Raw genomic sequence first — 57,671 nt, forward strand, 5'->3', positions numbered from 1 at the left:
TTTCGAAAAGATGTATATTAAATCCGAGAAAACATCCTCAGGATCAAATATCACTCTGGAATATGATCAAATTATATGTTAAACAGTAAGATAAACCGGTCAACGTTTTTTAGGCATTAACAACTTCAAACTGCCTACTGTTCACTGCCTACTAATCCCTTTTCCCCTCGTACAAATCATATTTCAGCAGACGGCAATCAATGGTTCCATTCCAGAATTCGATTCTGCGGCTGGCTTTTAAGCCCACTTTTTTTGCCAGTTCCATATTTCCTGTGAAAATATACCCTCTATATCCGGCACACTTTTGCTTCATGAAATCCCCCATGCGCTTATAGGTAGCCTCGAGTTCAGAAATATCCCCTAAGCGTTCTCCATATTCTGGATTAAACATGATTACCCCTCTGGGTCTCTCAGGGATTTCGGTTTCTGCAAAATCACAAACTTGGAAATCTATCATATGATCCACGCCTGCGTAGACTGCATTTTCCTTGGCAAAGGAAATAGCCTGAAGGGAAATATCTGAAGCAATGATTTTGACTTCAGGCACTTCAGTTATTTTTCTTTCCAGCTTACTTTTTTTGGCCAGATAGGCCTGTTCATCATAGCCTTTCAGAGACTGGAAGGAGTAATGATCTCTGTACAAACCTGGAAAACGTTTGGTAGCCATTAGCGCAGCTTCAATTGCCAAGGTACCCGAACCGCACATGGGGTTTACAAAAGGCACACGGGTATTCCACTCTGTAGCATAAATCGTGGCAGCAGCCAAATCCTCCATCATAGGTGCTTTTCCTGGGATTTTGCGATAGCCGTGCTTGGCGAGGGTCTCTCCTGAAGTATTGATATAAAGGGTCGCCTGTGTTTCTTTCCAATACATCTGAAATACCAGTCCATTAAAATCAGAACCTGAATCGGGTCTCCGACCATAAAGCTCCCTAAAGCGGTCCACGATAGCATCCTTTACTTTCACGTTCACGATCAAAGGAGTGGTCACACTTTCATTTTCAACTACGGAGTTGACCGAAAAATATCCATCCACATCCAGGTAATCCTCCCAAGGAATGGATTTCACTCTTCTGTAAATATCATCGGCATTTCGTAGGTAAAAAGAACGGATTTCAAAAAGAACATGAGATGCCGTTCTCAGATGGAGATTCAAATCCATACAATCTTCCATAGAGGCCTTCAATTCCACACCCGTACGGCTCACAGCCTCAGGCACAAAGCCCAGTTCACGGATTTCTTTTTCAAGGTAGGCGACCGACCTGTCCTTACAGGTTACAAATACCTTTCTTCTTTCATTCAGATCAAGCATGCGCAAAAGTAAGAAACTTAGACCAAAATCGGGGGGCTACCAGATATCCACACCATTGGTCAATATTTGGAAAAAAAGTCGTAAACGATTGCGTAACTTACAGCAACACCTATTTGTAGCACTGATCCTAAATATGGAATTTAGGCAAGTGTTAAACCAAGAAAACCATGAAAGTAAATCCATTTTATTCGCTGTTATTTCTCGCGAACCTTCTCCTTTTCTCATGCTCTCCATCTGAAAAAGCAGATGATGGCTGGAGGGATCTCTTCAACGGCAAAGACCTTTCGGGGTGGAAAGCCGTGGCCGGAACCGCAACTTTTGACGTTGAAGACGGAGTCATAATCGGTACAGCCGTAGCCGGATCTCCCAACACCTTTCTAATCACAGAGGAGACTTTTGGTGATTTTATCCTTGAATTGGATCTGAAAGTGGAGCATGTTTCCTCCAACTCGGGGATTATGGCCCGTGGACAATTTGATCCAAACGGAAGGGATGGAAAAGGTTTGGTTTACGGATATCAAATAGAGGCTGACCCCACAGACCGTGCCTGGTCTGCCGGAGTTTATGACGAAGCCAGAAGAGGATGGCTCTATCCATTGGAACTTAACCCTGAGGCCAGATCAGTTTTCAAACTCGGTGAATTCAACCACTACAGAATCGAGGTGATTGGCGATGAAATCAAAACTTGGCTCAATGGTCAGGAAGTAGCCTATGTCGTGGATGATATGGATAAGACTGGTTTTGTGGGTCTACAGGTTCACAGCATCTCCAAGCCGGAAGATGCGGGAAGAAAAACATACTTTAAAAACATAAGGATCAAAACCGAAAATCTTGACCCTATGCCTTTTAGCAAGGATATTTTTGTCGTAAACAATAGATTAAATGAATTGACCGATTACGAAATTTCCCACGGTTGGAGATTGCTTTTTAATGGCCAGAATTCTGATGGCTGGATCGGTGCTTACAAGGATAGCTTCCCGGATTTTGGTTGGACTATTACCGATGGAATCTTAACAATAGAGGCCTCCAATGGAGGAGAATCCACCAATGCAGGAGATATAGTAACCACTGAACAATTCAGTGCATTTGATTTGGCCTTTGAATTTAAATTGACAGAAGGTGCCAATAGCGGCCTGAAATATTTTGTTACGCTCAGTGAAGGAAACAAAGGTTCGGCAATCGGCTTGGAGTATCAGATTTTGGACGATGAAAACCATCCAGATGCCAAAATGGGAATTGAAGGAAACCGGACCCTGGCTTCCCTCTACGACCTGATCAAAGCCAACAAGCAGCCACGCTTTATCAAACCTATTGGTGAGTGGAACAAAGGTCGGGTTGTCGTTTATCCAGACAACAAAGTCGAGCATTACCTCAACGGAGTTAAAGTGGTAGAATATGTGAGAGGATCTCAGGAATACCGAGATTTGGTAGCAATCAGCAAGTATAAGATTTGGGAAAACTTTGGAGAAGCTCCAGAGGGCCGAATCCTACTTCAAGACCATGGAGATCAGGTAAGCTTCAAAAACATCAAGATCAAAACCTTAAACTAAGAACCCAGAATAAACCATGAGTAAGCACAACCGAAGAGAATTTATCAAAAAAAGCACAGCTGCAACATTAGGGCTTTCGGCTCTTGGAGCTGTAGGCTTTTCGGCAAAATCCTATGGTAGGATTATTGGAGCCAACGATAGGCTGAATGTCGCCATAGCCGGATTAGGAAGAAGGCTTGGAGCCTATTATGAGCCCATAGGGATGAAATCCAGCAATGTCAATCTCCTGTATTTGTGTGATGTGATGCAGAGTCAAATGACCAAGGCTGCTTCTAATTTTTCCAAGCATATTTCCTATCAGCCCAAGCAAGAAGGGAATATTATGAAAGTATTGGAGGATGCTGATTTGGACGTATTGATCAATGCTACTCCAGACCACTGGCATGCCCCGGGAACCTGGTTGGCTCTGGAAAGAGGCAAACATGTGTATGTGGAGAAGCCCTGCTCCCACAACCCTAAGGAAGGAGAACTCCTGATAGCCTTTCAAAAAAAATACAACAAAGTAGTTCAAATGGGCAATCAGCAGCGATCAGCTCCGGAAAGCCGAGAAATAATCCAGGCTATACATAACGGAGCTATTGGAAAAGTCTACAAAGCCGTAGCATTTTACAGCAATTCACGAGGGGAAGTTATCAAACCAAGCCCTGCTCCGGTTCCCGATGGATTGGACTGGGAAATGTTCCAAGGACCGGCTCCAAGAAGAGTATATACCCACAATACCTGGGACTACAACTGGCACTGGTACGGTTGGGAATACGGAACAGCAGAAACAGGCAACAACGCGACCCACGAACTGGACGTAGCCAGATGGGCTTTGCAGGTCGATTATCCAACTCAGGTGATGGTAGATGCCGGAAAATACCACTTTGTCGACGATGGATGGACCATGTATGATACCATGGAAGCCACTTTCAAATTCGCGAATGGAAGCACCATCCAATGGGATGGAAAAAGCAGAAACAACTACCAGACGTATGGAGCGGATAGAGGAACGATCATCTATGGATCCGAGGGAAGTGTTTTTGTCAACAGAAGCGGATATAAATTATATGACCGAGCTGGAAAAATGATCAAAGACAGCCAGTCCGCGGGAAATGAAGGAGGTACCCAACTCGGAGGAGGAGGAGACATGAGCACCACCCATGTGGTAAACTTCTTCAATGCGGTTAGAGGTTTGGAAAAACAAAACTCCAATATCGAGGAAGGAGCAGTAAGTACCCTACTCTGCCACCTTGCCAATATTTCCTACCGAACCGGAGAAACACTGGAATGTGATCCAAGCAATGGACATATCACCAACTCCAAGGAGGCTATGGCTCTTTGGTCCAGAGAATATGAAAAAGGCTGGGAGCCACCCAAGGTTTAAGCGATTATTTACACTAAATCTTAAAGCTGTCGAGAACCTTAAAATCGACAGCTTTTTTTGTATAAAAACCTTTTCATTTAGTCACATTTTTTCTTGATTATTTTACTAGTACTCGTTTTTTCCAAAAGCCTCTCAACCACACCTACAACCTTAAAAATCAATATAACTTATTGATTTTTTGATTTTTACACACGAAATCGATTCCGTAATTATCTATTTAGACATTTTGGTCAACCCATACCATTCATCTAAATTATACAAAGTTTCTAGGTGAATTTTGACCGTTCATTTCAATTTTCCCTATGAGCCGGAATACTCATTTTCCAATTCTTTTAACAATAAACCTATCTAATTATGCGTCTAAAACTATACGCTTCTCTAACGGTGGTGCTATTGCTGATGCTGGGTTTCAACCAAGCAAAATCCCAAAATCAGCAAGTCCGCGGAACCGTTTCCGATGAAACAGGTTTCCCCCTACCGGGGGTTACCATTTTATTAAAGGGTACAACCCAAGGTACCACATCTGACATTGACGGGAATTACTCAATCGCCGCCCCAGGAGATGGGATACTGGTTTTTTCCTTTATAGGATATACCCCAGTAGTAGTGACAGTAGGAAATCAGAGCCAAATAAACGTTACCCTAAAACCTGATCTTGCCGATCTTGAAGAAGTTGTAGTAGTTGGATATGGAACTGCTAAGAAAAGCCAACTTACTGGAGCAATTTCATCTGTCGGGAATAAGGAGATTCAGGAATTGCCTATTACAGATGCCCGTCAGGCCTTGCAAGGAAGAGCTGCTGGGGTTGACGTAACCCAACCTGGATCAAAACCAGGCGCGGCTCCACAGGTCCGTATTCGTGGAAGAAGATCTTTCAATGCGTCCAACGAGCCTCTGTATGTAATTGATGGGATTCCAGTAGTGGGTGGATTGGACGACATCAATCCACAGGACATTATCTCAATGGAAGTCCTAAAGGATGCTTCTGCAACAGCAATTTATGGTTCCAGAGGTGCCAATGGCGTTGTGCTGATCTCCACAAAAAGAGGTTCAAAGGGTAAAACAGTTGTTTCTTTGGATTCATACTATGGTGTAAATGATGAATTGGGGAGAATTGAGGTTTTCGATGGACCCGGCTTTGCGGAATACAAGCGTGAGTCCCGTAGAGCTACCGGAAACTATCCTGAAGGACCAGCTACCGCAGAAGCAGATGCCAACCTTTTCGAACCTGTGGAATTGGAAAGTTTAGCCTTAGGAAGAAGTACTGACTATGTTGGAGGTCTCCTAAGGACTGGAGCAATCCAAAGCCATCAAGTAGGTGTGAGTGGAGGAAGTGATAAAACCAATTTCTTTGTTTCGGCCAACTATTTCAATGACAAAGGAGTCGTTATCAACCAAGATTTTAGCCGATATACATTCCGGGTAAATATCGATCATCAAATTAATGACAAATTCAAGATTGGAACTTCAACATTAGTTTCTTATAGTGAGAGAAATGGAGAAAATTTCAACCCACTAGGAGGAGCAATGGCCGAAAACCCACTTGGAAAACCCTATGATGATGAAGGAAACCTCATTTTCCTTCCTACTTCAGACGGTTTAAGAACAAATCCATTCGCAGAAATCGTCCCTGGAGCCCAAGAAGACCTGACCAAACGCTATAGAATTTTCAATAGCATGTATGTCAACTGGGAGATTGCAAAAGGATTAAACTACCGATTGGTATTTGGGCCTGATTTCAACATTCGTAGAACAGGCAGGTTTACAGGCTCTCAAACCAACGCCCGAAGAGGAGGTGATCCTACAGGAAGCGTAGATGAGAGATTCAGTTTCAACTATACCTTGGAAAACATCCTTACCTATTCCAAGACATTCAACTCAGACCATAATCTCAACCTTACAGCACTTCAGTCCATCCAAAAAGACAAATTCGAACAAACAACAGTAAGTGTACAAGGAATTCCTGCCGAGTCCCAGTTATTCCATAGATTGGGCGATGCTTCCCAAATCACTGGAGCAAACACCAATTTGGTAGAATGGGCCTTGATGTCATTCATGGCAAGAATCAATTATGATTACAAAAACAAATTCTTACTAACCGGAACTGTCAGGGCAGACGGAAGTTCCAGATTTGGTAAAAACAATAAATTCGGTGTATTTCCCTCTGTAGCTGCAGGTTGGAATATTTCCGAAGAGGAATTTCTAAAAAGCTCCTCCTCTGTAGATCATTTGAAACTCCGGGTTTCCTACGGTTCTATTGGTAACCAAGCTATCAACCCTTATCAAACTCAGGCCTTGCTGGGAAGAACTACCTATGCCTTTGACAATACAGCGGCATTTGGTTATCGCCCAAACACTATTGGAAATCCTGATTTGAGATGGGAAACCTCCACCACTTTCAATTCCGGAGTTGATTTTGCTTTTTGGGGCGGAAGGTTGATGGGTAGTTTGGAATATTACATTACCAATACCACTGACCTACTTGCACCGCAACCTCTGCCCAACTCCACTGGATTTGGGGGTTTTACAACCAATATCGGAGAGACGCAAAACAGAGGTGTAGAATTAACCCTTTCTACCTTGAATATGGAAAAGGGTGACTTCACATGGTCTACCGACCTAATTTTCACTAGAAACAGAGAGGAAATCATTTCTCTTCCAAACGGCGATGATGTTTCAGCCGGAAGATTTATCGGAAAACCCCTGACGGTATTTTATGATTGGAAAAAAATAGGAATCTGGCAGCTAAATGAGTCCGACTTGGCAAGCTCTTTCGGAGACAAGCCCGGAGAAATTAAAGTCGAAGACTACAACGGAGACGGTAAGATCAATGCCGACGATCGCCAATTCCTTGGATCGGCAGTCCCTGATTTTTCATTGGGTATGACCAATCGTTTTTCCTACAAAAATTTCGATATGAGCTTCTTCATCTTCGGTAGGTTTGGATCCATGATCCGCTCGGCATTCCATGACAACTTCAACACTTTATTTGGCCGATACAATAACCTAGCTGTCAATTATTGGACACCAAATAACCCTACCAATGATTATCCAAGACCAAATCAAAATCAGGAAAGGCCGAAGTATAACTCTTCCATGTCTTATTTCAGCGGAACCTTTATCAAGGTTAGAAATATCAATTTCGGGTATACTTTCACCCCAGAGGCTGCCAAAAAGATTGGTTTGACAAGCCTTAGAGTCTACAGCAGTATTCAGCAACCTTTTATATTCTCTGAATATAGAACCAAGCACAAGGGAATTGACCCTGAAGTCTTTATTGATGGTGAGCAAGGTCTAGAAGGCGGTGTGGTAAATGCTAACATCACTCCTGCAGTAACCTCATTCACTTTTGGCATCAATGCAAAATTCTAATCTGAAAAAATTGTAGTCATGAAAAATATTTCAAATACTCTAAAAATAAAATCATACCTAAAATCCACAGCAATCATCCTTGGCTTGGGTATGGCAGTATCCTGTAGCGGATTTTTGGAAGAGGATGTCATTTCCCAAATCGGAAATGAATACCTAAGCACTCCAAAAGGACTCAATGACGGTGTAAATGCTGCTTATAGCACTTTCAGAAACTGGTATGGTACCGAAAGAGGCCACAACTTTACCATCTTCGGTACAGACACCTATACCAATGGAGCAGATGGCAGTTGGAAGTTTATGAATACCTATACCAATCAATTTGACTCCCGAAATGGTCATGCACGAGAAGTATGGGATGAGTTGTATAGAGGAATCAATACATGTAATGCTGTAATCGAGCGTGCAGTCAGTGTCACGGGGGTTTCTCAGGACATCGTCAATCAAAGAATAGCTGAAGCAAAGTTTATCCGGGCCCATCACTATTTCATATTGGTTCAGTTGTTTGGTCCAGTAGATCTTCAGCTTAGCGAAACCAAAGTCCCTACCAAGGAAGTGTCACGCGCCCCGATTTCTGAAATTTATGCTTCTATTATCCAAGACCTTCAGGAAGCTATTCCCAACCTGGAAGCTGCAAAAAGATCTTCCAACTATGGCCGTGCTACACGGGCTGCTGCAGAACATCTTTTGGGTAGAGTATATATCACAAGAGCTACCACAGATGCCGGGAGCACCGCAGATTATGCAGCTGCTGAACCTCTGTTGAAAAATGTAATCGACAACTACGGGTTCACCCTACTTCCAGATTTTGCAGATGTATACAAATTTGGCAACGAAATGAACGATGAGGTCATTTGGTCAGTACAATATACCTATGATCCTTTGACCAATGCAGGAGGTAACAATTCCCATCTCTATTTCTTGATGGAATACGACATCCAGCCAGGTATGCAGAGAGACACCGAGAACGGAAGACCTTGGAAGCGATACCGTCCGACAGATTATACTTTGAATGTGATTTTCGGAGATCGGATTAATGACAGCCGGTATGATAAATCTTTCAAACACGTATACCTATCAAATCGTCCGGGCACATACAACAGTACCTTTGATCCTACAAAATCAACTTTGACTTTTGCTTCGGGAGATACCACTATTTATGTCCCTGGATACGAAATGCCCCTGGATGAGCAGGCGAGCAAACCTTATCAGGTTTTGACTCCAAGCAGATATACAGAAAAACTGTTCCCTACCCTAAACAAGCACTTAGACCCAGGAAGATCCGACCGTACACAACCGGCAGGTGGTCGGGACTATATTGTGATGCGTTTAGCGGACACTTATCTTTTACTTGCTGAAGCCCAATTAATGCAAGGTAAAGTTTCTGAGGCTGCGGAAACCATCAATGTAGTTCGCAGGAGAGCCGCTTTCCCGGGGAAAGAAGCGGAAATGGAAATTAATTCAGCGGAAATGACTTTCGAATTTTTGACAGAGGAAAGAGCAAGAGAGCTAATTGGGGAACAAACCCGTTGGCTTGATCTAAAGCGTTGGGGAATTCTTGTGGAACGTGTAAAAGCTTATAATCCACAAGGAGCACCGAATATCCAAGATTATCATGTCCTTCGGCCTATACCACAAAACCAAATTGACCGAGCTGAAGGAGGAGCAAGTTCCTTCCCTCAAAATCCGGGTTATTAAACCCAGAAGGCACAATTCAAAAAAGCTGTTTCGATTACTCGAAGCAGCTTTTTTTAGGCTTAGGATTGAGAAAATAAAACTGTATTCTGACTTCGGTTATTCCGCCAATGTTGATGAACGAATAGTGATTTTTGACGGGATCGTAATCACCTGATCGATCAAATCATTTTGTTTAGGCTTCGTTAGCTTTTTGATCAGAAGCTTGGCACACTCCTGCCCAATCGTAATGGCAGGTTGGGTAATTGTTGTAAGAGAGGGCTCCAGCAAACCTGCAATTCCCATATTTGAAAAGCTGATGACTTTCAGATCCTGCGGAATTCTCAGTTTGGTTCTTTTGACAGCTTGATAAGTTGCCAAAGCCAGTTTCTCCACAGAGGCCAAAATTCCATCTGGTCGATTATTGGACCAAAGCATTTCCCGAATCAACTCAATATTTTGCTCCTCACACATACTGCAGTTGAGACTAAAAGCCGGCTCAGGACTTAAGCCTGCCTCAAGCAAAGCATCTAAATATCCGCGATGTCTTTCCTTGGTTATTGAAAGCTCTTTGCTCAACATCAAAAAGGCCACCTTTTTACATCCCTGCTGTATTAAGTGCTTGGTGCCCTGATAGGAACTTTCATAATCATTGGTAATGAATTTCGTCGTAGGAATATCCGTACAAATCCTGTCAAAAAATATCAAAGGCAAACCTCTGGCATAGAGTTTTTCCAAGTGGGAAATATCACTGGTTTGGCTGGACACGGACATCACTACAGCATCGGCACGACCATTCAGTAAAAGATTGACAATCTTCTTCTCCCGATCCACATCTTCATGGGTATTGTAAACCAACAGATGATATCCATGCTCCTGGGCTATATTCTCAATTCCGTCCATTACCTGAGCAAAGAAATTATTGATCCTTTCGGGAATAATCACGGCTATAGTTTTGCTTTTATTTTCCCTTAGGCTTCTGGCAAACGGATTGGGCTGATAATTCAACTTCTCCGCCATACTGATCACTTTCTTCTTTGTGGCTTCACTGATTTCCCAGCTGTCATTCAAAGCACGTGATACGGTAGAGGGTGCTAGCTTTAGCTCAGCTGCCAGCTCTTTTAGATTTACCCCGTTATTCATAGGATCTAGGTTAGGTTGGGTTGGTATGAACTAAAATACAAATCAATTCAGGTTCATCTATATTCCCGCTTATATAAATTCGAAAACGTTTTCGTATTTAATCCCTGATAAGCACCGATTTCAGGGTAAATTCAAGGTTGAAAAACAACCCCAATTAAGCCTTTTCCATCATATGGTCTCTTCCGATAAAAAAGCAGAATTTCTAAGTGAGGATTTTTTGCTTCAAAACGAATATTCAAGAATCCTTTACCATACCTATGCCAAGGATCTCCCAATCATAGACTACCACAATCACCTCCCTCCCTCTGAGGTCAATGACAATAAATCCTTTGGAACAATGAGCCAAATTTGGCTGGCAGGAGACCACTACAAATGGAGAGCCATGAGGACCTTGGGGGTTTCTGAAAAATTCATTACCGGAAATGGAAGTGATCAAGAAAAATTTGAAAAGTGGGCCTATACGGTTCCTTTTACCATGAGAAACCCGCTTTACCATTGGACCCATTTGGAGTTGAAGCGGTATTTTGGAATTGAAATATTGCTCAATGAATCTACCGCAACGGAAATTTACAACAGCTGCAACGAGCAACTTTCCAAGCCGGAATTCAGCACCCAGGGTTTACTTCAAAGAATGAAGGTGGAAACAATCTGCTCAACCGATGATCCCACAGATTCACTAAGTGAACATGTGGCGTTTTCCAAAAAGGACAGCTCTTTCGGCTTGTACCCTGCATTTCGACCGGATAAGTCTTATGCAGTAGAATCCCCAGAAACTTACCTTGCCTATTTGGAAAAACTGGAAACCAAATCCAGCATATCTATCAATTCCTTCGATGAATTACTAGAAGCTCTTTCCAACCGAGTTGCCTATTTCCACCAAAGAGGCTGCAGGCTTTCTGACCATGGACTTGAGCAACTTTACTACTTCGAAAAAGAAGAGTTTGACATGGATGAGCTCCTCGATCAGCTAAGAGCAAAAAAGAAACTTACACCACGTCAAATTCATTTCTTCAAATTCAAAACTCTTCAGGCCCTCTGCAGAATGTATCATGAAAAAGGCTGGGTACAACAGTTTCACCTCGGAGCGCTGAGAAACACCAACTCCCGAATGTTGAGAAAACTCGGACCGGATACAGGATATGATTCCATAGGGGATTTTGATCAGGCCACAGCTTTAGCCAAATTCCTAAATTCCCTGGATTCCGATGACCAACTTTGCAAAACAGTACTCTACAACCTCAATCCAAGGGACAATGAAGTTTTTGCAACAATGATCGGTAACTTCAACGACGGTTCCATCAAAGGAAAAATCCAGTTTGGTTCCGGTTGGTGGTATTTGGACCAAAAAGACGGAATGGAAAAACAAATCAACACCCTTTCCAATATGGGAATGGTCAGTTGTTTTATAGGAATGCTTACTGACTCCAGAAGTTTCCTTTCCTTCCCAAGACACGAGTATTTCAGAAGGATACTCTGCAACTTATTTGGACAGGACGTGGAAAACGGTGAACTCCCATGGGATGAAAAATGGCTTGGAAAGATAATTTCTGACATATGCTATCATAACGCAAAAAATTACTTTGACTTCAATCAGGCTAATTACCAATTTTGACTATGAAACAATCCTTATTTTCACTTGAAGGAAAAAAAATAGCCTTTTCTGGGGCAACTGGTGTATTGGGAAAAGCTATGAGTCTTCACCTTGCAAAAGAAGGGGCTGAAGTGCTGATCCTTGGAAGAAACAAAGATAAAGTCGATGAATTGGTCAAAGAAATCATCGCTGAGGGTGGGAAATCATTTGGCTATATCTCGGATGTCACTGATGAAGTAAGCTTAGCCGAAACTGCCCAAAAGCTGGAACAAGACCATGGGTATCTGGACATTTTGATCAATGCCGCAGGCGGAAATATGCCTGGTGCAGTTGTTACACCGGATCAGAATTTTCTTGATTTGGACATTCAGGCACTGCGAAAGGTTATGGATCTGAATTACATGGGAACTGTTTTGCCCATCAAAGCCCTTTTACCCTTGATGCTGAAAAACTCCAAAGGCAATATTCTGAACATCAGCTCCATGGCTGCAAGCAGACCCATGACCCGAGTGATGGGCTATGCCTCTGCAAAAGCAGCGATCGACAATCTGACCAAGTGGTTGTCTGTAGAATTGGCCAGCAAACACGGACCAAATTTCAGGGTCAATGCCCTCGCCCCGGGATTCTTTCTCACCGAGCAAAACAGGACCCTTTTGACCCAATCAGACGGCAGCTTAACCAGTAGAGGAAATCAGATCATTTCTCACACACCCATGAATCGATTTGGTAAGCCTGAAGATCTTCTTGGCACTTTACAGTGGCTTTGCTCGGATGCATCGGCATTTGTGACCGGAAGCGTCATCCCTGTGGACGGAGGCTTCAGTGCCTATTCGGGAGTCTAGTACTTTCTTCTGTATCAAACGTTTTAATTGCAACAATCCCTAACAACAAAACCCAAGCTATGAGCTACAAAATGGAGCAAACTATGCGCTGGTACGGCCCTAATGACCCGGTCAGCTTAAAAGACATCCGGCAGTCAGGAGCTACCGGAATTGTCACTGCCTTGCACCATATTCCAAATGGAGATGTGTGGAGCCGGGAAGAAATTCAAAAGAGAAAAAAAATCATAGAGGAGGCTGGACTTACCTGGTCCGTGGTAGAGTCCGTTCCTGTCCATGAACGAATCAAAACAAGAACTGGAAATTATCAGGAGCTGATCCAAAACTATCAGCAATCGATCCGAAATTTGGCCGCTGAAGGGATCTTCATAGTTACTTATAACTTCATGCCTATTTTGGATTGGACCCGAACTGACTTGGAGCGGGAACTGCCCAATGGAGCAAGGGCATTATTTTACGAGAAAAAGGCTGTGCAGGCTTTTGACTTATTTATCCTGAAAAGGCCCGAGGCATTTGAAGAATACAGTCCCAAGGAAGTGGAGGAATTAAAGGCCTATTATGAAGCCTTATCTCCGGAAAAGAAACAGCTCATTATTGACAATATCTTGAAAGGCCTCCCTGGATCCGAAATAGGATACACCTTGGAAGAGTTTAAGGAAATGCTCAGTACCTATGAAGGCATAGATGCCGACAAACTCAAGGAACATTTACGCTTGTTTTTGGAAGAAATTATTCCGGTAGCTGAAGAGTCAGGGGTTTATTTAGCCATTCACCCGGATGATCCTCCTTTCTCTCTTTATGGCCTGCCTAGAGTTGTCAGTACTGCCGCTGATGCACGAAGAATCCTAACGGACAATTCCAGTGCCCACAATGGCCTTTGCTTCTGCACCGGGTCCTATGGGGTTAGGCCAGACAATGACCTTCCTGCCATGGTTGCTGAATTTGGGGACCATATCCATTTTATCCACCTGAGAAGTACAAAGAGAGATGCCGAGGGCAACTTCTTTGAAGACAACCATCTTGAAGGCGACGTACCTATGGTAGCAGTGATCGATGAGATTCTAAAGGTGCAGGAAAAACGCCAAAAAAGTCTTCCTATGCGCCCAGATCACGGACATCAAATGCTGGATGACTTGAATAAGGTGACCAATCCGGGCTACTCAGCCATTGGCAGATTAAAAGGACTTGCTGAAATACGAGGGGTAGAACAAGCACTCTTGTACCGCAAAAACAAATAAAAGAAAAAAACCACCGCAAGGTGGTTTTTTCTTTATTCTTTGATTTTTTCCAAATGGGCTTCTTTGATTTTTCTTCTCAGGATTTTTCCCACATTGGTTTTAGGCAACTCATCAGTGAAATAGACCTCTTTCGGAACCTTGTAGTTGGTCAGGCTCTCATGGCAATGTGCGATCACTTGCTCCTCTGTAAGAGAAGGGTCATTTGAAACTACGTAGGCTACTACTTTTTCGGTGGATTTGGGGTCAGGCATCCCAATTACCCCTACTTCCAACACTCCTGGACAGGAAGCAATAGCATCCTCCACTTCATTTGGATATACATTAAAGCCCGAAACCAGGATCATTTCCTTTTTACGATCCACAATCTTGACAAAGCCAGATTCATCCATGATCCCAATATCTCCAGATTTGAACCATTCCCCATGCATGACATTAGCCGTTTCATCAGGCCGGTTCCAATAGCCTTTCATCACCTGAGGACCTTTGATAAATATCTCTCCCCTTTCTCCTAGCGGCAACTCGTTTCCAGAATCATCCGCAATGATTACCTCCGTATTTGGAAGAGGAATCCCGATGGTTCCATTTCTTTCGGTTCCATCTATGGGATTACAGGTGGCAACAGGCGAAGTTTCAGTCAAGCCATAGCCCTCTGCCAATGAAACACCAGTAACACTCTTCCATTTTTCCGCAGTTGCTTTTTGAACGGCCATCCCACCACCTACTGCGATTTTGAGCCCGCTAAAATCCAATTTCTTGAACTCTTCCTGATTCAATAATCCATTAAAAAGGGTGTTTACCCCAGTAAATACAGTAAAGCGTTTTTTGGATAATTCCTTGATAAAGGACTTCATGTCTCTCGGATTGGTAATCAGCAAGTTATGAGCTCCAATTTTCAGCATGGCCAGACAGTTTACTGTCAGTGCGAAAATATGATATAGCGGAAGGGCTGTCACCACAAATTCTTCCCTCTCCTTGAGTTTAGGCTTCATCCACTCCGATATCTGCTGCATATTGGCCACAATATTTCCATGGGTCAGTTCAGCCCCTTTGGATACCCCTGTTGTGCCACCGGTATATTGCAAAAAGGCGGAATCCTCCAGATTTAGAGCTACAGGTTTAAAGGTATATTTGGCCCCTTGATTAAGCGCAGATTTCAAGTTTACCGCGCCGGGAATAGAAAAAGGAGGAACCATTTTCTTGACATGCTTGACCACAAAATTGACAATACCTCCCTTCAGGCCTCCAAGCATATCCCCCAATTCGGTGATAATTACATGTTTGAGTTGAGTTTCCCCAATGATTTTTTCCAGGTTGTAGGCAAAATTGGCTACAATGACCAATACATCAGCACCTGAATCATTAAACTGATGCTTCATTTCGGCCGCTGTATATAGGGGGTTGGTATTGACCACAATCATCCCAGCACGCAATGCCCCAAACATAACAACGGGATATTGCAGGGTATTCGGCATCTGTATGGCTATCCTTGAGCCTTTTGGAAGTTTGAGAACTTGGGTCAGGTAATTTGCGAATTGGGCGGTTAGCCTTTCAAGCTCATTGAATGACTGGGTTTTTCCCATGCATTCAAAGGCAACGGCATCCCCATATTTTTTTATACTTTCTTCAAACAATTCGGCAACACTTGTATAGGCCTTTACATCAACTTCCTTATTTACAGAGGCAGGGTAATAGTTGAACCAAGGAAAATCCTTCATATACTATTTTAGGTTATTTGGGTGCTAATTTTTTGAGAATCTAATAAGCGAAAAATCTTCAGCTTGAACAAAGCTAAATTTCTATTTCAGGATTTTTCTTGCGATAAGTTCTTTCATGATCTCATTAGTTCCGGCATAAATCCGCTGGACTCTGGCATCTGCATAGGCCCTTGCCACTCCAAACTCCCACATGTAGCCGTATCCTCCGTGCAATTGGACACATTCGTCTGCCACCTTGCATTGCAACTCCGTCATATTGTATTTGGCTGCGGAGGCCATTGCGGAATCCAGTTTACCTTCATTGTGCAATTGAACCAAGTAATCACAGTAAATCCTCCCCTGCTCTAGGGCTGCAGTCATCTCGGCAAGTTTGAAGCGGGTATTCTGAAAATCTGAAATACTTTTATTGAAGGCTTTTCTCTCTTTCACATAGGTAATGGTGGACTGAAGCATAAACTCACCCAAAGCAACTGCTGCCAGGGCTACCACCAATCTTTCCTGAGCCAATTCAGTCATCAGATATTTGAACCCATCACCGGGTTTTCCCAGCAGGTTTTCCTTCGGCACCTTGACATCTTCAAAAAACAGCTCACAGGTATCCTGAGCATGAAGTCCCACTTTATCAAATGGCTTTCCCTTCGAAAACCCCTGCATATCCCGGTCGACCAAAAGCAGGCTGATTCCTTTGGCACCTTTCCCCGGATCTGTTTTGACCGCAACAACCACTACATCTGATAGATAGCCATTGGTAATAAAGGTCTTGGAACCATTGACCAAATAATAATCTCCCATATCCTCTGCCCTCGTCTGCATCCCTTGCAAATCGGATCCAGCTCCCGGCTCAGTCATAGCCACGGCACCGATATATTCTCCTGCGACCATCTTAGGAATATATTTTTGCTTCGCCGAATCGGTGCCATAATGGAGAATATAAGGCATCACAATATCATTGTGGAGCGGATACCCAATAGCCGGCCCTGAGCAGCCGCTCAGACCCAATTCCTCAATAAAAATTGCATTGTATCGAAAGTCATCGATATTCATGCCCCCTAAGCTTTCCGGGGCTTGTATTCCCAAAAATCCATTTTCTCCCAGTTTTCTCCAGGATTCCCTGGAAACCATCTTCTGCTTCTCCCAAATCGCATTGTATGGGGTGATTTCCCGAGCAATAAAATCACGGACACTTTGCCTGAAGAGCTCGTGCTCTTCGGTAAACATCATTCTTGGTAGTCCAAACATTTGGGTTTATATAATTTTGGTTAGGATATTCAAAAATAGGTATTTTGAGCCTATTTAAAGGTTTTTAAATCCCTATTTACAGAAGTGGGGATTCCCAAATTCGGATGGTATTATTTCTAGGACTCCAACTAAAAAAGCTGCCCCAATAAATTAGGGCAGCTTTCTTCTCCTTTTTGGAAGTTGGTTTAGATATGGATGACTCTAGTCCTACCTAGTGAATCCTTCAGTTCAAAATATACATCCTCAGGGCTAACTCCCTTCAGCTTGTAATCCTTTTTGAAGCCTTCAGGTTGATCGATTTCCTCGGAATGAATCAAATTCCCATTCGCTTCATAGCGGATTTTCACCTCCACTCCTGGTTCCATTAGGCCAACTACAGCCAAATGCACAGTCTCATCATCCAGTTTTTTACCATAAGCTACCAAAGGCATTTCTTCTTTTGCCGGAGCTCTTTCAAAAGTCTCGACTGTGTAAAGGACCTCTTCCTCTTCTGTGGTGATCTTGACTTTGTACTCTCCACAAGGAAGCTCATTTAGATCATAAGGAATGACCAAATCTTGGTCTTCTACTTTTACTTTTCTCTGATGAAGCATTTTACCATCCTGGTCCATAATAGCAACCTTGGCTTTACCTACCCCGTCCTTTAGAAGGACATTTACTTTTTTGAACTTAGTCCCTACATCGGAAAGGGCCATTAAGTCATCATTGTCATTTGCTGCAAAACTGCTACTTGCTAACAATCCTGCAAGTGCGAACGTGAATAAGGTTTTCATAATAATGTTGGTTTAGTGTTGTTGTACCAGTCAAAGTACCAAGGCTGTACCAAAGTGGATTTTAACCCTCCCCGTTCTTTTTTTGAGCAAAAGAATTTTTTGAATTTTTTAAAAAATTAACAAAATGTTATTTGGTATAAAGGGATGATTTTTAGCAAAACATGCATAAAAATCGGAACAATCATTGTCCGATTGTCACACCAGCGGACAGATTAGTCCAAAAAGTGGAATATTTAAGGTTGCGCCTTATTGTGTCAGTTTAGGAAAATTAATTTTCAAAAAAATATTCAAAGTGAAAGTTATGGTATGCCATAAAAAAAAGACCTGTACACTATTGTACAGGTCTTGTTCGTATTGACACAAATACCAGAGAAAGTTCATAACTGCTTTAGATGCATAGACAGGGATTTCACTCTTTCCTTCATATCCATTTTGGAAATGTCCAGGTTCAAAGAAGTTGCTTTTAAGAAATCAAGTACAGCACCCTGATGGTCAGTGGACTTTCCTTCAGCCAAAGTCACAAAACGCATGGTTGACCAAAGCAAAGTTTTCAGTTGGGTTTTTGAATCATCTGTCATGTAATATTCCACAAGAATGGTATTGTGATTATGCCAGATAATCCGGCTCATAATACGAACCCATTCCCCCACCATGGCCGGCTTTACATAGCTGATATTATGATTGTAAATCACCCATGCCGATTGGTAGGTTCGGATGAGGTCTATCATTTCCAATCCATACAATTTAGGAACCTGGTCTTCTCTCGCATTGAAAAAGTAATCGAAATACTTGGCATTGTTCAGATGCCGCAAGGGATCACAGTCCTGAAACCGGATAACCACACGGCTTTCCGTTTCCTGTGGATAGTGTTTCTCGGGATTGTATTCAAACATACTTATTGATTTAAAATTGAATCACTTGTCAGTGTTTTTACCCCTGCATTTTGCAATTCCTGGATGGATAGATTCCCATCTTCTGGGTTTAAATTGACCGCACGGGTAGCATCTGTAACCAACACTGTATCAAAACCCAAACTCTTCGAATCCAAAGCTGTGAACTTCACACAGTAATCCAAGGCCAGGCCACATATATAAACTTGGTCCACCCCTTTTTCTTTTAGATAGGTTCCCAAGCCGGTATCTCCTCGACGGGCATTGTCAAAAAAACCCGAGTAGGAATCTACTTCTGGATTTTTCCCTTTTTGAAAAATTGCCGTCCATTTATCCTTCTGTAGGTCTTTATGAAATTCAGCCCCCACCGAACCTTGAATGCAGTGGTCTGGCCAGAGGACTTGAGGCAAACCATTCAAGTCAATCACTTCCCCGGGTTTCTTTCCGGGGTGATTGGAAGCAAAACTTTTGTGGTTTGCGGGATGCCAATCTTGAGTGGCTACTATTAATTCAAACTTCTTCTGCAACATATTCACAATTGGAATAATCTCATCGCCTCTGTTGACCGCCAATGCCCCACCTGGAATGAAATCGTTTTGGATATCCACCAAAACAAGGGCCTTTTTATGATTTTCCATTTTCCTCGTCAAATTTCTTTGCTTTCATAACCAGATCCATTCTCAGGTGATGGAGATTTTCCTCTAATCCCACAGGGTAAATATGGGGATTGACAAATCGCTTGTGGGTTTTATCCAAAGCTTCAATTTGTTTGTTGGCTCTTTCCTTTATTTTTTCCAGATCCGGTAACTTATACACCATCTTTCCTTTTCTAAAAATCGGAATCAAAAGGTTCTCCTCCTGATAAAATTCCGGCATCAGGCGTTTTCTTTTAGTTTGGTCATTGGGATCAATGATCACCACTCCCCTGGGGTTGATCTTAGCCCCTTCCAAATAGATCATATCGGCCACTGCTTTACCTTTGGAATAATACCGCTTTACAGTATGATAACCCGGGATATTGATTTTTAGGGATTGTTCGGAAAGTTTCAACTTGGGCTCCCATTCCCCATTTTCATTTCTAACCGCAGAAAGTTTATAAACAGCTCCCAATGCGGGCTGATCAAAAGCCGTCACCAGTTTGGTCCCCACGCCCCAGATATCTATGCTCGCTTCCTGTCCTTCCAATGAATCGATTAAATACTCATCCAAATCTCCTGAGGCCACGACTTTTGCATCAGGAAATCCTGCCTCATCCAACATGATTCGGGCTTGATTTGAAAAATAGGCCAAGTCCCCGGAGTCAATTCTAATCCCGATCATCTCCTTGCCTTTTTCTCTAAGAATTTTACCCACTTTGATCGCATTTCGAATTCCATTGATGGTATCATAGGTATCAACCAAGAAAATACAATGGTCAGGAAAAACCTCAGCATATGCTTCAAAAGCCTTTAATTCCGTTTCAAATGACATAATCCAACTATGGGCATGAGTTCCTGAAACTGGAATTCCAAAAAGCTTTCCAGCCAATACATTGCTGGTAGAGGAACATCCTCCAAGGTAAGAAGCCCGGCTGGCGGCCAAAGCCCCATCTATTCCCTGAGCCCTTCTTAGACCAAATTCCAATATAGGTTCTCCGTGTGCTGCCAGATTGATTCTGGCTGCCTTGGTAGCAATCAAAGTTTGGAAGTTAGTGATGTTCAAAAAAGGGGTTTCGAGAAGCTGACACTGAATCAAAGGGCCTTTTACCCGAATTAAGGGCATATTTGGAAATACCGCTGTTCCTTCTTCTACAGCATCCACATCACAGGAAAACTTCATCTGCTCGAGGTACTTCAAAAACTCCTCCTCAAACAACTGTTCTCCCTCTTTCCCTTTCATAGTTCTCAAGTACTCCAGATCATCCTTAGTGAATCTGAAATTCCGGCAATAGTCCACCACATATTCCAATCCTGCCGCCAAAGTAAAACCTCCATGAAAGGGATGCTTCCTAAAAAACAAATTGAATACTACTTCCTGCTCTGCTTTTCCCGATTTCCAATAGCCATAAGCCATCGTTAACTGGTAAAAATCAGTCAACAAAGCCAGACTGCCACGGTAAAGATCCTTGGTGATTCTCATAACATCCAAATTTGAACTTAAAGGTAAAACAGCCTTAGTCCTGAAACGAGGAAAATTAAATTTCTTTTGATGAAAAGGAGCGATTTCAATTTTATGCGCCTTTTCAAAAGATTTTTGGATATTGTAGTTACATTTTTAGGCTTTGTATCGACCCAATAGTGAATTAGCAATGAGGCTAGCCAAAAGTTTTAGCGATCAGGAATTGATCGAAAAAATCAGTAAAAAGAAAGATCAGAATACCGCAATCCGCCAATTATATCAGGAGCACTATGGGATGTTGGAAAATTATATTCTTCAAAACTCAGGTAGCCATGAAGAAGCTGCAGACCTGATCCAGGAGGTGATGTTGGTCTTTGTGAAAATGGTCAGCGATGCAAAGTTCAGGGGTGAATCGAGCATTAAGTCAATCCTTTACAGCATTTGCAGGAATCTGTGGATCACAGAGTTAAGAAAGAGAAAAAGTACTCTGAACAGACAAGGAATTTTTCATTCTAATTCGGAAGAGACAGATGAGGATGTCACCAAAGCCATCGCAAAACAGGAAAGCCTGAATTATGTAATGGATCTGTTCGACCGCTTGGGAGAACAGTGTAAACAGATTCTGAAGCTGTTTTATTACGAGGAACTACCTATGAAGGAAATCTGCCAAAAATTGGATTTCAGTTCTGAGCAGGTACTAAGAAACAAAAAATACAAATGTTTAAAGACATTGAATGAGTCAGTAAAATCCTCGCCGGAGATTTATAAAAACTTGCAAAAAGCATTACGACATGAGTAATACATTTGATTTGGAGCAACTGGAGCGTTACCTATATGGGCAATTAAATGCCGAGGAAAGCACGCTTCTGGAAAGGGAATTGGAGCAAAACCCTGAGCTTAAAACCGACTTGGAAATTCTAAAATTGAGCAGTAAGGGTGCCGAAGCAAGCGGATGGAAAGAGCTCATCAAAGCCACACAAAAAGAATATCTTCAGGATCGTTCTGAAAGCAAAACCCCTTTCCAAGTCAGAACAGGGAAAAACATCACACTTTGGATGAGCAGAATAGCAGCCTCTTTTGCGCTTATTTTGGTAGGTGCCTTTGCGGTTCTGTTTCTTTCAACCAACCCCTCTTCACTGGAATCTGAATTTGATCTGAGATATTCAACCCCGGTACTTAGAGCCGGTGAAAACTCCCTTTCCATGATGGAACAGGCTTATAGAGAAGGAAATTACAGTGAAGTATTGAATCTGGGAGAAAATTCAGCCGGACTTGAACCCAAAGGCAAATTCCTTTTGGCCATGTCCTCTTTGGAATTGAACCAACCTGAAAATGCCACCTCCTTACTCTTGGAGATTGAGGAAAGCAATTCCAAACTGAATCAAAACGCGTTTTCAGATGAAATTGACTACTATCTTGCCAAGACTTATCTAGACGAAGGAGATTTTGATAATGCCCAAATAAGAATTGAAAAAATTCTCGATGACCAGCAGCACACTTACCATAAAAATGTCTCCAAATTGATGTTATGGAAACTCAAGATCCTGAAAATGAAATCTTGATTTAATATCTTAATCACCTTTAAAAGCTCTTTTCGAGCTTTTTTTTACTTTTTTTCATTTTATAGGTTACAATTATCTTTCGTGTTTCGACCAAGAAATAAAACCTTTAAAACCCATGAAAACATATTTTAAACTACCCCTTTTTGCAATTGCTGTAAGTACCTTATTTTCATGTACTGAGGAATCAGATCCAAACGTACTCGGAGAAGGAGAAGTCAAAATCGGAGTCGGCGTAAAAATCGGACAAACTACCAGTCCTGGAGCAAGACTTCTGGAAACCGGATTAGATATCACTTCAGGATTTATCCAAATCAAGAAACTTGAACTTGAAACTGAGGGAGAGGATGAAAATGGAATATTTGAAAGAGAACTGGAATATAAATTCCCTGAAATCAAAAAGATCGAGTTCAATGAATTGGATCCTGGGGCAGACTTTTTCATCAATATTCCGGCAGGGAACTATGAAGAAATAGAAGTTGAGATTGATCTAATTGACAACAAAAACGAGCCAAGTATACAATTGGATGGCACATTCAATAAACAAGATGGAAGTTCAGTTCCATTTAGGCTTCAAGTTTTCGGAAATGATGATGAAGAATTTGACTTTGAAGTCGAACTTGAGGCCGAGGATGATGATGCCTTGTTCTTCATAGATGCTGTTAGCAATCCATTGGCACTTCTTCAAATTGATGCTCTGGCTTGGTTCAACAGCATCCCAACAGAGGTCCTGGAAAATGCAGAGTTGACTGATGGCACCCTATTAATCAGCAAAGACGTCAATACCGATATTTACCAGCAAGTTGTTGAATTCATCAAAAACTCCAGTGAAATAGAGTTTAAAATAAAATAAGCTTGAAAAGCTTCCTTATGCATAGTCCCGGAATCTGAGGTTTCGGGACTTTTTTTATGTTTTTTTCTAAATCTATAGTTACATATCGCTGACGAGCTCCGACTTATAGGTGATTTCAAATAAACAACCATGCGAAAGTCACCCATTCTATATTTCTCAACCTTCCTATTCCTACTTATCCTTTCCCCAATCAGGAGTTTTGCTCAAGATGAATGGAGGGTCTGGAATACCTTAAGCCTAGGATTACCATTGACAAAAAATCTGGATGGACGGATTGCCTATCTCCGCTCTACAGATCTGACCAATGGGTCTTTTGAAAACAACTTCAACTGGTATCAATTCCGGCTTTCCTATAGGTTCAACAGAACCTGGAGCACCCGTGCGGGGACAATCTGGATGAGTACCCCTTCCGGAAATGTCACCAACAGAGTATTTGCAAACGTCTTTCACTCCAGCAGACTGAACAGACGGTTGACTTTGAAAAATGGAATTCAACTTGAAACCCATAATCGGGAAGAAAGCAGATACGACCAGCGGATCATTTTAATGTCAAGGCTGGGGTTCAGGAAAAGATTGAAATTCCTAAAAGTCGCCCCTTCATTTAGTTATAGCCTATTTTACAACATAGGAGGAGATCCAATTACCTACTATTCCAGTTCCGGAGAAGTGATCACCCAAAAACCCTCCAATGGATTTCACAGAGGCCGAGCCTTGGTCAATTTCAATTTCATACTCAGTGACCCTATCCGCCTATCGGTTTACTACATGAATCAGCAGGAATTCAATCTTGCTGTTTCTGAAACCAACAAAATCAATGTACTCAACATGGATTCAAACAGAATCCAAAGGCCTTTCAACAACTACCATGTTGTGGGTCTATCTCTGAGCTATCAGCTCAAAGGAAAAAACAAAGACAGTTTATTACCCATTAATTTTTAACAATCCATATGAAAACAAGAATCAAAATCGGAATGATTTGTCATGGAATCCATCCGGAATCCTTACTAGAACAAAACCAAATTCCAGCTGATTATTGCTTTAAGGCTGGAGATATAGGGCTTTTCGAAGTCCTGGAAATTGGAAAGCACAGCATGATCCAAACTGCAGGAAGAAATATGACTTTGGTGAAGGGAGACTTGATCATGGGGGCTTTTGGCAACCGTTATGCTACGAACCAATTTGAAGGATATGTACCGGAAAGCCTACAAGAGGAGTATCATATGCTGGGAGGCGGAGGAGTGATAGGAGTCGTAAAAACCATGCATAGTAAATACGATGAAATAGGCCCTACACGGCTCAAAATGATTGGCTTATATGCGGACAGGGACGGAAATATCTCCAATAGCATCAACTCCAAAAAAGAAAACCTGATCCCCTTTTCAGGAAAAGGAGCCCTTCAGACCAGAGTAATTTTGTCGTTGGGAAGCTCTATGGACAGTGGAAAAACCACTACAGCCGCTTATTTAATCCATGGGTTAAGAAAAAAAGGCTATAAAGCCTCCTATATCAAACTTACGGGAACAGCGTACCCAAAGGATAAAAACCTTGCCTACGATATGGGAGCGAACCAATCCATTGATTTTTCAAAATACGGGTATCCTTCCACCTTTCTATGCAGCGAGCAAGAGATTTTAAACCTCTATGAAAGTTTGCTGAGAGATGTATTGGTTTACTCTCCAGATTATGTAATCATAGAAATTGCCGACGGCTTATTTCAGCGTGAAACCAAAATGCTTCTCAACAATCAGATGTTTACCAGCGGGATCCACCAATTGGTTTTTTCTGCAGCAGACAGTTTATCTGCTGTGCAAGGCGTATCCACTTTGAAGAAATTGGGAATTATGCCTTCGGCTCTTTCCGGGCTTTTTACAGCGAGTTCTTTGTTGATTACGGAGGTAAAAGAATATCTTTTGGATAAAGAAAATGAAATGTTCTTGCCTATTTTCACACTTGAGGACTTAGAGGAAGGCAATTGGCCGGTCTGTACTACCCAAACAAACTTACTTCTAGCCTAACCTAGAAAAAATGGATGCTATGAGATGGGTAAAAAACAGAACACTGAGAAGGTATTGGCAAGACCAAAAGGTTCCTCTCATTCTATTGATCTTCCTAGGATGGGCTGCAAGTGTATGTACTTTTTTCCTAAGTCTCATGACTGGTTGGTTTTTTGACCTGATGTATAAGGAAGGAATCAGCAAATCCAGACTCCTGTCCAGTTTTGGGATCGAGATCAGCACCCTCAATCAGTTTTATATTGCCATGGCCTTGGTTATTTTACTGAAACTCGGCCTTCAGTATTTTGAACGAATAGGTATTCAGGTGAAAGCTGAGCGATTCAGTGCTGACTTGATTCGAAGGCTGTTTCGTAAACAGATTTTTTGGACTCCCGAGTTGTTTCAGTCCGTTCCATTTGGAAAATATCTGTTACGATATTCGGGTGATCTCCAGTCCATTCGAACCATGCTCGTCAATGGAATTCACAGGGGAATCAAGGAAAGTTTATTTGTAGGAACGGGTATTTTCCTTCTGATTTACCTCAACCCAACTTGGAGTCTAGTACTTCTTGTAGGAACAGCACTTATTGTCCCCTTGGTTTTCATTCTGGATAAAATGCAAGAGCCTCTGATTGTCGAAAAACGGAAAAGGAAAAGCCAACTGCTCAATTTCGTGACGGACGCCTTTGCCAAACACAGTTCACTGACTTCAGAGGAAAAGAAAAACAGAGTAATACGGAATTTCAGGAGTAGAAACCGGTCCAACTTAAATGCCAGTCTAAACTACCAAAATATTGAAAGCAAGCGGTTGGCATTGGTAAGTATCATCGGACCTACCTTAATTTTGAGTCTCCTCCTCAGCATAACCCTATTCCCAGATTCTAAAGGAAGTCCCGGTGAATTATTGGCTTTTCTATTAGTAGTTGGCGCCATGGTTCCGGCATTCCGAAATTTGATCAAAGCACCGAATTTAATCACCAAAGGTCTGTTGTCTTTGGAAAAAGCAGAACGTCTGATGAGAAAAAAAACAGTAATTAGGTCTGTCTCCTCAGACGAATCCAGCCCAAAAACAAGATCACTACCCCTCCAATAATAACCATAACAAAAAGAGGAATTCTCTGAAAGGCATCCCAGAGGGTCATTTCCTGAGGGGGTCCAATCAAAATGAAGTTTGCCCAAAAAGAAGGATGGGAATATTGCGCCATGGCGGGGTCACTCAAAAGGTCAATCTTGGCCAACTGAAGTGCCTTGGCGTAACTTTTACCTTCATCCAAATGATGGTAAAATCTTGAAGAAATATATGCCGAGGCCTGATCCTCTGATACCCAAAGGGAAGTTACAAGCTGTTCGGATCCAGCAAGGAAAAAGCTTCTCGCCAAACTAATCAACCCCTCACTTTTGCTCAATTGCCCTGAGCCTGTTTCACAGGCACTTAAGAAAACCAGTTCCGTCTTGTCCAAAATCTGGAAACTGAGTTCCTGAGAAAAAAGCCTGAAGTCAGAGCTTTCCGGATAAAATGCGATAAAAGCAGCATTCGGGTCATTGGACGAGGCTACAGCATGAGTTGCCAAATGGATAAAACGGGCTTTCGGTGCCTTTTGGATAAATGATGGAAGACTCGCATCCCTTCCTTTCAATTTTTCACCAGAAAATACAGACAGCTCTAATTCGGATCCTGGAAGGTCAGACAGTCCATAATCCGAACCAATACCGGGTTCCAAAAAAGGAGCAAATGCCAAAACCTGATCCGGGTGCCAGTCTCTACGCTCTTCAATTCGGACCATCAACGCGGAATACTCATATCCAATGGGCCACTCTTCAAGCAAATACCTGTCCTCCATAGGAAGCAATTCAAATGGAAATGAAGAAAACAGTCCATGTGGGACGATTAGCAGCTGACCTACATCATCCATCCTTCCCCTAAACTGACCAAGCAGGTGTCTGGAAAAATTCTCTAAAAATTCCGGGGAAATATACCTATTTCCCGAAACAGGGTTTTGGATTTCTTTTCTCCATTCATTGAGTTTATCAAATTCTATTTGTTCGAGGGGAATCACATTAAGATCAAAATTTTTATGCCCCACCCAGAAAACATAGAGTTTTGTTTCACTTTGAAAAAGAGAGAGCACTCCAGTATTTGAATCCAGATTTGCCTGAAATTCCTTTAGAGAAAACTCCTTGGGAATATAGTCTGTACCTGTGTATTCCTTGAATCTTTCGCGAAGACGGGAAAGCGCAACCTGTAAATCATTGTACTCAGAGGCCAATGCGTCCATTGCTTCCGGACTCTCTGTAATGTATTGTTGCTGGTAATTTCTAGAAATTGAAAACAGTAAATTTTGTTCCTGCTGAAGTAGTTCCCTCGGAATACCTGCGCTTCTTTTTGTCAAATTTTTAATAGCGCCTAGTCTTAGGGCACTGGACTTGCTTTCTTCTGCCCATGCAAAGGCTTTTTCCATTAGCTCTCTCCTACTCTGTGCCAGACTGAAATCATACAATCTGTCAATTCCAAAACTATAGGCATCGAGTACTTGATCACCAAGAAATATTCTGGCTTCATCATTGTCAAAATTAAGACTGATGTAATTCGCCAATTGAAAGGCTCTGGAAAAGGTATTAAGTCCCAGCTCAAACCATTCCTCCATCTTGTCTTTTTGATAAAGATCCCAAGCAACCTTTCCTTTCTTTACCAGCATTTCGAACAAGGAAACAGAGGACATCCCCAAAGCAAACTCTTCCGGAGTTTCCCAAGGATCCTCGCTTTCAAAATCCGGATGAAGCTGTACAACAGCCTTATGGTACAATTCAAGAGCTTTTTCGAGCTCTCCTTTTTCCTTATAAAAGTCAGCCATTAACCCAAGGTGAATCCCTTTCTGATAATTCTTTCTCCTAAAATTCAGAACTGACAATTTTTGCTCAGCCTTATTTAAGGTAGATTCCACATCTGAGAGAGCTCCTTTTTGAAGGTAAGCTTTTGTCAAGAGGTTCAAGTAGGACAAGGAAGTTCCTGATTCTGCCTGTTGGATCTGCTTGAGTTCATTCAGAGCCTTTTCAGGTGCATTTTGTTTCAGATAGGTGTTCGCCAAATTGGTCCTGATCTGGTCGGTATTAATATTGTATTTTAGTAGATCCTGGTAAATTGCCCGGGCACTGTCAAACTCCTCTAAATAGTATAAGGCCGAAGCTTTATTGCTCAAAAAACTGTAACGGGCATATTTTTCATACTCTCCTTCATTATCGCCCAAAAAGGATTCAGCCTTTGTAAAATAGGAAATACTTTGAATGTAATTCCCTGTTTCGAAATAATACACGCCCAAGGCATTGAACATTCGTTCAGGCTGTCCCGGAGAATTCAGTTGGGCTTGTAATCTCTCTGCTTCTTCCAGATGATAGATAGAACTGTCAAGTTTGCTAAGTCCGAATAAGGTTTCTCCTAAATACAAATGGCTATTGTAAATCAAAGTATCCGGCAGCTGGTAGGCTCTTGATATCCTGATTGCGTTTCGATAGGAAGAGGCAGCTTCTTCAAGCTTTTGATAAACCAAAAAAAGGTTCCCCAATCTCTCTGCCGACTCAACGTATTGAGAGGCATGTTCCTTGTCGGGAAGACTGTGAAGAACCTCAGAATACAAATCTATTGCCTTCCAATCTTGCTCCTCTGTTGGTTCGGGTAAAAAATACAAGGAATCCGCTAAGCGTAAATTTGCCAAAGGGTCCTGTGCAGAAAGCAGGCCTGAACGAAAAATAAATAAGAAACAAAAAAGCTGGATTTTATTAAGATGGGGCACGTTTGATTAAATTGATCAGCCCATCACTTATTGCAAACTGGCCACGATCACTATGAATGGAGGTCTTGGCTTTCCTGCAGGACGGGTGTAATTTGAAAGCCTTAAATTATTTGAATTTCCAGTTTTATTTTCATTGATCAGCCCACTTTTTTCATTCAAATCATCCAATAGCTCCTGAGGGATATCATCCATGGTTTCAAAATAAAAGAATCGCAATGGAATGGAATTCAGCGTATTGGCACTTAAATCTGGCAATTGATAATAAAGCTCCACGTCCAGAAAAGCCCCATTCACCGGAACTTCCCCAAAGGTCCCATTCTCAACAGTTGTTAGGAGATCAAACTCTCCTTTGCTTGAAATCTCAAAACCCAAATCTTCCAATAATTCCCCCGTTGGGTTTTCGACATCAAAGTCACAACTGTCATCATCGATAGATCCATCATCCACCCCATCATCATCCGGGCAAGGAAGTGGTAAGCCCGGTACAGCATTGTAAATAGGGGCTGCTAAAATCTGATTTTGGTCCAAGACATAAATTTTATCTTCATAGTTCACCCCTCCGATAGTCAAATAGGTTTCGCAGGAGCCGGCCAGATTAGAAGCAGTAAAGGTAACTTTGTATTTCAATCCAGTCTCACTGGAATTGATATCAATAATTCCGGAAAGTGGATCAATAACCAATCCTTCGGGGCTTGCAGTATAAGTCCCCTGAAAAGGATTGTCCGGAACAATAAACTGGTTCTGATTTGGGTTGATATAGAAAATCGTGTCAGAGTAACTAAACAAAGCACAGTCAGCTGGTCCTGAAAATATTCCATCTTCAGGTTTTTCCTTCTCATCCAAACAGGAAAACATCCCTGCTAGTGATGCTACTACCAAGACTAGGGAAAAAATGGATTTTACGCGCATAACTCAATCTTTTGAATTGGTCGAATCCAGTCACAATATTGTAACCACTCTCGAATTTATTTTTCTCTGAGATTCAATAAAATCCCAAGAAGCACCAGGCCCATGCCTACATAAGACATTAGCCCAAAGGTCTCTCCGAACAAAAGGAAGCCGAAAAACAGGGCATATAAAATCCCTAAATAGCTCAAAGAAGACACTTTGGACACATTTGCATTCTGATAAGCAATTGTCATGAAGTACTGGGCTGTCTGTGTACAAATACCAATCCAAAGTAAAATCAACCAATCCCAGCCCATTGGCTGTACCCAGGTAAAGTAGCTAATCAAGGTTGCAATTGGTAAAGTAACCAGAGGAAAATAAAATATGATGACCAGAGGATGCTCTGTGTTTTTAAGTTTCCTGATGACATTGTAGGCAAGCCCTGAGAACAACGCAGATATAAGCCCAATACTTCCATAAAGTAAATTTACCCGTGTATCAAAACCCTGTAAAACCAAAACTCCGGCAAATGAAATCCCGAAAAACAAAAACTGAATGGGCTTTACCCTCTCCTTCACCAAAAAAATACCGAGGATGGTCGTAAATATGGGAGAGAGATATTGAATCGTCACTGCACTCGCCAAAGGTATTTTTTGTAGAGTATAAAAGAATGTTATCAAGCCTATTGAACCCACTATCCCACGGGTAATCAGCAATTTCTTGTTATTTCCAAAAACAGGGACTTTTTGTTTTTTAAGTACCAGATAACTAAAAATCAAACTGAAAATCGATCTGAATAGAATAATCTCAATAGCAGGAATATGGGGAATGTACTTGACAGACACATTCATCAATGCAAAAAAAATCCCAGCCAAAAGCATGGACTGAACGCTGCTGATTTTCAAATTCGTGGTATTGGAGGTGATAGTTCACAAAGTTAACACTCCTTGGGAAAGTTCTACTCTGCCCTTTGATAAACATTTGACTGAGATCAGAACCTTAAGGCTCCCAAAACAGTTCTCTATGGAAAATCATTAAACATGGCATTAAGTATTGGCACATCAGCTCCGGTTTTTAGTCTGAAAGGAACCTCCGGAATCACTTTGGATCTTTCAAAAGACTACCTTGGAAAACCCTTTATCTTATTTTTCTATCCAAAAGATTTCACTCAAAAATGTACTGCGGAAGCCTGTGAATTCCGGGACCAGTTTGCGGCCTTCAGGGATTTGGATATTGCGGTATTTGGAGTCAGCAGAGATGACCTTTCCACACACGAAAAATTCAAAAAAAGTTACCGTCTTCCATTTGAACTCCTTTCCGATCCCCAAGGGGAAGTTTGTAAGGCCTATGATGCTTTGATCCCCCTGATCAAAATGCCCAAACGGGTGACCTATCTAATTGACAAAAACCGAAAAATAGCAGCAGTTCATTCAGGAATCCTTGATTCCAAGGCCCATATTAAATCCATGCTTACTCAACTAGAGTTGAAGGGGGCTTAAAGGATTTTACCGTCCTGCATAATCACCTTCCGGTCCGCCATCTCGGCCAGTTCTTCATTATGGGTGACAATTACAAAGGCCTGTCCAAGTTCCTTCCGGAGTGTGAAAAACAATTCGTGCAACAAGCGCGCATTTGCAGTATCTAAATTTCCTGAGGGTTCATCTGCAAAAACTACAGCAGGATTATTGATCAAGGCTCTTGCTACCGCCACACGTTGCTGTTCTCCTCCGGACAAGGAATTGGGTTTATGCTCCAATCGATGGGAAATCCCCAATAGTTCAGCCAGTTCCTGGGCTCTTTTATGAATATGATCCGGCTTTTTTCCTTGGATGAAAGCCGGAATTTGAATGTTTTCCAACGCTGTGAACTCGGGAAGCAAATTATGAAACTGAAAAATAAAGCCGATCTGTTCGTTTCTGAATTTCGCCAACTGGTCTCCTTTCAAGGAAAACAAAGAGGTTCCATTCATAAAAACCTCTCCTGAATCAGGTTGGTCCAAGGTTCCTAAAATATGAAGCAGGGTACTTTTACCAGCACCGGAGGAGCCGACAATAGAAACAATTTCAGATTTGTTTATTTCCAAATCCACCCCTTTTAGGACATGAAGTTTTCCGTAGGATTTATGGATACCTTTGGCTTTCAGCATAATAAGTTTTTTTCTGATTTTAAAAATATAACAAATCCCTCAAATCCAGGAAATAACAGCTCTTTTTAGGAAAAAAGGATTTTTGTCGGTTTGATTTATCGGCATGAAGAGATTAACTTCGTGCAAAAATTTTCAGAGGATGAATATTCACGAATATCAGGCTAAAGAAGTATTGAAAGGTTTCGGTGTTAGAATTCAGGAAGGCATTGTAGCCGACACTCCTGAGGCCGCACACGAAGCAGCTGTTAAACTCAACGCTCAAACCGGAACTTCCTGGTATGTGATCAAAGCTCAGATTCACGCTGGAGGTAGAGGTAAAGGCAAAATCCAAGAAACCGGATCTAACGGTGTGGTTTTAGCCAAAGGCCTGGATGAAGTGGCAGGTAAAGCGCAGAACATTCTGGGAGGAACTTTGGTAACACACCAGACGGGACCAGAAGGCAAAAAAGTAAACAAAGTTTTGATCGCTGAGGATGTTTATTATCCAGGTGAATCAGAACCAAAAGAATATTATCTCTCTATTCTTCTTGACAGAGCCACAGGCAGCAATGTTATTATGGCTTCTACTGAAGGAGGAATGGACATCGAAGAGGTAGCTGAAAACCACCCAGAAAAGATCATCAAGGAATGGATCGACCCTAAGGTAGGTCTTCAGGCTTTCCAAGTGAGAAAAGTAGCTTTCAAACTTGGTCTAAGTGGCACTGCATTCAAAGAAATGGTGAAATTCATTTCTGCACTATATAAAGCTTACGAAGGAACTGACTCTTCTCAGTTTGAAATCAATCCGGTATTGAAAACCTCAGACGACAAGATCCTTGCAGTAGACGCCAAAGTTAATCTAGATGACAATGCGCTTTATCGTCAGCCAAAACTTGCTGAATTGAGAGATTTGTCAGAAGAAGATCCTTTGGAAGTAGAAGCAGGAAAATCCGGCTTGAACTATGTGAAACTTGACGGTAACGTAGGTTGTATGGTAAACGGAGCAGGTCTTGCGATGGCTACCATGGATATGATCAAGCTTTCAGGTGGTGAGCCTGCCAACTTCCTGGATGTAGGAGGAGGCGCAAATGCTACCACTGTTGAAGCAGGTTTCAGAATCATCCTTCAGGATCCGAACGTAAAAGCAATCCTAATCAACGTTTTCGGTGGTATCGTAAGATGTGACCGTATCGCAAACGGTGTGGTTGAAGCATATAAGTCAATCGGAGACATCAGAGTTCCTATCATTGTAAGACTTCAGGGAACTAATGCTGAAGAAGGTGCCAAAATCATTGATGAATCAGGATTGAAGGTATTTTCTGCCATCACCTTGAAAGAAGCAGCAGAGAAAGTACAAAACGTACTGAAAGGCTAATTCAAATAATTGAGGCACGCGTAGTTCAACTGGATAGAATATCGGATTTCGGCTCCGAGGGTTGAGGGTTCGAATCCTTCCGCGTGTACAAAAGCTCAGACGAAAGTCTGGGCTTTTTTTATTTCTTATGAGCCAGAGAATAATTCTTTCATTTATGATAATAAGCTGTGAATAAAAAATAAAGGAAAGACCAAGCAATTTATTTACAGTCCAAAAAATGAAACTGAAAGCAAGAGAATTTAAAAATGTAATTATTCCAAGAATAAAATAAAAAAGCAGGAGAAAATCCCCTGCCCTTTATTTGAAAACTAAACCAACTATTATTTAACTACCACAATGAATTCAAAAATAATACAATTATTAACAAAACAAAATCCAGAATAAAAATTTGATTTTATTTGTTAATCACTTTTTGAAGGTACTTCGCTTAAATGCAATGCCCAATGCCAAGCCTTGGCTAAATTGTATTTTTTCGTCCTGATCTATATCGTAAATACTCAAACTGGTGAGACTAACATTCACCAAATTGGTGATCTTGGCAGTCAAACCTATATCCAAGCGATGGTCAATCGTATCAAACCCAAGGGTCTCGTAATTCGCATACATCTGATAACGAACCATCAAACTCAAGTTTTCAGCAAGCGGTTTTTTCCAGTCTGCTAGAAGGTTAAAGGCCAACCATTCACTTCTCACCTTTTTCCCGATTTCCACTCCATAATTATCCGGGACATTCAAATAAAGTTCGGTATCAGTCACAAAAGTCCATCTAGGAGAAAAAGGTGACATTCGAAGGCTGAATTCTGCATTGGGTTTATATTCTATCCCGACCCCTGTAGTCAGATAAGCAGGATTGGCAAATTTTGAGATTAAAGTCTTTCCCGCATCACTAAATTCATAACCTGGAGCAAACTGAGACAAGAAGTTTGCAGCGAAAAAATAGTTCCATTTATCGTTGATTTTGTAGCCAACTTTGGAATCCAAATAAATTCGATCATTGGACTTTCTACCCTCCTCCCCTTTGTTTTTGACAACTCCATAGATAAAATCCATGGTATTGTCCCAACTCCAACTTCCTTTGGCGTAATTGGCCCGACCGTTTAGATAGATTCCCAAAGCAACGGAATTCACACCCCCACCTTGCCAGTTGCTGCTGAAAGCCGCCTGGTTGAAATTGAGTCCTCCAGCGGTTTCTTTTTGCCAATAGGTAGTGTCCGAATCAGAGGATGTCGAATTTTCCTGGGCCTTAATGCTCCCAGAAAAAATTACAATGGATAAAAGCAATAAGATTCTTTTCATAAGGATTAAGTATTTTAAATTTAGATGAAAATCAGAATTACAAGCATGGAAAAAGACACTGAAGACGAACTGATTATCCGGGATTTATTAGCCAGACAAAGAACAACCTTGGCAAATGACCGGACCTTATTGTCCTATATCAGAACCTCACTCTATTTTCTAGTCAGCGGTACTGCTTTGTTTGAGGTTGAAAATCTCAATCCAATTCAGGACCTTGGTTATTTGGCCTTTGGGCTCAGTATTGTACTCTTGGTTGTAGGGGTTGTCAATTATTTCCGAGTTAGAAGAAGACTCAGAAAGGGACATTATTTAAAAATGTAATCCCTTTTTCAATCCCTATCCAACCTATCGCCACCAAGAAATAACAAAGGACCTCCAAATTAGAGGTCCTATTTTTATTCAATCAATTTTACCTGAATAACCTGTTCAGGGTCTAAGTTAAAGAACTCCTTATGAACATTGAACTCTGGCTCATCTCCCTCAGGATGTTTTGCCAGATAAGTCCCATCCTCCTGCATCCTATAGGCATTGACATTGTCTTTAAGGTTGTAGGAAAGAATATTCATCAATTGCTTTTCCAATAAAGGAGCCTCAACCTTAAACAAGGACTCCAGTCTCTTGTCAAAGCTTCTCACCATCATGTCCGCACTTCCTGCGTAGGTTCGGGTCTCACCATTATTGTGGAAATGATAGATCCTAGAGTGCTCCAGAAAATCCCCTACAATTGATAAAACCTCAATATTTTCACTGAGTCCCTGTCTTCCGGGCCTCAAACAACAAATCCCTCTGACAATCAACTTTATGGTCACTCCTGACTGAGAAGCCCTATACAGAGCATAAATGATCTCTGAATCTTCCAGGGAATTCACTTTAATAAAAATACCGGCAGGAAGTCCAGCACGCGCATTTTCTGCCTCCTGCTCTATGTATTCAATCAATTGATTTCTCATATCCCTAGGAGCTGTAATCAGATTCTTGTACTGACTTGGCATAGAATGCCCCGTAATTACATTGAAAAACTCAGACACATCATTTGCCAGAGTTTCATTTGTCGTGAGCAGGCCAATATCGGTATAAAGTCTTGCTGTGTCCTCGTTGTAATTTCCAGATCCCAAATGAACATATCGGGTGATCTCCGAATCATCTTTCTTAACTATCAGCAGAAGCTTGGTATGGGTCTTCAAATGGGTAATTCCATAAATCACAAAGCATCCTGCTTTTTGCAGCTTTTTGGCTTCCCGAATATTGTTTTCCTCATCGAATCTAGCCTTGACTTCAAAAAGTACCGATACGTGCTTTCCGTTTTCGGCAGCTTTCAACAAAGCTTTTGTTATCCGGCTTTCTTTTGCAAGCCGGTAGATGGTCATTTTAATCGCCATCACATTGGGATCCTCTGCAGCTGTTTCTATCAAGTCCAGAATAGAGTCGATATTGTTGTAAGGATGATGCAGCAACACATCCTTTTCCTTGAGAATCTCAAAAATATCCGCTCTTCCCTCTTCCTGATAGGATAGTGGTTTGACAGGCTCATGCATTTGAGGAAGTCTATCCTTAAACCGTCTGCCCCCTACGATCTGCCACAATCCCGTAAAATCGATCATGCTGGCTCTTTTCACAAGAAAAACAGAATCCATTTTTAGATTCCATCTTTCAAGAAGTGAATTCAGCATCCACTTGCTGTACCCCTCCTCAATTTCTATCCTTACCACACGACCAGTTTTCCGCTCCATGAGCTTGCGCTTCACCTCTTCCAGAAAGTTAGCATCCATATCCTCACTTTCCTCCAGGGTAAAATCACCATTTCTGGTAATCCTAAACAAACTAATCCCCTCAATATTGACATTTCGGAAAAGAGAGATGATATGTTCGCGAATCACTTCCTCAATGGGTATGAGCAGCAGGGAATTATCTCTCTCAATTTCAAAAAATCGCGGGATATTAGCCGGAATTTGAACAAAACTCAGCTTCCTCATATCCTTACGCTCTCCAGGACTGGTAGTCACCACCCCAAACACCAACAGTTTATTCATCAGAATAGGAAAAGTCCTGTATCCATCATAAACCATTGGAGTGAGCATTGGATAAATTGCTTTCAAAAAATACTGCTTAACCTTCTCCTGCTCCTGCTCGGTCAACATGGACGTATTGCAAAGGGAAACTCCTTCCCTTACAAGCTCTGGCAGAATCTTATCGGTAAAATGCTCATGCTGAGCGGAATGAAACAATTGACAATCCTTCATCAACTTGGCCTTAAATGGCTCTTCCCTCAACCCTGAATAATCAATCCTTTCTTTTTCGTAATCCAGGTAATTATAAAGTGAACCCACCCGGATCATAAAAAACTCGTCTAAATTGGACGCTGTTATTGCCAAAAACTTCAGCTTTTCAAAAATGTTTCTGTGTTCCTTTTTGGATTGATCAAGTACACGGACATTAAACTTCAACCAACTCAGGTCACGGCTTACCAGATCACTTTTCTGAATAATCGATTCGTATTTATCTCCGACTGCAAATTTCATTTGAATGGATTTTACCGATACCAATATAAATTTCTAATAAATAGATTGGTTTTATGTTTCTATAAAAAGTTAAAAAAAGGGGCCGAAAAGCCCCTTTTTTTTATCAAGTATCGATTCTGGCATACTTTGCGTTTCTCTCGATAAACTCTCTTCTTGGGGCTACCTCATCTCCCATCAGCATACTGAAAAGGTGATCTGCCTCAGCTGCTGACTCGATGGTCACCTGTTTGATGGTCCGCACATTTGGATCCATGGTAGTGGTCCAGAGCTGCTCTGGGTTCATTTCCCCGAGACCCTTGTATCGCTGAACACCCACACTATCCTCTTTTCCATCTTTAGCCATCTCCTTGGTCAAGGCTTTTCGCTCTTCCTCAGTCCAGCAATAACGCTCATCCTTTCCTTTCTTCAACAAATACAAAGGAGGTAGGGCGATATAGACATACCCTTTTTCGATCAATGTTCTCATATATCTAAAGAACAAAGTCAAAATCAAGGTTCTAATGTGGGATCCGTCAATATCAGCATCCGTCATGATAATGATCTTATGGTAACGAAGACCTGAAAGATCCAATTCTTTATCATCATTGACAGTACCAAATTTGACACCAAGAGCGGTCAGAATATTTTTGATTTCGTCGTTATCGTAGATTTTATGTTCATGGGCTTTTTCGACATTGAGGATTTTACCCTTCAACGGCAAAATCGCCTGAAAATCCCGATCTCTTCCTTGCTTGGCAGAACCACCTGCGGAGTCCCCTTCCACAAGGTATAATTCACAAACGGCAGGATCACTATTGGCACAATCCGCAAGCTTCCCTGGAAGACCTCCCCCACCAAGAACGTTTTTACGCTGAACCATCTCACGGGCTTTTCTTGCAGCATGCCTGGCTTGGGCAGCCAAGATCACTTTCCCTACAATGGTTTTTGCTTCTTTAGGATGCTCTTCCAACCAACTCTGAAGCGTGTCAGAAACCGCACTGTCCACAGCACCAACAACATCTGAGTTACCCAATTTGGTTTTGGTCTGTCCCTCAAACTGCGGCTCAGCCACTTTCACAGAAATTACAGCAGTCAAACCTTCCCGGAAATCATCCCCGGAAACTTCGATTTTCAGCTTATCAAGCATTCCCGATTTATCAGCATAGGATTTCAGGGTTCTGGTCAAAGCCCTTCTGAATCCAGTTACATGAGTACCGCCTTCATAGGTATTAATGGTATTCACATAGGACACCACATTTTCCACATAGGAATTATTGTAACTCATGGCGACCTGTACTGGAACCCCATTCTGCTCAGATTCAATGTATATAGGGGCATCAATAATCTTCTCGCGAGTTTCATCCAAATACTGGACAAACTCCACCAAGCCTCCTTCCGAATAAAACTCATCGGATTTATAGGAACCGTCTTCCTCTTTTTCTCTTAAATCAGTCAGGAAAATTCGGATCCCAGCATTCAGGAAAGCCATTTCCCGAAGCCTGTTGGCAATAGTTTCGTATTTATATTCAGTGACTGTAAAAATCGAAGCGTCAGGCTTAAAGTGGATGATAGTCCCTCTTTTGTCAGTCTTGCCTGTTTCTCTGGCAGCGTATTGAGGAACACCAATCTTAAATTCCTGCTCGGTAATGACTCCGTTTCGGTGAACAGTCGCTTTCAGATCAGTGGAAAGGGCGTTAACACAGGAAACACCCACCCCGTGAAGACCACCGGAAACTTTGTAGGTATCCTTATCAAATTTACCTCCAGCGTGAAGAACCGTTAATACTACTTCAAGAGCAGACTTCTTTTCCTTCGGGTGCATATCTGTAGGAATACCCCTACCATTGTCCTCCACAGTAATGGAATTGTCCTCATGTACGGTAACATGAATGGTATCACAATGTCCTGCGAGAGCTTCATCGATAGAGTTATCTACAACTTCCCAAATCAGGTGGTGTAAGCCTTTTATTCCAACGTCTCCAATATACATGGCAGGTCTCTTTCGAACTGCCTCAAGACCTTCTAAGATCTGGATGTTACCGGCGCCATACTCTGCCGGGTTCTTCGGTTTTTCTTCACTCATATTTTTCAGATAAAAGCCCTAAAAAGGGGCCAAATCAGTGGTTTTATATTCAAAATTTAATGCAGCAAGATAAAGAAAAAAAGTGAGTTGACCGAGCTTGAAAACAGCCCATCTCCTCCCTTTTCTGTTTTTATCAATAAATGAAAACTGCCTGCCTTAATATTGCCCTGTACTCAACATAACCAAGTTGCAAGCAGGCAGTACTTCTATGCCTGAAAATCGGGCTTTTCGGTAAAATTCGGGGTTTTCAGTTCCGGGGTTAAAGATGATTCTCTTGGGCTTAAGGCTGATCAGATAGTCTATCCATTCCGCCTGATTTGCCGGGCCAATATAAAGGGTGATCGTATGGATATTCTTCAGTTCGGGTTTGGTCCTCAAATCCAGAATTTCCTTTCCAAAAACAGTTCCTTGTTTTATTCCCATGGGAATAAAATCCATCCCTCTTTCATGGAACATCTCGGCTGCCGCATAAGCATATCTGCTCGGATTAGTGGTAGCCCCAACTATCAACGTTATTTTTTTTTCAAACATCCCGATTACCGAAAATCCTGTCCCGCTCAAAAGTATCCATGTGTCGGTGCTTTTTTGATTCATAGATATCCGCCAAAGTGATGAGGATACCGGTTTCCTCCACCTCCCCAAACTCATCATTCAGGGCTGTGCCAAAAGTCATCATTGTAGGAGACAAATTCATGTACGTATTGATCAGAGGTGGAATATTCTCACCATAAGACCTTATTCTACTATTCAGTAGCTTGTATCCTTCCTTGTAATCCAACCCAACAAAAGGGTCTGGGCCTTTTCCTACTTCAGTCTCATAGGTTAGCTTCAGATTAGGCTTAGGCTTGACCAAGTCCTCCCCATCGGGGAAGTAATGATGAAGGAAACGAAGCAACAAATCTCTCGCTTCACGATTGTAGTGGGGATACATCGTGACCTTACCAAATAGATATTTGACCTCAGGATGGAGAAGAACGAAAGCTCCCAAACCATCCCAAAGGTTATCCAGGCTAAAAATTCCTTTTCTATTATCTACACTCGGTTGATATTTAGGCTGAACAAATGACCTTCCCAGTTCAATCGTATAAGGGATATATTCCCGAATAAACTGTTCGGAAAAATCGAACAAATGAGAAGTAGAAAGATTTAAGGAACCATTGGACTGGATAGCATTTTTGCAATAGATCAATCTATATCCTGCAACAATCTCTTCATCTTCTGGATTCCAGGTAATCAACTGAGTATAACAGTTTTCGCAAGTATCGTTTTCATCCAGATCCATTTCCATACCTGTTCCGCCCCCTGCAGCCCTAAAGGTAAGTTCACGGAGTCTGCCAATCTCCCTCAGTACATTGGGTGCATTGTGGTAATTGACCAAGAAGACCAAATTATTCCCATTATTGGTATAACGAAGAAAGCGCTCTTCAGTCAGCTCAGATTTGAGAATCTCCCGGTCAACTGCGGGAATAATATCTGCTACCTTATCCATTCTTTTCACCAAGTTGATAAACCTGTTCCTTTATAATTTCTGCCCATTGCGCATCGGTTCTAGACTTATCAAACTTTTGAAATGAAACCGCCTCGCCCACAGTGATTCGAATTGTCTGACCCTGCTGCTTATACATCTCATCAACCAGATAAAACATCTCAATATTTGCCTTAATCCCGAATTTTTTGCGCCAATTTGCCAAGTTGTAAAAAAATTTAGAATTCTTTCCCTCTATAAAACAAGGTAAAATATCTTTCTTATATTTTTTTGCTTTGGAAATAAAGCTCTTTTTCCATTCTAGGTCTCGGATTCCTTTATCAGACTTACGGGACACCAAACCAGCTGGAAAGATCAACACCGCAAAATCGCCAGCATAGGTCTTTTCCACTAACTCCAAAGTCTCTGAAGAATTTCTCCCCAACTTATTAACCGGGATAAAAATAGGCTTAAAGTTTTCAATCGCCATCAAAATATCATTCACAATGAATCGGATATCCGGACGGATTTTGCCCATCGCGTACATCATTGCAATCCCATCCAATCCTCCAAGGGGATGATTTGCGGCTATGATTATCCCACCTGTTTTGGGAATATGTTCCTCCCCAACCAATTCAACTTCTAGCTTCAACTCCTCGATAAGTCCGTTGACAAAATCAATCCCATGGAGTGGACTGAGTTTGACCATTAATTGGTTCATCCAATCCTCATGAACGACCCGCTTGATGTAGGATAAAGCAAACCCAGGCATCCATCGGAGCAAGGAAGGATTTTTCGATCCTATAGCTTTTTCTACATCAATGAATTTTTTAGCCATTCAGGGTGAATTTGGACCCAATATTATCCGAATTAATCTGGGTTATTTAAAGATTAAAATAAGACCAAAAGTACAAAAAACCTGACTTAAGGAATATCCGGATGAAGTTCTGAATTTATCCTCCTGAAAACCAAGGGGCTTATTTTTGCTGGTGAAATTTTTATCTAAGTCCAAAGTCACAGTAATAACTCGGTAAATGATCAGAACCAAGACTGCTAAAACACCTATCCAAAGCTCTCCACTCCTTTCCTGAATAATTCCCTATTTTTGCAGGCAGATCACACAAACGATGAAAGAAAGTATTTTGTCCCTAAAACCAGGGCCTTGGAAAGATTATGAATTAATAGATACCGGAGGTTTTGAGAAACTCGAACGTTTTGGAGATTTTATTCTGAGTAGACCTGAACCCCAGGCTATTTGGGACAAAAGTATGCCAGAATCCGAATGGAGAAAACTGGCACACGCCCACTTCGCCAAGGAAAAAAACAACCCGGAAAAAGGGCAATGGGAGCAACTAAAAAAAATGCCTCATAATTGGAGCATTGCCTACTCCAATCAAGATGGGTTGAATCTGAAATTGAACTTGGCACAAACTTCCTTCAAACATATCGGACTCTTTCCGGAACAGGCAGTCAATTGGGATTACTTGTACAAAACCATTAAGAAATCTCCTGTACAAAAACCAAAAGTCCTTAATCTATTTGCATACACCGGAGCTGCTTCGGTAGCTGCAAAAGCTGCAGGGGCGGATGTAACTCACTTGGACTCTGTCAAGCAAGTAGTTACCTGGTCCCGACACAACATGGAATCCTCCGGACTGGAAGGCATCCGATGGATGGTAGACGATGCCATGAAGTTCATCAAAAGAGAAGCCCGCAGAGGGAATATATACCAAGGAATCATTCTAGATCCTCCTGCATATGGTCGAGGACCTGACGGAGAAAAATGGGTATTGGAAGAGCAAATCAATGAAATGTTGAAAATTTGCGCTGAAATTCTTGATCCCAAGGACAGGTTTTTATTATTGAACATGTACTCCCTGAGTTTCTCTTCCCTGATTGCAGAAAACCTAATCCAAACCAATTTTAAAAAAGTAGAAAACCCCGAGCATGGAGAGCTGTATCTTCAGGACCAGTTTGGAAAAAAGCTTCCTTTGGGAATTTTTTACAGGTTTTCCAGTTTTTAAAATTGAATTAGAAAATGAACAATCGACAGCTTTTTCTTTCGCATTTGGCACAGACCACTGATTTTCCGCTTATGATTGAGGTGGAAAAAGCAGAGGGAATCTACCTCTACGGTCCAAATGGAGAGCGTTACATGGATCTGATTTCAGGGATCGGTGTAAGTAATGTCGGGCATCGTCACCCAAAAGTTTTAGAGGCTATCCAAAACCAATTGGACAAATATCTCCATCTCATGGTCTATGGGGAGTATGTCCAAAGTCCACAAGTCCTGCTGGCAAAAGCCCTATCTGATACTCTCCCAAAGGAATTGGACAATGTCTACTTGGTTAATTCCGGATCGGAAGCTGTAGAGGGGGCCTTAAAACTCGCCAAACGCTATACAGGCCGACCAAATTTAATTTCCTGCGTCAATGCTTATCATGGTAGCAGTGCAGGATCTCTGAGTGTTGGAGGAAACGAGATTTTCAAAAGAGCCTACAGACCTCTTTTACCCGGAATCCAACACATTCAATACGGATTGGAATCCGATCTGGAACAAATCAATGCAGATACCGCTGCAGTAATATTGGAAACCATACAAGGTGAGGCGGGCATCCGAATTGCTGAAAAAAGTTATTTCAAAGCACTACGAAAACGATGCGATGAAACCGGCACGCTCTTGATTCTTGACGAAATTCAGGCCGGTTTTGGAAGAACAGGAAAATTCTGGGCTTTTGAGCATTTTGACATCCAGCCGGATATCCTGGTCTGTGCAAAGGGAATGGGAGGAGGAATGCCGATTGGTGCCTTCATTGCCAACAAAGAGGTGATGGGAGTTTTCAAAAACAATCCACTTTTAGGACATATCACCACTTTTGGAGGGCATCCCGTAAGTGCTGTTGCTTCCCTTGCAACTATTCAGGTCTTACAAAATGAGAACCTTGTGGATCAAGTTGATACCAAAGCAGAACTTTTTAAAAAATTATTGGTCCACTCCAAAATCAAAACAATCCGAAACAAAGGACTAATGATGGCAGTAGAGTTTGACTCCTTTGAAACTCTTAAGCCTATTATTGATCGGGCAATCGAATTGGGTGTAATTACCGATTGGTTTTTATTCTGTGATGATTCCATGCGGATCGCTCCTCCTTTGATAATTTCTGAAGAGCAGATACATGAGGCATGCAAGCTAATTCTCAAGGCTATTGAGGATGTCTGATTTTTGACAAATACTAAAAAAGTAGCTCCTTTTTGAGACTACTTTTCCTTTCACCGGCATTGCCTTATCTTTTCCAAAATTAATAATTATGAAAAAAATCGGATTGATTCTAGGCTCCCTTTTGGTATTCTTAGTGATTGGACTAATTGCCATTATTATCCTTCACTCTCCCCAATATGAGGGGCAAAAGCACCTAGCCGGTCTACAGGAAGAAACAACAGTATTTTTTGATGAATTTGGGGTTCCCCACATCTATGCCCAAAATGAGTTGGATGCCTACAAGGCCTTGGGATACCTTCATGCTCAGGATAGACTTTTCCAAATGGAAATGATGCGGCGGGTAGGTACAGGAACTCTCGCGGAATTATTGGGTCCAGAATTGCTTGAAATAGACAAGTTTTTTAGAACTCTAGGAATTCCCCAACATGCGCTTGAAAGTACCGACTTTTGGAACAGCCAAAACGAATCCCCTTATAAAAAGGCTGCGAATGCCTACCTAGAAGGCGTCAATGAATTTATTCAAAACGGGAAACTTCCCATAGAATATACCTTACTGGGAGAAAAACCAAGAGAGTTCACCATGAATGACATGCACGGGATCATAGGATATATGTCCTACACCTTTGCAATGGCAGTAAAAACAGATCCATTGATCACTGGAATGGCTAGAAATCTAAAGCCTGAGTATTTGGAGGCTCTTTCTTTAGGTGCACTACCAGAGCATTACTTTATCCCCAACCATTACCCGGATTCACTCCTTACTCTGCCTGAAACAGCAAAGAGCTTTATCGGAATGATGGAAAACTTACCCGTTCCACTTTTGGAAGGGTCAAATTCATGGGTGATATCGGGAACAAAAACTGCGAGTGGAAAAGTGATCTTTGCGAATGATACCCATATTGGGTTTTCATCCCCATCCGTTTGGTATGAAGCGCATCTAGAATATCCCGGGTACAACTATTATGGAAACCACCTTGCGGGAATTCCATTTGGATTGGTAGGCCATTCCAAATTTCACAGCGTGGGACTGACTATGTTTGAAAATGATGATCAGGATTTTTTTGAAGAAAAACCCAACCCACAAAACACTAACGAATATTTGATCGGTGATTCCACGTACTCTTTTTCATTTAGAACTGAAAAAATCCAAATCAAAGGCCAGGATCCAATTGACTTAGAAATCAAAGAAAGTATTCATGGTCCAGTGATGAACGAAGTAGTGCCAGAAATCGCCCAACTCACTTCCAATCCAGTCGCTTCGTGGTGGGTTTACACCGAGTTTCCAACTCGGGCACTTGAAGCCTTGTATCAAATCAATCATGCCCAATCTATCCAGGAAGTTGCGGAGGCTGCAAGATTAATTCATGCTCCTGGATTGAATATCATGTATGGGGATAGCCTTGGGAATATTGCCTGGTGGGCAGCAGCAAAATTACCCATTCGTGGTAATAATGCCCACTCCAAAATATTTGCAGATGGTTCCGATCCTGATTCTCAGCCATTGGGATGGTATCCATTTACCATGAATCCAATGAGCATCAATCCTGAGTCCGGAATTGTAGTGTCGGCAAATAATCAGCCCGACACGCTGAGGAACGGAGTACTTTACCCCGGTTATTATTACCCCGGTGAACGCTGGGAACGGATTGCTTCTACACTCAAAACCAAGGATGATTGGACCATTGAGGAAATGCAAAAACTCCAACTGGAAACCATTAATACAAGGCATCCTGAAAATGCTCGTGAGATGCTAAAACAGGTAGATTTATCTCATTTTGAGGAATTCAGTTTTCCCTTAGAAATCCTACAGCAATGGGATGGGGATCATTCCCTTAATTCTTCCGCTCCTACAGTATACTACAAATGGCTTTACCATACACTCCGACTAGGAATGGAAGATGAATTGGGTGAAACAGGGTTTGACAATTATTTAGAAACCTTCCTCATGATCAGGTCCATTCCTTATTTTATCCGGAATGAAAACAATCCTTGGTGGGACAATCAAAACACTGCCGAATTGGAAACACGTGAGCAAATTTTTACCGAAAGCCTAAAAATCACATTGGATGAACTCAAAGCCCAACTTGGTTCCAATTACGAAGACTGGAATTGGGGCAATGTGGTGATTGCCGAGCACCCTCATCCCCTCGGGGCTAAAAAACCATTGGACAAAATCTTCAATGTTCGAACTCAGCCTATACCTGCAAACGGAGAAGCAGTCAATAAATTGGCATTCAAACTGAACGGAAAAGGAATCTATAGGGTAAGTTCTGGCCCTGCCATGAGAATTTTATTGGACTTTGCAGCTGTAGAAAATTCAATATCTGTACTGCCAACAGGGCAAAGTGGAAACCGATTTAGTAACCATTACAAGGATCAGGCAGAACTATACGCAAAGGGGCTGTTTAGAAAGCAGCTAATGGATAAAGAGGAAATCATAAAAAGCTCCAAAGCTCCTTTGGTTTTGAAACCGGAGTAAACTTCCGTTAGGAGTTTACAGTTCTTAAAAAAACAGCCTCAATGAAAAATAAGAGCAAGAAAACCTATCCCATCCAACTTTCAGAAGACGAACTTCGAGCCAAATTAGACCCGGAATCTTACCATGTGTTGAGAGAAAAAGGAACCGAGCGTCCGTTTACAGGTACCTATTATCATAATAAGGAAACCGGAATATATGAATGTAAGGCATGTGGAAATGAAATTTTTCACTCTTCCAAAATGTACGATAGTGGTTGTGGTTGGCCTAGCTTTACCCACCCCATACGTCCAGATGCAATTGATGTAGAAATGGACTATTCCCATTTTATGATCAGGGAGGAGATCTTGTGTGCCAAATGTGGTTCCCATTTAGGACATAGATTTCCTGACGGTCCCAAAGACCGTGGAGGAATTCGATATTGTATCAACTCAGTAAGCATGGATTTCAAAAAAGACTCCTGAACTGATAAGCCACCAAAAAAGAAAGGCCGGATTTGTTAATGACAATTCCGGCCTTTCCTATAAAGTATTTTTCGTTTAGATAATTCCTTTCTCAGGATGTTTTGGAGTGACTGTTCTTCCAAACTCCTTCATCTCTTCAATTTGAGCATCTGAATCTCCATTCGGAAAAATGCATGGGCCAATTCCAGCTTCTTTTTTCTTGTAGTCCAGATATCCGATCACAACGGGTACTTCTGCACCCAAAGCGATGTGGTAAAATCCTGTTTTCCATTTTTTAACCGCGCTGCGGGTTCCTTCGGGAGTCACCATGATTACCAATTCATCGGCCTCTTTCAACATAGAGGTCATTGCTTCAGTATAAGTTTGTTTTCTTCCTCCAGGGATTCTTTTTCGGTCTATCCCTATTCCACCTAAAGATTTGATAAACCAACCTAAGGGTCCTACCATTACTTCTTTTTTGATTGTAAACTTAACAGGAATATCCATTAAATAGAATGCCGCCCTGGCATATAGCAAATCCCAATTAGAAGTATGCGGAATGGCAATGAGTACGGCTTTTTTCAGTCCTTTTGGCCAGTTGGCATTCAAGGACCATCCTGTGATCCAAAAGACAATTTTGGAGAGAAATTTCATCATGAGCTTTTAGCTTTTGAAATAGAGTTTGCCAAATCTAAAATAGAGGGGTTTTCTTCTATAAATTTCCGGATTCGGTCATATCCGGCCTTGAATAATTCGGGGGCCTTCTTGATATCAAAAACCCCATATTTTCCTAAACCTGGAGCCTCGATAAAGAAATCGCACTTCGAACTTCGACTATATGCATTTTGGTTCAATGCCATAATCACTGATCTTTCGATCAGGTTTTTCATGTTTTTGATATTGCTTTCCTCAGGGAGATGATTACAATTAACCCCAATCACATAATCACAAGTTCCATCTAGGGGTTCGACGGGCATGTTATTCAATACTCCCCCATCTACCAAATATTTATTTCCAATCACTATGGGTTCAAACATTCCCGGAATACAACTGGAAGCCATGACAGGCCTAATCAGTTCCCCTTCTGAAAAATAGACTGCCTTTCCTTTTTTGATATCGGTAGCAGTCACTATGAGAGGAATCTGAAGTTTGGAAAAATCATTATGAGCCAGATAAATTTTGAACAGACTTTCAATACTGGTCATCTTTAAGATCCCTGTCCAGGAAATAGCTGGCCTTAGAAATTTAAAATAATTGGTTTCGATAATGATTTTTAAGATTTCCTCAGGCTTATACCCCTGACAATACAATGCACCAGCAATGGCACCTGCAGAGGTTCCACTAACCTTTGTGGGATAAATTCCAGCTTCATTGAGGCCTTTAAGGACTCCTAAGTGGGAAATCCCTCGAACACCTCCCCCAGATAGCGCAATCCCGATTTTCAAATCAGATTTCATCCAATCTGAAAGTTTGGTCAAGCCGCACTCCTTTTTCAGTCATTTTGACTGTGCAACATTCATTTACAGGGTCATGTTCCAAAAACAAAACATACTCTTCCCTGGCAGCCTCCTCGAGAAATTTCGCTTTTTCTTCCATGGTGATTAGAGGCCGGGTATCATAGCCCATCACATAAGGAAGAGGGATGTGACCTACTGAGGGGAGTAAATCTGCAACAAAAACTATCGTCTTACCTTTATACTTGATTTTGGGAAGCATCTGTTTGTCCGTATGCCCATCCACTGTTATAAAGTCAAATCCGGGAAAAAGTGATTTGGAGTTCATATCCACAAATTTCAATTGTCCCAAATCCTGCATAGGAAGAATATTTTCCTCTAAAAAGGAGGCTTTTTCTCTTGGGTTAGGAATCGTTGCCCATTTCCAATGTGCATCATTAGACCAATAGGTAGCCCGGGGAAAGGTCATTACATATTGTCCATGGGAACCATATCCTACTCCTCCTCCACAATGGTCAAAATGCAAATGGGTAAGGAAGTTGTCAGTAATCTGATTAAATCCCACTCCCAATTTTCGAAGTGATTTCTCTAATGAATCATCCCCATGCAAATAATAATGGGAGAAAAACTTGGCGTCCTGTTTATCCCCAATCCCATTATCAATAAGGACAACTCTGTCACCGTCTACGGCAAGTAAACAACGCATAGCCCAGGTACAGAGGTTATTTTCATCGGCTGGATTTGTTCTAGACCACAATACTTTGGGCACTACTCCAAACATGGCCCCTCCATCTAGTTTAAAAAGACCAGTGTTGACTACGTATAATTCCATGGATTAAAATGAAAAAACCCGGACTTGAAAGGCCCGGGGTTATTAATTTATTCTACAACTACACCCATCGAGCAGAATTTGTCGATGCGTTGTTCAATTCTTTGTTCAGGCTTCAACTTATCCAGATCCTTCAAAGCTGTAAGGATGGTTTCTTTAATAGCCTTGGACATCCACTTTAGATCCTTGTGAGCACCTCCCAAAGGCTCTGGAATAATATCGTCCACCAATCCATTTCCTTTCATGTCACTAGCAGTCAGTTTCAAGGCTTCTGCAGCCTGCTCCTTGTAATCCCAAGACCTCCAAAGAATAGAAGAACAGGATTCTGGAGAAATTACAGAATACCATGTATTCTCTAGCATATACACCTTGTCACCAATGGCAATTCCCAATGCACCTCCGGAGGCTCCTTCACCGATGATAATACAAATTACAGGCACCTTCAGCATAAACATTTCCTTGAGGTTTCTTGCAATTGCTTCTCCTTGTCCCCTTTCCTCGGCTTCAAGTCCAGGATAAGCACCGGGAGTGTCTATCAAGGTTACAATTGGCTTCCCGAACTTCTCCGCCATTTTCATCAAACGGAGGGCTTTTCGGTATCCTTCAGGATTAGCCATGCCAAAATTTCTTTCTTGACGCTGCTTGGTATTACGGCCTTTTTGCTGTCCAATAAACATCACAGTCCTTCCGTCGATATCCCCTAGTCCCCCAACCATGGCTTTATCGTCTTTTACACCTCGGTCACCGTGAAGTTCTATAAATTCATTCGTGATTTCATAAATGTAATCTAAAGCATAAGGCCTATCAGCGTGTCGGGACAACTGTACCCGCTGCCAGCGAGTAAGGTTTTGAAAAGTTTCTTTTTTCAAAGCAAGGATTTTTTCTTCCAGAGACTCAATATCCGAACTTAAATCGATATTTCTACCTTTTGCTAAATCCTTCATTTCCTGAAGTTTTTGCTCCAATTCAGCTATTGGTTTTTCGAATTCTAATACCATTTTGGTGATTTTTGAAACGAACAAAGATAAGGAATATACCTGAGTGACAAACCCAAAATGAATTCAGAATACAAGTATTGACAAAATCATTTTATTCCAAAACCTAGAAAGGCTTCTGGAAAAACTCCTTCAAGTGTAAACATTCATATTGAATCAGGAACCCGCATAGGATTTGAGTAATTACATTTTATCAACAACCAGGCATAAACTGACTGGAGGATGTAAACATAAAATCCATAGCTATTAGTTTAAAAACAAAAAAGCCTCAGAACAATCTGAGGCTTTTGCGGAACGGACAGCCTGTCCCGATCTTCGGGAGGACTCGAACCCGCGACCTTCCCGATGAATCGGGACAGGCATTCTAACCAGCTGAACCGGAAATCAACTCTTTTATGAACACCGCTGATTTCTGTCTTTTGATAAAACGCTCTCTTGTCAGCGCCTCGGATTTCGCTTCGTATTTTTCCACATGCACAATTTTCCAGGGTCGTTTACGTGCTGTATACCCTTTATGCGTACGGTTGTGTTTTAATAATCGGTCTTCAGGATTCTGGGATGAACCTACATAAAAGGAACCGTCACTCTCTGACTGGAGGATGTAAACATAAAAATCCATAGCCGTTAGTCTAAAAACAAAAAAGCCTCAGAGCAATCTGAGGCTTTTGCGGAACGGACAGCCTGTCCCGATCTTCGGGTGGACTCGAACCCGCGACCTTCCCGATGAATCGGGACAGGCATTCTAACCAGCAGGACCGGAAATCAACTCTTTTATGAACACCGCTGATTTCTGTCTTTTGATAAAACGCTCTCTTGTTAGCGCCTCGGATTTCGTTTCGTACTTTTCTACATGCACAATTTTCCAGGGACGTTTTCGTGCTGTATACCCTTTATGCGCACGGTTGTGTTTTAAAAGTCTGTCTTCAGGATTCTGGGATGAACCTACATAAAAGGAACCGTCACTCTCTGATTGGAGGATGTAAACATAAAAATCCATAGCCGTTAGTCTAAAAACAAAAAAGCCTCAGAACAATCTGAGGCTTTTGCGGAACGGACAGCCTGTCCCGATCCTCGGGAGGACTCGAACCCGCGACCTTCCCGATGAATCGGGACAGGCATTCTAACCAGCAGGACCGGAAATCAACTCTTTTATGAACACCGCTGATTTCTGTCTTTTGATAAAACGCTCTCTTGTTAGCGCCTCGGATTTCGTTTCGTACTTTTCCACATGCACAATTTTCCAGGGACGTTTTCGTGCTGTATACCCTTTATGCGCCCGGTTGTGTTTTAATAATCGGTCTTCAGGATTCTGGGATGAACCTACATAAAGGGAACCGTCTCTCTCTGACTTGAGGATGTAAACATAAAAATCCATAGCCGTTAGTCTAAAAACAAAAAAGCCCCAGAACAATCTGAGGCTTTTGCGGAACGGACGGGACTCGAACCCGCGACCTCCTGCGTGACAGGCAGGCATTCTAACCAGCTGAACTACCGCTCCATTTTTTTTAATTTCGATGAACTTCCTTCATCACTTAGCAAGAAACGCAACTGGAATCTAAGACCTTCCCGATGAATCGGGACAGGCATTCTAACCAGTTAAACTACCGCTCCAATACTGATAAACTTTGATGAACTTGCTTCATCTTTTGCGGAACGGACGGGACTCGAACCCGCGACCTCCTGCGTGACAGGCAGGCATTCTAACCAGCTGAACTACCGCTCCTTTTTATCAAGCCAAGAACCGAATCGCTTCTTCCCTTGGTTTTGAGTGATGCAAAGGTATTGTTTTGATCTATTTTTACAAAAGGCAATTTTAAAATTTCTTCTCCTTTTCTGTATAAACTTCTTTTTCAGGGAGATAATTTTCCCTCTCTAAGCTTAATTTCCCAATGTTTTCTGCCAATTCCAGCTATCTCTCATGGAATCCTCCAATGAATATTTAGAATACCAGCCCAACTCCTCATTGATTTTTTTTGTATCCGCCCAGATCTTTTCAATATCCCCTTCTCTCCTTGGCCCTATTTCATAATTCAGTTTCAGGTCATTCACTTTTTCAAATGCCTGAATGACCTCCAACACGGTATTTCCCTTCCCTGTTCCTACATTGAATACATCGTAATAATCCATTTCTTGGTGATTGAGAAAAGAAAAGGCCTTGACATGAGCATCCGCTAAATCCATTACATGGATGAAGTCCCGGATACAGGTCCCGTCCGGAGTATCGTAATCATCTCCAAAAACAGTCAACTTCTTTCGGATACCTGCAGCAGTCTGGGTGATGTAGGGCACCAAATTATTAGGAACACCCAAAGGCAACTCCCCTATTTTACTGCTTGGATGAGCTCCCACTGGATTAAAATACCTCAAAGAAATAACCCTTATTCCGGGTTTACTTTTAACATAATCGACCAATATATCTTCACAAACCTTTTTTGTATTTCCATAGGGGCTTTCTGCTTCTTTTCTTGGGGTAGATTCTGTTACAGGAAGTTGATCCGGTTGACCATAAACAGTACAGGAGGAGGAAAACACCAAATCTTTAATACCCTGATCTTTCATAAACTCCAACAAAACCAAAAGAGAACCCAGATTATTCTTATAATATTTTAAAGGAAACTGGGTACTCTCACCCACTGCCTTGAATGCTGCAAAATGAATAACACCTGCCAATTCATGCTCAAAAGAAATTTGATCCAACAAAATCCTATCGTTGCAATCTCCTTTATAAAAAGTCAATTTTCTGCCAGAAATTTCTTCCAATCGATCTAAAACTTTTTCATCGGAATTAGAAAGGTCATCCAATACTATTGGGTCGAATCCTGCATTGATTAATTCAACTGCGGTATGAGAGCCAATATATCCAGCTCCACCAGTGATCAAAATCTTCTTCATAATACTTTTAAAAGTTTGTCTTGGGCAAAACTATCCAAAAGGAACAAATAAGACAGTCAATAATCAAAAACTTCAACGAACCAAGGTAAATGCACCGTTGACTTCTTCTTTCTCAAACTCTCCATCCAATGCAAACTCATATTGTAATAAATAAGAATAAACTCCGGGAGGCATAAATTCTCCCTCAAAAATCCCGTCCCAACCTGAAGATCCACTATACATCAGTTGTCCCCATCTATTAAAGACAAACAACTCAAAAGTGATACTACAATTTGAAACTGGAACGAAAGGCCCCTCTACTGGATTGAAACCGCTTGGCATTCTAACCTGGGGTTTTGCTTCAGAAACTTTGCCAGCCCCGGACACCTCACAGCCATTGGAGTCCGTAACACGGACAAAAAATTCACCCGAAGCCAATTGGTCAATATTCTGAGTTGATAATCCGTTCTCCCATTCAAAGAAATAAGGAGGAGTTCCACCCGAAGGAACAACCTTTAATCCCCCATCCAAACCGCCAGGGCAACCTGGACTCTCCTCTATAAATTCCAAACTTAGCTCTTCAGGCCCTCCCACCTCTGCCTCAAATTCCAAAGTACATCCCTTGCTATCCATCAACTGTAATTGGTGTATTCCTTTGGAAAAACCAATTATCGTTAGCTGATTCCCATCCCATTCAGATTCAAAGCCCGCAATAGAATAAGGAGCTGTCCCTCCTTTTACTTCCAAAATCAAACTTCCGTCCTCTGAGGAGGAACAAGAAGTCCATTTGGAATCAATCATCCCCAACTCCAATGGTTTAGGATCTACCAATTCTACTTCCAAAAGTTTGGTTGCACATCCCGAAAGATCTGTGACTCTTACTTCATAAGTACCGGAAGAAAGCCCTTCTGCAAAAGGTTCTTCCAAATTTGAATTGTGAACCCAGACAAATACAAACTCACCTGAACCTCCACTTACACTCAATTCTATTCTCCCATCGACACTCCCCGGGCAACTTGGGTTTTCCACCTCCTCCACTTGGACAATTAATTCCTCATAAATAGAAAACACCAAGGCTTCGGAAGTTCCGGCACAACTCCCATCTACTACGTTACTTTCCTCATAAAACAAGGATCGAACAGGCGCATTTAAATCCCAATTCACCTCAACTTCGACTGTATTTTGCCCTGAAAGAATTTGTCCCCCTTCCACATACCATACATAATTCTTGTCATCTGAAGGATATGGAATTGAATAGAGAAAAATAGAAGCTAGAGTTCCACAAATCCCCTCTTGACCTTCAGGCTTTTCAGGGATAAAATCGTCCGTGATTTCCACCTTAATTTCCAAAACTTCACCCAAACATCCATTTTCAGCAACAGGAATGGCACGGACATAGGCATCTTGATTGGCAATCCCCCAATCTATGGTAATTGAGGAATCATCCTGAGAAATGATGGTTCCACCTGACTGCTCCCAAAGAACAGAATACACTTGTTCGGGATTTTCAAGAAAGTAAACAGTCTCACGGCTGTCCGGGCAAACTGATTCCGGACCTTTTAATTCGGCTGAGACTCGGTTCACTTCCACTTCAAATGTAAATTCAGTTTCAGCACCACAACTTTGCTCGCCGGTTGAAGCATAAACGGTTACCAAAAACTTCCCTTCTTTTTCGTAGATATGAGTAACCTCCTGTCCTGAAACCCATTCAGATCCATCTCCAAAATCCCACTCGAAAACCTTAAACTCAGAGTTTTCAGGAAGTATTTCCCATGTTCCCTCTTGGTTCAAACAGGCTACTTTATCACCATCTACTTCAAAATCATAAGTGGTTTCAGTTTCAAATTGGAGGTTTTGCAGACTAGCCCCAATTGCAAATCCATACGATTCAATGGAGCCCGAACCATAAACATACCCTATAAAACCCTCAGGATTAATAAGTTGATTCACCCCAAAATTCACCTTGACCCTGGCATATTCAAAATCAGAACCTTGGATTGGCAAAAAATCTCCTCCTATATTCTGACCGTTTAGGATGGTTTGAGAAACAGCCGATTTGGGAACGAGTACCGTCAGATAATGAACTATATTCTGGTTAAAACTTCCGATGAGCTTTCCTGTAGAAAAAGTAATGTTTTTCAACCTTTGTTCATTGGGACTCAAAGTGAAAAGGGAAGGATCTCCCAATGGAGCCACTCCAAACTCATTACAGCCACCGCTTTTGGCAATTACGGCCACGGAAGACGGTTTACTGGTTTCAATTACTGCAGTCTCATTTTTGGCAAATTCAAATTTGGCAAACTTTCTTGCGTTTAATGTTCCCACAAACTGCCCATTGATCCGGACTTCCGTATCATCCTGAGAAGCCAACACTTTTACGATTTCACCAGAGGTCCTTCCTGCTAGAGGGATATGGATATAGGATTTTCCCCAACTTTCCAGAGGATATGCCTGTTGGAAAATATGATCCCCGCTGGTTCCGCAATCTCCCGCACTGCTGGTCTTATTTCCACCAAATACCGCAACTAGTTTACAGTCGTTCTCACCCGCATTCAATACCCTGACCCTAGACCCAGTAAGATCTTCCAAAGCTTTAATTTGATAACTTTCCCCTTCATTTAAGATAAATCGAATCGGGGAACCTGCCGGAATTGTATTGACTGTTCTTGCACTGGGAATCACTTCCACTTCCGTATCATTGGAAGTTGCCACCACCAATAATGTACTTTCAAAATTCTGGTTACTTCCAGGGTTTTGACTGGGATCAAACACATCAAAATGGGCGGTCACCAAATACTCTGTACTCAAGGCAGTCAATGGCAATACAACGGTTCCATCCGAACTGTATTCCCTTCCGTTGATGGCGTGCAGCGTGATATCTCCAGATGATTTCACCCAAAAAGGCTTGTATTCAACTTTACCGCTTTCTCTGTGAATGGCACTTTCTTCATCCCCGTCAAATTCCCGGATCAACTGTTCTCCAGCTTCTAGTGAAAAAGTAATGGTTTGCTTGGGGGTTTGGATTGTTCCGGCAGCCTTTTCATTCGCAGTAATGATCAATACCACTCGGTCCGGCTGGGTATTTCTCCTGTTGTTATCCATGAAGCCTAGCAAGAACTCTCTCCCAACAGTACTAGTCTGCCCAAATGAAAAAAAACCGGGCAGGAGAAGAAAAAACAACAGAGTTACTTGTCGAATATAAAGGTCTATTCTCATCACTTTTTTATCCAGCTTCACCAAGGAAATTTACCGGATTAAAGTGAAACTCCCTCTTTTTTCGGCCGATTGATTGGTGCCATCTTCCTCAAATTGATAAACTACCAAGTAAGTATAAACCCCAGGAGGAACATCTTCTCCTTTGGCTTTGCCATTCCAACCATCTGAACCCATATAAATAATATTTCCCCAACGGTCAAAAACCTGCATTTCAAAATTCAAATAACAATTCGAAATTGGAACATACAAGCCTTCTTCGGGATTGAATCCGGTTGGCATTCTCACCTGGGGCTGGCTTTCCGCAATCATTCCATACGCTCTTACCTGACAACCATTTGCATCACTAACTGTTACAAAATATTGCCCTGAAGGAAGCCCACTAATCATTGAAGATGAATTTGCCACTCCTTGACCCATCGTCGCAATTGCCACAGGGCCTCCAGTATCCCATGAATAATTGTAAGGTGGAACACCCCCACTTACCTCCACGAATAAAGATCCGTTATTTCCACCGGGACAACCTGGACTGTTTTGCACAAATTGCAAAGTCATAGGTTCTCCCCCTGAAATCTCTCCCGTAAGAGGCAAGCTACAGCCCTCCGAATCTAAAATACTTAAGGAAAAAGGTCCAACAGAGAGGCCTGATGCATATAAATATGTTCCGTCCCAAGAGGACTCTACACCTTCAATTTGATAAGGGGGAACGCCGCCAGAAAGCTTTACCCGGAAACTTCCATCATTTCCGTCTGAACATGTTGCAGTAAAATATTCAATCTGTCCTTCGGTTTGTATGCCGTCCGGATCTTCTAAAACTAAGGTGAACTCAGCATAACCACAACCGGACAAATCCACTACTTCAACTGTATAGGTTCCCGATTCTAAGTTTTCCGCCAATGGACCTTCCAAAGTAGAATCATGACTCCACTTATAGGAAAAGTCTCCCGTTCCGCCAGCAACAACCAATGCCAATGAACCATCTGAACCTCCGGGACAAGCTGGTGAAACTGGCACTACGTCCACTAATGAAATAGGGTCGATAATTTCTATTAGCAAGGTTTCGGAAATTTTGGAACAAACGGATGGATCCGGACTGATCTCTACAAAGCCCAGGCTTCTTTCAGGAGCCGTAATATCCCAGACTACATCCACAGTCTCTGTACCATCCCCATTGATAATTTCCCCACCGACAATATTCCATTGGTATGTATTACCACCGACCGGATTGCTTACTTCATAGGAAATTGATTGGATTTCTGGGCCGCATATGACCTGAGAACCAACCGGAGGTCCTACTGTTTGAGTTTCTTCAGTGACAATTGCCAACTCTAACAACTGTCCGGGACAACCATCTTGTGTATAAGGAATAGCAGAAATCGACCCGCTAGATCCTGGCTCTCCCTCCCAAAAAACTGTCAACGTCTTATCCGTCTCTGAAACAATCGTACCA

The 57,671-nt window shown here is 41.9% G+C and carries 48 protein-coding genes and 3 tRNA genes (1 of these 51 running past the window's edge); 21 read left to right on the forward strand and 30 right to left on the reverse strand.

Annotated features, from left to right (window positions below):
• Positions 1 to 151: 151 nt before the first annotated feature.
• Positions 152 to 1,312 carry a class I SAM-dependent RNA methyltransferase gene (locus P2G54_RS15480; RefSeq protein WP_275872457.1) on the reverse strand — a complete coding sequence of 387 codons (1,161 nt, stop codon included), beginning with the start codon at positions 1,310 to 1,312 and terminating at the stop codon, positions 152 to 154.
• A gap of 167 nt (positions 1,313 to 1,479) precedes the next feature.
• Here P2G54_RS15480 and P2G54_RS15485 point away from each other — a divergent pair, with 167 nt between their 5' ends.
• The 4 genes from P2G54_RS15485 to P2G54_RS15500 all read left to right on the forward strand — a co-directional run bounded on the left by P2G54_RS15485 (position 1,480) and on the right by P2G54_RS15500 (position 9,295).
• The gene (locus tag P2G54_RS15485; RefSeq protein ID WP_275872458.1) at positions 1,480 to 2,862 is read left to right on the forward strand and encodes a DUF1080 domain-containing protein; all 1,383 of its coding nucleotides are present in this window, start codon (positions 1,480 to 1,482) and stop codon (positions 2,860 to 2,862) included.
• 16 nt (positions 2,863 to 2,878) lie between these two features.
• On the forward strand, positions 2,879 to 4,228 hold the full coding sequence (locus P2G54_RS15490) for a Gfo/Idh/MocA family oxidoreductase (protein WP_275872459.1): 1,350 nt from the start codon (positions 2,879 to 2,881) through the stop codon (positions 4,226 to 4,228).
• 354 nt (positions 4,229 to 4,582) lie between these two features.
• Positions 4,583 to 7,600, forward strand: coding sequence for a TonB-dependent receptor (locus P2G54_RS15495; RefSeq protein WP_275872460.1), 3,018 nt, complete (start codon positions 4,583 to 4,585; stop codon positions 7,598 to 7,600).
• A gap of 18 nt (positions 7,601 to 7,618) precedes the next feature.
• Complete coding sequence (locus P2G54_RS15500; protein WP_275872461.1) at positions 7,619 to 9,295, forward strand: RagB/SusD family nutrient uptake outer membrane protein; 1,677 nt, start codon at positions 7,619 to 7,621, stop codon at positions 9,293 to 9,295.
• Positions 9,296 to 9,391: 96 nt separating this feature from the next.
• Here the strand turns inward: P2G54_RS15500 and P2G54_RS15505 are convergent, their stop codons facing one another.
• Positions 9,392 to 10,414, reverse strand: a complete 1,023-nt coding sequence (locus tag P2G54_RS15505; RefSeq protein ID WP_275872462.1) for a LacI family DNA-binding transcriptional regulator — start codon at positions 10,412 to 10,414, stop codon at positions 9,392 to 9,394.
• A 172-nt stretch (positions 10,415 to 10,586) separates the two neighbouring features.
• Here P2G54_RS15505 and uxaC point away from each other — a divergent pair, with 172 nt between their 5' ends.
• From uxaC to uxuA, 3 genes are read left to right on the forward strand one after another with little or no spacing between them, the layout of a single operon-like run.
• Positions 10,587 to 12,026, forward strand: a complete 1,440-nt coding sequence (gene uxaC, locus P2G54_RS15510; protein WP_275872463.1) for a glucuronate isomerase — start codon at positions 10,587 to 10,589, stop codon at positions 12,024 to 12,026.
• A 2-nt stretch (positions 12,027 to 12,028) separates the two neighbouring features.
• On the forward strand, positions 12,029 to 12,847 hold the full coding sequence (locus tag P2G54_RS15515; RefSeq protein ID WP_275872464.1) for an SDR family oxidoreductase: 819 nt from the start codon (positions 12,029 to 12,031) through the stop codon (positions 12,845 to 12,847).
• Between the two features lie 59 nt (positions 12,848 to 12,906).
• Positions 12,907 to 14,082, forward strand: coding sequence for a mannonate dehydratase (uxuA, locus tag P2G54_RS15520; protein WP_275872465.1), 1,176 nt, complete (start codon positions 12,907 to 12,909; stop codon positions 14,080 to 14,082).
• A 32-nt stretch (positions 14,083 to 14,114) separates the two neighbouring features.
• Here uxuA and P2G54_RS15525 read toward each other — a convergent pair whose 3' ends face one another.
• The 6 genes from P2G54_RS15525 to P2G54_RS15550 all read right to left on the reverse strand — a co-directional run bounded on the left by P2G54_RS15525 (position 14,115) and on the right by P2G54_RS15550 (position 20,817).
• Positions 14,115 to 15,797, reverse strand: a complete 1,683-nt coding sequence (locus tag P2G54_RS15525; RefSeq protein WP_275872466.1) for an AMP-binding protein — start codon at positions 15,795 to 15,797, stop codon at positions 14,115 to 14,117.
• A gap of 81 nt (positions 15,798 to 15,878) precedes the next feature.
• Complete coding sequence (locus P2G54_RS15530; protein WP_275872467.1) at positions 15,879 to 17,036, reverse strand: acyl-CoA dehydrogenase family protein; 1,158 nt, start codon at positions 17,034 to 17,036, stop codon at positions 15,879 to 15,881.
• A 185-nt stretch (positions 17,037 to 17,221) separates the two neighbouring features.
• Entirely contained in the window at positions 17,222 to 17,809 is a 588-nt protein-coding gene (locus P2G54_RS15535) for a hypothetical protein (protein ID WP_275872468.1), read from the reverse strand.
• A gap of 377 nt (positions 17,810 to 18,186) precedes the next feature.
• The gene (locus P2G54_RS15540) at positions 18,187 to 18,702 is read right to left on the reverse strand and encodes an acyl-CoA thioesterase (RefSeq protein WP_275872469.1); all 516 of its coding nucleotides are present in this window, start codon (positions 18,700 to 18,702) and stop codon (positions 18,187 to 18,189) included.
• Positions 18,703 to 18,704: 2 nt separating this feature from the next.
• A complete protein-coding gene (pncA, locus tag P2G54_RS15545) occupies positions 18,705 to 19,337 on the reverse strand; it encodes a bifunctional nicotinamidase/pyrazinamidase (protein WP_275872470.1) in 633 nt (210 codons plus the stop codon).
• On the reverse strand, positions 19,324 to 20,817 hold the full coding sequence (locus P2G54_RS15550; protein ID WP_275872471.1) for a nicotinate phosphoribosyltransferase: 1,494 nt from the start codon (positions 20,815 to 20,817) through the stop codon (positions 19,324 to 19,326). The genes pncA and P2G54_RS15550 overlap by 14 nt, the downstream gene beginning before the upstream one ends.
• Positions 20,818 to 20,986: 169 nt before the next feature.
• On the opposite strand from P2G54_RS15550, the gene P2G54_RS15555 reads away from it, so the two are divergent.
• From P2G54_RS15555 to P2G54_RS15580, 6 genes are all read left to right on the forward strand, one after another.
• Positions 20,987 to 21,595 (forward strand): sigma-70 family RNA polymerase sigma factor, encoded by a 609-nt coding sequence (locus tag P2G54_RS15555; RefSeq protein ID WP_275872472.1) that lies wholly within the window; start codon positions 20,987 to 20,989, stop codon positions 21,593 to 21,595.
• The gene (locus P2G54_RS15560) at positions 21,588 to 22,358 is read left to right on the forward strand and encodes a hypothetical protein (RefSeq protein ID WP_275872473.1); all 771 of its coding nucleotides are present in this window, start codon (positions 21,588 to 21,590) and stop codon (positions 22,356 to 22,358) included. Before P2G54_RS15555 ends, P2G54_RS15560 begins: the two co-directional genes overlap by 8 nt.
• 115 nt (positions 22,359 to 22,473) lie before the next feature.
• Entirely contained in the window at positions 22,474 to 23,208 is a 735-nt protein-coding gene (locus P2G54_RS15565; RefSeq protein ID WP_275872474.1) for a hypothetical protein, read from the forward strand.
• Between the two features lie 129 nt (positions 23,209 to 23,337).
• The gene (locus P2G54_RS15570) at positions 23,338 to 24,147 is read left to right on the forward strand and encodes a DUF2490 domain-containing protein (RefSeq protein WP_275872475.1); all 810 of its coding nucleotides are present in this window, start codon (positions 23,338 to 23,340) and stop codon (positions 24,145 to 24,147) included.
• An 8-nt stretch (positions 24,148 to 24,155) separates the two neighbouring features.
• Entirely contained in the window at positions 24,156 to 25,223 is a 1,068-nt protein-coding gene (locus tag P2G54_RS15575) for a hypothetical protein (RefSeq protein WP_275872476.1), read from the forward strand.
• 19 nt (positions 25,224 to 25,242) lie between these two features.
• A complete protein-coding gene (locus P2G54_RS15580) occupies positions 25,243 to 26,295 on the forward strand; it encodes an ABC transporter transmembrane domain-containing protein (RefSeq protein ID WP_275872477.1) in 1,053 nt (350 codons plus the stop codon).
• Here the strand turns inward: P2G54_RS15580 and P2G54_RS15585 are convergent.
• The 3 genes from P2G54_RS15585 to P2G54_RS15595 all read right to left on the reverse strand — a co-directional run bounded on the left by P2G54_RS15585 (position 26,237) and on the right by P2G54_RS15595 (position 30,759).
• Positions 26,237 to 28,912, reverse strand: a complete 2,676-nt coding sequence (locus P2G54_RS15585) for a CHAT domain-containing protein (protein ID WP_275872478.1) — start codon at positions 28,910 to 28,912, stop codon at positions 26,237 to 26,239. The two genes, P2G54_RS15580 and P2G54_RS15585, sit on opposite strands and share 59 nt — an antisense overlap.
• 105 nt (positions 28,913 to 29,017) lie before the next feature.
• Entirely contained in the window at positions 29,018 to 29,899 is an 882-nt protein-coding gene (locus tag P2G54_RS15590; RefSeq protein WP_275872479.1) for a hypothetical protein, read from the reverse strand.
• 56 nt (positions 29,900 to 29,955) lie between these two features.
• Positions 29,956 to 30,759, reverse strand: coding sequence for a DMT family transporter (locus P2G54_RS15595; protein ID WP_275872581.1), 804 nt, complete (start codon positions 30,757 to 30,759; stop codon positions 29,956 to 29,958).
• Between the two features lie 159 nt (positions 30,760 to 30,918).
• On the opposite strand from P2G54_RS15595, the gene P2G54_RS15600 reads away from it, so the two are divergent.
• The gene (locus P2G54_RS15600; RefSeq protein ID WP_275872480.1) at positions 30,919 to 31,377 is read left to right on the forward strand and encodes a peroxiredoxin; all 459 of its coding nucleotides are present in this window, start codon (positions 30,919 to 30,921) and stop codon (positions 31,375 to 31,377) included.
• Here P2G54_RS15600 and P2G54_RS15605 read toward each other — a convergent pair.
• A complete protein-coding gene (locus P2G54_RS15605) occupies positions 31,374 to 32,024 on the reverse strand; it encodes an ABC transporter ATP-binding protein (RefSeq protein WP_275872481.1) in 651 nt (216 codons plus the stop codon). The two genes, P2G54_RS15600 and P2G54_RS15605, sit on opposite strands and share 4 nt — an antisense overlap.
• 139 nt (positions 32,025 to 32,163) lie before the next feature.
• Between P2G54_RS15605 and sucC the strand changes: the two genes are divergently transcribed.
• The gene (sucC, locus tag P2G54_RS15610) at positions 32,164 to 33,378 is read left to right on the forward strand and encodes an ADP-forming succinate--CoA ligase subunit beta (RefSeq protein WP_275872482.1); all 1,215 of its coding nucleotides are present in this window, start codon (positions 32,164 to 32,166) and stop codon (positions 33,376 to 33,378) included.
• 14 nt (positions 33,379 to 33,392) lie between these two features.
• Positions 33,393 to 33,466 (forward strand) — tRNA-Arg (locus tag P2G54_RS15615).
• Positions 33,467 to 33,783: 317 nt separating this feature from the next.
• Here P2G54_RS15615 and P2G54_RS15620 read toward each other — a convergent pair.
• A complete protein-coding gene (locus tag P2G54_RS15620; protein ID WP_275872483.1) occupies positions 33,784 to 34,674 on the reverse strand; it encodes a DUF3078 domain-containing protein in 891 nt (296 codons plus the stop codon).
• A 45-nt stretch (positions 34,675 to 34,719) separates the two neighbouring features.
• On the opposite strand from P2G54_RS15620, the gene P2G54_RS15625 reads away from it, so the two are divergent.
• Positions 34,720 to 34,995 (forward strand): DUF202 domain-containing protein, encoded by a 276-nt coding sequence (locus P2G54_RS15625; RefSeq protein WP_275872582.1) that lies wholly within the window; start codon positions 34,720 to 34,722, stop codon positions 34,993 to 34,995.
• A 74-nt stretch (positions 34,996 to 35,069) separates the two neighbouring features.
• Here the strand turns inward: P2G54_RS15625 and ppk1 are convergent, their stop codons facing one another.
• The 5 genes from ppk1 to P2G54_RS15650 all read right to left on the reverse strand — a co-directional run bounded on the left by ppk1 (position 35,070) and on the right by P2G54_RS15650 (position 41,558).
• Positions 35,070 to 37,193, reverse strand: a complete 2,124-nt coding sequence (ppk1, locus tag P2G54_RS15630) for a polyphosphate kinase 1 (RefSeq protein WP_275872484.1) — start codon at positions 37,191 to 37,193, stop codon at positions 35,070 to 35,072.
• A 103-nt stretch (positions 37,194 to 37,296) separates the two neighbouring features.
• Positions 37,297 to 39,255 (reverse strand): DNA topoisomerase (ATP-hydrolyzing) subunit B, encoded by a 1,959-nt coding sequence (gene gyrB, locus P2G54_RS15635; RefSeq protein WP_275872485.1) that lies wholly within the window; start codon positions 39,253 to 39,255, stop codon positions 37,297 to 37,299.
• A 156-nt stretch (positions 39,256 to 39,411) separates the two neighbouring features.
• The gene (locus P2G54_RS15640; RefSeq protein WP_275872486.1) at positions 39,412 to 39,786 is read right to left on the reverse strand and encodes a CoA-binding protein; all 375 of its coding nucleotides are present in this window, start codon (positions 39,784 to 39,786) and stop codon (positions 39,412 to 39,414) included.
• Positions 39,779 to 40,744: a GNAT family N-acetyltransferase gene (locus P2G54_RS15645; protein WP_275872487.1), complete on the reverse strand. Its 966-nt coding sequence runs from the start codon at positions 40,742 to 40,744 to the stop codon at positions 39,779 to 39,781. The genes P2G54_RS15640 and P2G54_RS15645 overlap by 8 nt, the downstream gene beginning before the upstream one ends.
• Positions 40,737 to 41,558, reverse strand: coding sequence for a 1-acyl-sn-glycerol-3-phosphate acyltransferase (locus P2G54_RS15650; RefSeq protein ID WP_275872488.1), 822 nt, complete (start codon positions 41,556 to 41,558; stop codon positions 40,737 to 40,739). Before P2G54_RS15650 ends, P2G54_RS15645 begins: the two co-directional genes overlap by 8 nt.
• Before the next feature lie 289 nt (positions 41,559 to 41,847).
• On the opposite strand from P2G54_RS15650, the gene P2G54_RS15655 reads away from it, so the two are divergent.
• The 4 genes from P2G54_RS15655 (at position 41,848) to msrB (ending at position 46,880) form a co-directional block, all read left to right on the forward strand.
• Positions 41,848 to 42,744 carry a class I SAM-dependent methyltransferase gene (locus tag P2G54_RS15655; protein ID WP_275872489.1) on the forward strand — a complete coding sequence of 299 codons (897 nt, stop codon included), beginning with the start codon at positions 41,848 to 41,850 and terminating at the stop codon, positions 42,742 to 42,744.
• A gap of 14 nt (positions 42,745 to 42,758) precedes the next feature.
• Positions 42,759 to 43,940 carry an aspartate aminotransferase family protein gene (locus P2G54_RS15660; RefSeq protein WP_275872490.1) on the forward strand — a complete coding sequence of 394 codons (1,182 nt, stop codon included), beginning with the start codon at positions 42,759 to 42,761 and terminating at the stop codon, positions 43,938 to 43,940.
• 88 nt (positions 43,941 to 44,028) lie between these two features.
• A complete protein-coding gene (locus P2G54_RS15665) occupies positions 44,029 to 46,419 on the forward strand; it encodes a penicillin acylase family protein (protein WP_275872491.1) in 2,391 nt (796 codons plus the stop codon).
• A 41-nt stretch (positions 46,420 to 46,460) separates the two neighbouring features.
• A complete protein-coding gene (msrB, locus tag P2G54_RS15670) occupies positions 46,461 to 46,880 on the forward strand; it encodes a peptide-methionine (R)-S-oxide reductase MsrB (RefSeq protein WP_275872492.1) in 420 nt (139 codons plus the stop codon).
• 75 nt (positions 46,881 to 46,955) lie between these two features.
• Here msrB and P2G54_RS15675 read toward each other — a convergent pair whose 3' ends face one another.
• The 12 genes from P2G54_RS15675 to P2G54_RS15730 form a co-directional block, all read right to left on the reverse strand.
• A complete protein-coding gene (locus P2G54_RS15675; RefSeq protein WP_275872493.1) occupies positions 46,956 to 47,516 on the reverse strand; it encodes a 1-acyl-sn-glycerol-3-phosphate acyltransferase in 561 nt (186 codons plus the stop codon).
• Positions 47,513 to 48,316: a patatin-like phospholipase family protein gene (locus P2G54_RS15680; protein WP_275872494.1), complete on the reverse strand. Its 804-nt coding sequence runs from the start codon at positions 48,314 to 48,316 to the stop codon at positions 47,513 to 47,515. Before P2G54_RS15680 ends, P2G54_RS15675 begins: the two co-directional genes overlap by 4 nt.
• On the reverse strand, positions 48,306 to 49,145 hold the full coding sequence (locus P2G54_RS15685) for an MBL fold metallo-hydrolase (protein ID WP_275872495.1): 840 nt from the start codon (positions 49,143 to 49,145) through the stop codon (positions 48,306 to 48,308). The genes P2G54_RS15680 and P2G54_RS15685 overlap by 11 nt, the downstream gene beginning before the upstream one ends.
• A gap of 47 nt (positions 49,146 to 49,192) precedes the next feature.
• Positions 49,193 to 50,140, reverse strand: a complete 948-nt coding sequence (locus P2G54_RS15690; RefSeq protein ID WP_275872496.1) for an acetyl-CoA carboxylase carboxyltransferase subunit alpha — start codon at positions 50,138 to 50,140, stop codon at positions 49,193 to 49,195.
• 361 nt (positions 50,141 to 50,501) lie between these two features.
• Positions 50,502 to 50,756 (reverse strand): GIY-YIG nuclease family protein, encoded by a 255-nt coding sequence (locus P2G54_RS15695; RefSeq protein ID WP_275872497.1) that lies wholly within the window; start codon positions 50,754 to 50,756, stop codon positions 50,502 to 50,504.
• Positions 50,757 to 50,879: 123 nt separating this feature from the next.
• Complete coding sequence (locus tag P2G54_RS15700; protein ID WP_275872498.1) at positions 50,880 to 51,134, reverse strand: GIY-YIG nuclease family protein; 255 nt, start codon at positions 51,132 to 51,134, stop codon at positions 50,880 to 50,882.
• 123 nt (positions 51,135 to 51,257) lie between these two features.
• On the reverse strand, positions 51,258 to 51,512 hold the full coding sequence (locus tag P2G54_RS15705) for a GIY-YIG nuclease family protein (RefSeq protein ID WP_275872499.1): 255 nt from the start codon (positions 51,510 to 51,512) through the stop codon (positions 51,258 to 51,260).
• A 49-nt stretch (positions 51,513 to 51,561) separates the two neighbouring features.
• A tRNA-Asp gene (locus tag P2G54_RS15710) sits at positions 51,562 to 51,635 on the reverse strand.
• 151 nt (positions 51,636 to 51,786) lie between these two features.
• A tRNA-Asp gene (locus tag P2G54_RS15715) sits at positions 51,787 to 51,860 on the reverse strand.
• A 155-nt stretch (positions 51,861 to 52,015) separates the two neighbouring features.
• The gene (galE, locus tag P2G54_RS15720; RefSeq protein WP_275872500.1) at positions 52,016 to 53,029 is read right to left on the reverse strand and encodes a UDP-glucose 4-epimerase GalE; all 1,014 of its coding nucleotides are present in this window, start codon (positions 53,027 to 53,029) and stop codon (positions 52,016 to 52,018) included.
• A gap of 72 nt (positions 53,030 to 53,101) precedes the next feature.
• On the reverse strand, positions 53,102 to 56,224 hold the full coding sequence (locus tag P2G54_RS15725; RefSeq protein ID WP_275872501.1) for a PKD domain-containing protein: 3,123 nt from the start codon (positions 56,222 to 56,224) through the stop codon (positions 53,102 to 53,104).
• 30 nt (positions 56,225 to 56,254) lie between these two features.
• On the reverse strand, positions 56,255 to 57,671 hold the end of the coding sequence (locus tag P2G54_RS15730; protein WP_275872502.1) for a PKD domain-containing protein. The gene runs 2,267 nt beyond the window's last position; 1,417 of the gene's 3,684 nt are visible here — the last part of the coding sequence; the start codon falls outside the window, past its right edge; it ends in the stop codon at positions 56,255 to 56,257.

It is taken from the genome of Algoriphagus sp. CAU 1675, assembly GCF_029222925.1.
GTDB lineage: Bacteria > Bacteroidota > Bacteroidia > Cytophagales > Cyclobacteriaceae > Algoriphagus.

Excerpts from the sequence above, each read along its gene's own strand:
- P2G54_RS15480 (WP_275872457.1), bottom strand. The coding sequence starts at position 1,312 with ATGCTTGATCTGAATGAAAGAAGAAAGGTATTTGTAACCTGTAAGGAC.
- P2G54_RS15485 (WP_275872458.1), top strand. The coding sequence starts at position 1,480 with ATGAAAGTAAATCCATTTTATTCGCTGTTATTTCTCGCGAACCTTCTC.
- P2G54_RS15490 (WP_275872459.1), top strand. The coding sequence starts at position 2,879 with ATGAGTAAGCACAACCGAAGAGAATTTATCAAAAAAAGCACAGCTGCA.
- P2G54_RS15495 (WP_275872460.1), top strand. The coding sequence starts at position 4,583 with ATGCGTCTAAAACTATACGCTTCTCTAACGGTGGTGCTATTGCTGATG.
- P2G54_RS15500 (WP_275872461.1), top strand. The coding sequence starts at position 7,619 with ATGAAAAATATTTCAAATACTCTAAAAATAAAATCATACCTAAAATCC.
- P2G54_RS15505 (WP_275872462.1), bottom strand. The coding sequence starts at position 10,414 with ATGAATAACGGGGTAAATCTAAAAGAGCTGGCAGCTGAGCTAAAGCTA.
- uxaC (WP_275872463.1), top strand. The coding sequence starts at position 10,587 with ATGGTCTCTTCCGATAAAAAAGCAGAATTTCTAAGTGAGGATTTTTTG.
- P2G54_RS15515 (WP_275872464.1), top strand. The coding sequence starts at position 12,029 with ATGAAACAATCCTTATTTTCACTTGAAGGAAAAAAAATAGCCTTTTCT.
- uxuA (WP_275872465.1), top strand. The coding sequence starts at position 12,907 with ATGAGCTACAAAATGGAGCAAACTATGCGCTGGTACGGCCCTAATGAC.
- P2G54_RS15525 (WP_275872466.1), bottom strand. The coding sequence starts at position 15,797 with ATGAAGGATTTTCCTTGGTTCAACTATTACCCTGCCTCTGTAAATAAG.
- P2G54_RS15530 (WP_275872467.1), bottom strand. The coding sequence starts at position 17,036 with ATGTTTGGACTACCAAGAATGATGTTTACCGAAGAGCACGAGCTCTTC.
- P2G54_RS15535 (WP_275872468.1), bottom strand. The coding sequence starts at position 17,809 with ATGAAAACCTTATTCACGTTCGCACTTGCAGGATTGTTAGCAAGTAGC.
- P2G54_RS15540 (WP_275872469.1), bottom strand. The coding sequence starts at position 18,702 with ATGTTTGAATACAATCCCGAGAAACACTATCCACAGGAAACGGAAAGC.
- pncA (WP_275872470.1), bottom strand. The coding sequence starts at position 19,337 with ATGGAAAATCATAAAAAGGCCCTTGTTTTGGTGGATATCCAAAACGAT.
- P2G54_RS15550 (WP_275872471.1), bottom strand. The coding sequence starts at position 20,817 with ATGAGAATCACCAAGGATCTTTACCGTGGCAGTCTGGCTTTGTTGACT.
- P2G54_RS15555 (WP_275872472.1), top strand. The coding sequence starts at position 20,987 with ATGAGGCTAGCCAAAAGTTTTAGCGATCAGGAATTGATCGAAAAAATC.
- P2G54_RS15560 (WP_275872473.1), top strand. The coding sequence starts at position 21,588 with ATGAGTAATACATTTGATTTGGAGCAACTGGAGCGTTACCTATATGGG.
- P2G54_RS15565 (WP_275872474.1), top strand. The coding sequence starts at position 22,474 with ATGAAAACATATTTTAAACTACCCCTTTTTGCAATTGCTGTAAGTACC.
- P2G54_RS15570 (WP_275872475.1), top strand. The coding sequence starts at position 23,338 with ATGCGAAAGTCACCCATTCTATATTTCTCAACCTTCCTATTCCTACTT.
- P2G54_RS15575 (WP_275872476.1), top strand. The coding sequence starts at position 24,156 with ATGAAAACAAGAATCAAAATCGGAATGATTTGTCATGGAATCCATCCG.
- P2G54_RS15580 (WP_275872477.1), top strand. The coding sequence starts at position 25,243 with ATGAGATGGGTAAAAAACAGAACACTGAGAAGGTATTGGCAAGACCAA.
- P2G54_RS15590 (WP_275872479.1), bottom strand. The coding sequence starts at position 29,899 with ATGCGCGTAAAATCCATTTTTTCCCTAGTCTTGGTAGTAGCATCACTA.
- P2G54_RS15595 (WP_275872581.1), bottom strand. The coding sequence starts at position 30,759 with ATGCTTTTGGCTGGGATTTTTTTTGCATTGATGAATGTGTCTGTCAAG.
- P2G54_RS15600 (WP_275872480.1), top strand. The coding sequence starts at position 30,919 with ATGGCATTAAGTATTGGCACATCAGCTCCGGTTTTTAGTCTGAAAGGA.
- P2G54_RS15605 (WP_275872481.1), bottom strand. The coding sequence starts at position 32,024 with ATGCTGAAAGCCAAAGGTATCCATAAATCCTACGGAAAACTTCATGTC.
- sucC (WP_275872482.1), top strand. The coding sequence starts at position 32,164 with ATGAATATTCACGAATATCAGGCTAAAGAAGTATTGAAAGGTTTCGGT.
- P2G54_RS15620 (WP_275872483.1), bottom strand. The coding sequence starts at position 34,674 with ATGAAAAGAATCTTATTGCTTTTATCCATTGTAATTTTTTCTGGGAGC.
- P2G54_RS15625 (WP_275872582.1), top strand. The coding sequence starts at position 34,720 with ATGGAAAAAGACACTGAAGACGAACTGATTATCCGGGATTTATTAGCC.
- ppk1 (WP_275872484.1), bottom strand. The coding sequence starts at position 37,193 with ATGAAATTTGCAGTCGGAGATAAATACGAATCGATTATTCAGAAAAGT.
- gyrB (WP_275872485.1), bottom strand. The coding sequence starts at position 39,255 with ATGAGTGAAGAAAAACCGAAGAACCCGGCAGAGTATGGCGCCGGTAAC.
- P2G54_RS15640 (WP_275872486.1), bottom strand. The coding sequence starts at position 39,786 with ATGTTTGAAAAAAAAATAACGTTGATAGTTGGGGCTACCACTAATCCG.
- P2G54_RS15645 (WP_275872487.1), bottom strand. The coding sequence starts at position 40,744 with ATGGATAAGGTAGCAGATATTATTCCCGCAGTTGACCGGGAGATTCTC.
- P2G54_RS15650 (WP_275872488.1), bottom strand. The coding sequence starts at position 41,558 with ATGGCTAAAAAATTCATTGATGTAGAAAAAGCTATAGGATCGAAAAAT.
- P2G54_RS15655 (WP_275872489.1), top strand. The coding sequence starts at position 41,848 with ATGAAAGAAAGTATTTTGTCCCTAAAACCAGGGCCTTGGAAAGATTAT.
- P2G54_RS15660 (WP_275872490.1), top strand. The coding sequence starts at position 42,759 with ATGAACAATCGACAGCTTTTTCTTTCGCATTTGGCACAGACCACTGAT.
- P2G54_RS15665 (WP_275872491.1), top strand. The coding sequence starts at position 44,029 with ATGAAAAAAATCGGATTGATTCTAGGCTCCCTTTTGGTATTCTTAGTG.
- msrB (WP_275872492.1), top strand. The coding sequence starts at position 46,461 with ATGAAAAATAAGAGCAAGAAAACCTATCCCATCCAACTTTCAGAAGAC.
- P2G54_RS15675 (WP_275872493.1), bottom strand. The coding sequence starts at position 47,516 with ATGATGAAATTTCTCTCCAAAATTGTCTTTTGGATCACAGGATGGTCC.
- P2G54_RS15680 (WP_275872494.1), bottom strand. The coding sequence starts at position 48,316 with ATGAAATCTGATTTGAAAATCGGGATTGCGCTATCTGGGGGAGGTGTT.
- P2G54_RS15685 (WP_275872495.1), bottom strand. The coding sequence starts at position 49,145 with ATGGAATTATACGTAGTCAACACTGGTCTTTTTAAACTAGATGGAGGG.
- P2G54_RS15690 (WP_275872496.1), bottom strand. The coding sequence starts at position 50,140 with ATGGTATTAGAATTCGAAAAACCAATAGCTGAATTGGAGCAAAAACTT.
- P2G54_RS15695 (WP_275872497.1), bottom strand. The coding sequence starts at position 50,756 with ATGGATTTTTATGTTTACATCCTCCAGTCAGAGAGTGACGGTTCCTTT.
- P2G54_RS15700 (WP_275872498.1), bottom strand. The coding sequence starts at position 51,134 with ATGGATTTTTATGTTTACATCCTCCAATCAGAGAGTGACGGTTCCTTT.
- P2G54_RS15705 (WP_275872499.1), bottom strand. The coding sequence starts at position 51,512 with ATGGATTTTTATGTTTACATCCTCAAGTCAGAGAGAGACGGTTCCCTT.
- galE (WP_275872500.1), bottom strand. The coding sequence starts at position 53,029 with ATGAAGAAGATTTTGATCACTGGTGGAGCTGGATATATTGGCTCTCAT.
- P2G54_RS15725 (WP_275872501.1), bottom strand. The coding sequence starts at position 56,224 with ATGAGAATAGACCTTTATATTCGACAAGTAACTCTGTTGTTTTTTCTT.